49 protein-coding genes, 3 pseudogenes and 1 riboswitch (2 of these 53 running past the window's edge) are annotated in these 57,671 nt (G+C 67.8%); of the genes and pseudogenes, 21 read left to right on the top strand and 31 right to left on the bottom strand.

Annotation, left to right across the window (positions count from 1 at the left end):
* From ACV7NQ_RS35220 to ACV7NQ_RS35180, 9 genes are all read right to left on the bottom strand, one after another.
* Nucleotides 1-9,349: the 5' portion of an amino acid adenylation domain-containing protein gene (locus ACV7NQ_RS35220; protein ID WP_463363496.1), read on the bottom strand. 4,361 nt of this gene lie to the left of the window's left edge; the window shows 9,349 of its 13,710 coding nt (coding positions 1-9,349); its start codon is at nucleotides 9,347-9,349; the stop codon falls past the left edge of the window.
* A 321-nt stretch (nucleotides 9,350-9,670) separates the two neighbouring features.
* Nucleotides 9,671-11,338, bottom strand: coding sequence for an apolipoprotein N-acyltransferase (gene lnt / locus ACV7NQ_RS35215; protein ID WP_463363495.1), 1,668 nt, complete (start codon nucleotides 11,336-11,338; stop codon nucleotides 9,671-9,673).
* Nucleotides 11,328-12,926, bottom strand: coding sequence for an amidohydrolase (locus tag ACV7NQ_RS35210; RefSeq protein WP_463363494.1), 1,599 nt, complete (start codon nucleotides 12,924-12,926; stop codon nucleotides 11,328-11,330). Before ACV7NQ_RS35210 ends, lnt begins: the two co-directional genes overlap by 11 nt.
* A 28-nt stretch (nucleotides 12,927-12,954) precedes the next feature.
* Nucleotides 12,955-13,209 (bottom strand): hypothetical protein, encoded by a 255-nt coding sequence (locus ACV7NQ_RS35205; protein WP_463363493.1) that lies wholly within the window; start codon nucleotides 13,207-13,209, stop codon nucleotides 12,955-12,957.
* Between the two features lie 100 nt (nucleotides 13,210-13,309).
* Nucleotides 13,310-13,624 (bottom strand): type II toxin-antitoxin system PemK/MazF family toxin, encoded by a 315-nt coding sequence (locus ACV7NQ_RS35200; RefSeq protein ID WP_463363492.1) that lies wholly within the window; start codon nucleotides 13,622-13,624, stop codon nucleotides 13,310-13,312.
* The gene (locus ACV7NQ_RS35195) at nucleotides 13,621-13,887 is read right to left on the bottom strand and encodes a hypothetical protein (RefSeq protein WP_463363491.1); all 267 of its coding nucleotides are present in this window, start codon (nucleotides 13,885-13,887) and stop codon (nucleotides 13,621-13,623) included. Before ACV7NQ_RS35195 ends, ACV7NQ_RS35200 begins: the two co-directional genes overlap by 4 nt.
* 68 nt (nucleotides 13,888-13,955) lie before the next feature.
* Nucleotides 13,956-14,456, bottom strand: a complete 501-nt coding sequence (locus ACV7NQ_RS35190; protein WP_463363490.1) for an FxsA family protein — start codon at nucleotides 14,454-14,456, stop codon at nucleotides 13,956-13,958.
* 93 nt (nucleotides 14,457-14,549) lie between these two features.
* Nucleotides 14,550-15,209 carry a response regulator gene (locus tag ACV7NQ_RS35185; RefSeq protein WP_463363489.1) on the bottom strand — a complete coding sequence of 220 codons (660 nt, stop codon included), beginning with the start codon at nucleotides 15,207-15,209 and terminating at the stop codon, nucleotides 14,550-14,552.
* A gap of 142 nt (nucleotides 15,210-15,351) precedes the next feature.
* Nucleotides 15,352-16,527 (bottom strand): sensor histidine kinase, encoded by a 1,176-nt coding sequence (locus ACV7NQ_RS35180; RefSeq protein ID WP_463363488.1) that lies wholly within the window; start codon nucleotides 16,525-16,527, stop codon nucleotides 15,352-15,354.
* A gap of 82 nt (nucleotides 16,528-16,609) precedes the next feature.
* Here ACV7NQ_RS35180 and ACV7NQ_RS35175 point away from each other — a divergent pair, with 82 nt between their 5' ends.
* The gene (locus ACV7NQ_RS35175; protein WP_463363487.1) at nucleotides 16,610-17,377 is read left to right on the top strand and encodes a sulfite exporter TauE/SafE family protein; all 768 of its coding nucleotides are present in this window, start codon (nucleotides 16,610-16,612) and stop codon (nucleotides 17,375-17,377) included.
* A gap of 6 nt (nucleotides 17,378-17,383) precedes the next feature.
* Here ACV7NQ_RS35175 and ACV7NQ_RS35170 read toward each other — a convergent pair whose 3' ends face one another.
* The gene (locus tag ACV7NQ_RS35170; protein WP_463363486.1) at nucleotides 17,384-18,040 is read right to left on the bottom strand and encodes a TetR/AcrR family transcriptional regulator; all 657 of its coding nucleotides are present in this window, start codon (nucleotides 18,038-18,040) and stop codon (nucleotides 17,384-17,386) included.
* Between the two features lie 246 nt (nucleotides 18,041-18,286).
* Between ACV7NQ_RS35170 and ACV7NQ_RS35165 the strand changes: the two genes are divergently transcribed.
* On the top strand, nucleotides 18,287-19,816 hold the full coding sequence (locus ACV7NQ_RS35165) for a TldD/PmbA family protein (protein ID WP_463363485.1): 1,530 nt from the start codon (nucleotides 18,287-18,289) through the stop codon (nucleotides 19,814-19,816).
* Nucleotides 19,817-19,830: 14 nt separating this feature from the next.
* Complete coding sequence (locus ACV7NQ_RS35160) at nucleotides 19,831-21,207, top strand: metallopeptidase TldD-related protein (protein ID WP_463365944.1); 1,377 nt, start codon at nucleotides 19,831-19,833, stop codon at nucleotides 21,205-21,207.
* Nucleotides 21,208-21,286: 79 nt separating this feature from the next.
* Here the strand turns inward: ACV7NQ_RS35160 and ACV7NQ_RS35155 are convergent, their stop codons facing one another.
* The 3 genes from ACV7NQ_RS35155 to map are packed head-to-tail and all read right to left on the bottom strand — an operon-like array spanning nucleotide 21,287 to nucleotide 22,733.
* Entirely contained in the window at nucleotides 21,287-21,670 is a 384-nt protein-coding gene (locus ACV7NQ_RS35155; protein WP_463363484.1) for a PPOX class F420-dependent oxidoreductase, read from the bottom strand.
* A complete protein-coding gene (locus ACV7NQ_RS35150; protein WP_463363483.1) occupies nucleotides 21,667-21,894 on the bottom strand; it encodes a hypothetical protein in 228 nt (75 codons plus the stop codon). Before ACV7NQ_RS35150 ends, ACV7NQ_RS35155 begins: the two co-directional genes overlap by 4 nt.
* Before the next feature lie 29 nt (nucleotides 21,895-21,923).
* Nucleotides 21,924-22,733: a type I methionyl aminopeptidase gene (gene map, locus ACV7NQ_RS35145; RefSeq protein WP_463363482.1), complete on the bottom strand. Its 810-nt coding sequence runs from the start codon at nucleotides 22,731-22,733 to the stop codon at nucleotides 21,924-21,926.
* A gap of 110 nt (nucleotides 22,734-22,843) precedes the next feature.
* On the opposite strand from map, the gene ACV7NQ_RS35140 reads away from it, so the two are divergent.
* Complete coding sequence (locus tag ACV7NQ_RS35140) at nucleotides 22,844-23,107, top strand: helix-turn-helix transcriptional regulator (protein ID WP_463363481.1); 264 nt, start codon at nucleotides 22,844-22,846, stop codon at nucleotides 23,105-23,107.
* Nucleotides 23,108-23,110: 3 nt separating this feature from the next.
* Here ACV7NQ_RS35140 and ACV7NQ_RS35135 read toward each other — a convergent pair whose 3' ends face one another.
* On the bottom strand, nucleotides 23,111-23,512 hold the full coding sequence (locus ACV7NQ_RS35135; RefSeq protein ID WP_463363480.1) for a PPOX class F420-dependent oxidoreductase: 402 nt from the start codon (nucleotides 23,510-23,512) through the stop codon (nucleotides 23,111-23,113).
* 59 nt (nucleotides 23,513-23,571) lie between these two features.
* Between ACV7NQ_RS35135 and ACV7NQ_RS35130 the strand changes: the two are divergent.
* A pseudogene (locus ACV7NQ_RS35130) lies at nucleotides 23,572-24,377 on the top strand (MMPL family transporter); the annotation flags it as partial.
* 18 nt (nucleotides 24,378-24,395) lie between these two features.
* On the opposite strand, the gene ACV7NQ_RS35125 reads toward ACV7NQ_RS35130, so the two are convergent.
* Nucleotides 24,396-25,046 (bottom strand): lipocalin family protein, encoded by a 651-nt coding sequence (locus tag ACV7NQ_RS35125; RefSeq protein ID WP_463363479.1) that lies wholly within the window; start codon nucleotides 25,044-25,046, stop codon nucleotides 24,396-24,398.
* A 216-nt stretch (nucleotides 25,047-25,262) separates the two neighbouring features.
* Between ACV7NQ_RS35125 and ACV7NQ_RS35120 the strand changes: the two genes are divergently transcribed.
* The 9 genes and pseudogenes from ACV7NQ_RS35120 (at nucleotide 25,263) to ACV7NQ_RS35080 (ending at nucleotide 33,220) form a co-directional block, all read left to right on the top strand.
* Entirely contained in the window at nucleotides 25,263-25,757 is a 495-nt protein-coding gene (locus ACV7NQ_RS35120) for a hypothetical protein (protein WP_463366131.1), read from the top strand.
* 63 nt (nucleotides 25,758-25,820) lie between these two features.
* Nucleotides 25,821-26,483, top strand: coding sequence for a glycosyltransferase (locus ACV7NQ_RS35115; protein WP_463365943.1), 663 nt, complete (start codon nucleotides 25,821-25,823; stop codon nucleotides 26,481-26,483).
* On the top strand, nucleotides 26,372-27,415 hold the full coding sequence (locus tag ACV7NQ_RS35110) for a polyprenyl synthetase family protein (RefSeq protein WP_463365942.1): 1,044 nt from the start codon (nucleotides 26,372-26,374) through the stop codon (nucleotides 27,413-27,415). Before ACV7NQ_RS35115 ends, ACV7NQ_RS35110 begins: the two co-directional genes overlap by 112 nt.
* A 13-nt stretch (nucleotides 27,416-27,428) precedes the next feature.
* Nucleotides 27,429-28,967, top strand: a complete 1,539-nt coding sequence (gene crtI, locus ACV7NQ_RS35105) for a phytoene desaturase family protein (protein WP_463363478.1) — start codon at nucleotides 27,429-27,431, stop codon at nucleotides 28,965-28,967.
* A complete protein-coding gene (locus tag ACV7NQ_RS35100) occupies nucleotides 28,964-29,938 on the top strand; it encodes a phytoene/squalene synthase family protein (protein ID WP_463363477.1) in 975 nt (324 codons plus the stop codon). Before crtI ends, ACV7NQ_RS35100 begins: the two co-directional genes overlap by 4 nt.
* An 8-nt stretch (nucleotides 29,939-29,946) precedes the next feature.
* Nucleotides 29,947-30,295, top strand: a pseudogene (locus ACV7NQ_RS35095) (lycopene cyclase domain-containing protein).
* Nucleotides 30,296-30,297: 2 nt separating this feature from the next.
* Complete coding sequence (locus ACV7NQ_RS35090; RefSeq protein WP_463365941.1) at nucleotides 30,298-30,624, top strand: lycopene cyclase domain-containing protein; 327 nt, start codon at nucleotides 30,298-30,300, stop codon at nucleotides 30,622-30,624.
* Entirely contained in the window at nucleotides 30,621-32,219 is a 1,599-nt protein-coding gene (locus ACV7NQ_RS35085; RefSeq protein ID WP_463363476.1) for an FAD-dependent oxidoreductase, read from the top strand. The genes ACV7NQ_RS35090 and ACV7NQ_RS35085 overlap by 4 nt, the downstream gene beginning before the upstream one ends.
* Complete coding sequence (locus ACV7NQ_RS35080) at nucleotides 32,216-33,220, top strand: DUF5914 domain-containing protein (RefSeq protein WP_463363475.1); 1,005 nt, start codon at nucleotides 32,216-32,218, stop codon at nucleotides 33,218-33,220. The genes ACV7NQ_RS35085 and ACV7NQ_RS35080 overlap by 4 nt, the downstream gene beginning before the upstream one ends.
* A gap of 156 nt (nucleotides 33,221-33,376) precedes the next feature.
* Here ACV7NQ_RS35080 and ACV7NQ_RS35075 read toward each other — a convergent pair whose 3' ends face one another.
* Nucleotides 33,377-33,565 carry a hypothetical protein gene (locus tag ACV7NQ_RS35075; RefSeq protein ID WP_463363474.1) on the bottom strand — a complete coding sequence of 63 codons (189 nt, stop codon included), beginning with the start codon at nucleotides 33,563-33,565 and terminating at the stop codon, nucleotides 33,377-33,379.
* A 503-nt stretch (nucleotides 33,566-34,068) separates the two neighbouring features.
* Nucleotides 34,069-37,641 carry a cobaltochelatase subunit CobN gene (gene cobN, locus ACV7NQ_RS35070; RefSeq protein WP_463363473.1) on the bottom strand — a complete coding sequence of 1,191 codons (3,573 nt, stop codon included), beginning with the start codon at nucleotides 37,639-37,641 and terminating at the stop codon, nucleotides 34,069-34,071.
* Between the two features lie 33 nt (nucleotides 37,642-37,674).
* Nucleotides 37,675-37,774: riboswitch (cobalamin riboswitch) on the bottom strand.
* Here cobN and ACV7NQ_RS35065 point away from each other — a divergent pair.
* Nucleotides 37,770-38,411 (top strand): hypothetical protein, encoded by a 642-nt coding sequence (locus tag ACV7NQ_RS35065; RefSeq protein ID WP_463363472.1) that lies wholly within the window; start codon nucleotides 37,770-37,772, stop codon nucleotides 38,409-38,411. Its footprint overlaps the riboswitch before it by 5 nt.
* On the opposite strand, the gene ACV7NQ_RS35060 is transcribed toward ACV7NQ_RS35065, so the two are convergent.
* Nucleotides 38,356-38,796 carry a nuclear transport factor 2 family protein gene (locus ACV7NQ_RS35060; protein WP_463363471.1) on the bottom strand — a complete coding sequence of 147 codons (441 nt, stop codon included), beginning with the start codon at nucleotides 38,794-38,796 and terminating at the stop codon, nucleotides 38,356-38,358. The genes ACV7NQ_RS35065 and ACV7NQ_RS35060 overlap by 56 nt on opposite strands.
* Nucleotides 38,797-38,918: 122 nt before the next feature.
* On the opposite strand from ACV7NQ_RS35060, the gene ACV7NQ_RS35055 reads away from it, so the two are divergent.
* Nucleotides 38,919-40,133 carry a precorrin-3B synthase gene (locus tag ACV7NQ_RS35055; RefSeq protein ID WP_463363470.1) on the top strand — a complete coding sequence of 405 codons (1,215 nt, stop codon included), beginning with the start codon at nucleotides 38,919-38,921 and terminating at the stop codon, nucleotides 40,131-40,133.
* A gap of 40 nt (nucleotides 40,134-40,173) precedes the next feature.
* On the opposite strand, the gene ddaH is transcribed toward ACV7NQ_RS35055, so the two are convergent.
* On the bottom strand, nucleotides 40,174-41,049 hold the full coding sequence (gene ddaH, locus ACV7NQ_RS35050) for a dimethylargininase (protein WP_463363469.1): 876 nt from the start codon (nucleotides 41,047-41,049) through the stop codon (nucleotides 40,174-40,176).
* A gap of 139 nt (nucleotides 41,050-41,188) precedes the next feature.
* Between ddaH and ACV7NQ_RS35045 the strand changes: the two genes are divergently transcribed.
* The 3 genes from ACV7NQ_RS35045 to cobJ all read left to right on the top strand — a co-directional run bounded on the left by ACV7NQ_RS35045 (nucleotide 41,189) and on the right by cobJ (nucleotide 44,158).
* Nucleotides 41,189-41,626, top strand: coding sequence for an Lrp/AsnC family transcriptional regulator (locus ACV7NQ_RS35045; RefSeq protein ID WP_463363468.1), 438 nt, complete (start codon nucleotides 41,189-41,191; stop codon nucleotides 41,624-41,626).
* A 169-nt stretch (nucleotides 41,627-41,795) separates the two neighbouring features.
* A complete protein-coding gene (locus ACV7NQ_RS35040) occupies nucleotides 41,796-42,431 on the top strand; it encodes a precorrin-8X methylmutase (protein ID WP_463363467.1) in 636 nt (211 codons plus the stop codon).
* Nucleotides 42,428-44,158, top strand: a complete 1,731-nt coding sequence (gene cobJ, locus ACV7NQ_RS35035) for a precorrin-3B C(17)-methyltransferase (RefSeq protein WP_463363466.1) — start codon at nucleotides 42,428-42,430, stop codon at nucleotides 44,156-44,158. Before ACV7NQ_RS35040 ends, cobJ begins: the two co-directional genes overlap by 4 nt.
* A 137-nt stretch (nucleotides 44,159-44,295) precedes the next feature.
* Here cobJ and ACV7NQ_RS35030 read toward each other — a convergent pair.
* From ACV7NQ_RS35030 to ACV7NQ_RS35005, 6 genes and pseudogenes are all read right to left on the bottom strand, one after another.
* Nucleotides 44,296-44,544: pseudogene (locus tag ACV7NQ_RS35030) on the bottom strand (MFS transporter); the annotation flags it as partial.
* Nucleotides 44,544-45,185 (bottom strand): GntR family transcriptional regulator, encoded by a 642-nt coding sequence (locus ACV7NQ_RS35025; protein ID WP_463363465.1) that lies wholly within the window; start codon nucleotides 45,183-45,185, stop codon nucleotides 44,544-44,546. The gene ACV7NQ_RS35025 and the pseudogene ACV7NQ_RS35030, both read right to left, overlap by 1 nt.
* A 211-nt stretch (nucleotides 45,186-45,396) precedes the next feature.
* Nucleotides 45,397-46,149, bottom strand: coding sequence for a cobalt-precorrin-6A reductase (locus tag ACV7NQ_RS35020; protein ID WP_463365940.1), 753 nt, complete (start codon nucleotides 46,147-46,149; stop codon nucleotides 45,397-45,399).
* Nucleotides 46,146-46,745 (bottom strand): hypothetical protein, encoded by a 600-nt coding sequence (locus ACV7NQ_RS35015; protein WP_463363464.1) that lies wholly within the window; start codon nucleotides 46,743-46,745, stop codon nucleotides 46,146-46,148. Before ACV7NQ_RS35015 ends, ACV7NQ_RS35020 begins: the two co-directional genes overlap by 4 nt.
* A gap of 96 nt (nucleotides 46,746-46,841) precedes the next feature.
* Nucleotides 46,842-48,116, bottom strand: coding sequence for a precorrin-6y C5,15-methyltransferase (decarboxylating) subunit CbiE (cbiE, locus tag ACV7NQ_RS35010; protein WP_463363463.1), 1,275 nt, complete (start codon nucleotides 48,114-48,116; stop codon nucleotides 46,842-46,844).
* A gap of 278 nt (nucleotides 48,117-48,394) precedes the next feature.
* The gene (locus ACV7NQ_RS35005) at nucleotides 48,395-49,159 is read right to left on the bottom strand and encodes an SDR family NAD(P)-dependent oxidoreductase (RefSeq protein ID WP_463363462.1); all 765 of its coding nucleotides are present in this window, start codon (nucleotides 49,157-49,159) and stop codon (nucleotides 48,395-48,397) included.
* A 586-nt stretch (nucleotides 49,160-49,745) separates the two neighbouring features.
* On the opposite strand from ACV7NQ_RS35005, the gene ACV7NQ_RS35000 reads away from it, so the two are divergent.
* Nucleotides 49,746-50,162, top strand: coding sequence for a PPOX class F420-dependent oxidoreductase (locus ACV7NQ_RS35000; RefSeq protein WP_463363461.1), 417 nt, complete (start codon nucleotides 49,746-49,748; stop codon nucleotides 50,160-50,162).
* On the opposite strand, the gene ACV7NQ_RS34995 is transcribed toward ACV7NQ_RS35000, so the two are convergent.
* The gene (locus tag ACV7NQ_RS34995; RefSeq protein WP_463363460.1) at nucleotides 50,149-51,276 is read right to left on the bottom strand and encodes a M24 family metallopeptidase; all 1,128 of its coding nucleotides are present in this window, start codon (nucleotides 51,274-51,276) and stop codon (nucleotides 50,149-50,151) included. The genes ACV7NQ_RS35000 and ACV7NQ_RS34995 overlap by 14 nt on opposite strands.
* A 241-nt stretch (nucleotides 51,277-51,517) precedes the next feature.
* Here ACV7NQ_RS34995 and ACV7NQ_RS34990 point away from each other — a divergent pair, with 241 nt between their 5' ends.
* Nucleotides 51,518-52,480 carry a 5'-3' exonuclease gene (locus ACV7NQ_RS34990; protein WP_463363459.1) on the top strand — a complete coding sequence of 321 codons (963 nt, stop codon included), beginning with the start codon at nucleotides 51,518-51,520 and terminating at the stop codon, nucleotides 52,478-52,480.
* A 54-nt stretch (nucleotides 52,481-52,534) separates the two neighbouring features.
* On the opposite strand, the gene ACV7NQ_RS34985 is transcribed toward ACV7NQ_RS34990, so the two are convergent.
* The 5 genes from ACV7NQ_RS34985 to ACV7NQ_RS34965 all read right to left on the bottom strand — a co-directional run.
* The gene (locus tag ACV7NQ_RS34985) at nucleotides 52,535-53,290 is read right to left on the bottom strand and encodes a DUF4333 domain-containing protein (RefSeq protein WP_463363458.1); all 756 of its coding nucleotides are present in this window, start codon (nucleotides 53,288-53,290) and stop codon (nucleotides 52,535-52,537) included.
* A gap of 148 nt (nucleotides 53,291-53,438) precedes the next feature.
* Nucleotides 53,439-56,141: a DEAD/DEAH box helicase gene (locus ACV7NQ_RS34980; protein ID WP_463363457.1), complete on the bottom strand. Its 2,703-nt coding sequence runs from the start codon at nucleotides 56,139-56,141 to the stop codon at nucleotides 53,439-53,441.
* Between the two features lie 2 nt (nucleotides 56,142-56,143).
* Nucleotides 56,144-57,097 carry a twin-arginine translocase subunit TatC gene (tatC, locus tag ACV7NQ_RS34975; RefSeq protein WP_463363456.1) on the bottom strand — a complete coding sequence of 318 codons (954 nt, stop codon included), beginning with the start codon at nucleotides 57,095-57,097 and terminating at the stop codon, nucleotides 56,144-56,146.
* Between the two features lie 117 nt (nucleotides 57,098-57,214).
* A complete protein-coding gene (gene tatA / locus ACV7NQ_RS34970; protein WP_463363455.1) occupies nucleotides 57,215-57,481 on the bottom strand; it encodes a Sec-independent protein translocase subunit TatA in 267 nt (88 codons plus the stop codon).
* Nucleotides 57,482-57,568: 87 nt separating this feature from the next.
* Nucleotides 57,569-57,671, bottom strand: the final stretch of a protein-coding gene (locus ACV7NQ_RS34965) for a 2-dehydropantoate 2-reductase (RefSeq protein WP_463363454.1). Its footprint extends 926 nt past the window's final position; the window shows 103 of its 1,029 coding nt (coding positions 927-1,029); its start codon lies beyond the right edge, outside the window; its stop codon occupies nucleotides 57,569-57,571.

The raw sequence follows: 57,671 nt of genomic DNA, 5'->3' as shown, positions 1-57,671 counted from the left end.
CGGTTTCCGGCCTGCGGTCGGCCCTGGCCGCGACGAGCTCTGGTTCCGGCAGGGCAGCGGTGTCCAGCTTGCCGACCGGGGTCATCGGAATCCGGTCCAGCACGGTGATGCTCACCGGAACCATGTGCGTCGGAAGCTGTTCCGCGACACGGGCACGCACCGTCTCGATGTTCACACCCACCGCGTCGTCGGCGGCCTGAATGAAGGAGACGATCCGGTCGGCGCCCGCGATGTGGCGAACCTCGGTGTGCGCGAACCGCACATCCTCGTGTTCCGCGAGCGCGGCGGTGATCTCGCCGAGCTCGATGCGGATTCCCCGCACCTTCACCTGGTGGTCGCTGCGACCCAGGAAGACCATCTCACCCGCGTCGGTCCAGCGCACCACGTCACCCGAGCGATACATCCGGGATCCGGCGGGACCGTACGGGTCCGCCACGAACCGGGACGCCGTCAGCCCGAATCGGTCGAAATACCCTCGCGCCACACCGAGTCCGCCGAGGTACAGTTCGCCGGGCACACCGACCGGCACCGGACGCAGCCGCTCGTCGAGCACCAGCGCCCTGGCGCCACGCACCGGTGTGCCGACGGTGATCGGCTCGCCGACGGCCATCGGACCCGACATGGTGATGACGACCGTGGTTTCGGTGGGCCCGTACACGTTCACCAGCTGCCGTCCCGGCGCCCAGCGGGCCACCAGGTCTTGGCCGAATGCCTCACCGCCCACCATCAGCGCGCGCAGGTTCGGCAGCGACCAGCGATCGCGATCGATGGTGGCCAGCACGGCCGGAGTTATGAAGGTGTGCGTGACGCGCTCGCGCTCCATCAGCGCGGCGAGTTCATCCCCGCCGTAGATCTCCGCCGGGCAGATCACCATCGTCGCACCGGATCCGACCGCGAGGAGCAGGTCCAAGATGGCGGCGTCGAAGCTCGGCGAGGAGAGGTGCATGGTGCGCGAATCACAGTCGACCCGCATGCGTTCGCGGAGCTCGTCGGCGAAGTTCGACACGCCACTGTGCGTGACCGCCACACCCTTGGGCTTTCCGGTGGAACCGGAGGTGTAGATCAGGTAGGCGAGGTCGGCGACGTCGACCGGGCGCAACCGATCGAGGTCGTCGACCAGACTGTCGTCGAGTGCGTCCAGTTCCACCATCAGCTCCGGATCGTCCAGCCGCAGCCAGTCCGTCGCCGGGCCGTCGGCCAGTCTCTCGGTGTGCGCGGACATCGTGATGCCCACCCGGCAGCCGGAATCGGTCAGCATGTGCCGGACTCGATCGGCGGGATACTTCGGATCGACCGGCACGAACGCGGCACCCGACTTGGCGACGGCCAGCACGGTGACCACCGAATCGATGGAGCGGGTCAAACCGAGCGCGACCCGATCGCCCGTGCCGACACCGCGCCCGATCAGCGCGCGCGCCAACCGATTCGAGCGCCGGTCGATCTCCGTGTAGGTGAGCGAGGTCGTACCGGAGCGCACGGCGGTGCGGTGCGGATGCACACGCGCGGTTGCTGTGAAATAGGCGGCCAGGGTGTACTGCGGGGTGGTGGGCCCGCCGGTAGCCGGTGTGAGCGTGCGCCGTTCGCGCTCGGTGCGCGCGTCGATGTCGCGCACCAGAACTCGCGGGTCGGCGGTGACGGCGGCCAGCACCCGCAGGAATCGGTCAGCCAGGGTCCCGATCGTCGCGGCGTCGAAAAGTTCGGCGGCGAAGACGAATTCGAACGTCCGGCCCGGTCCGGCGTCGCCGCCGGCCTGCGCGACCCGCAGTTCCAGGTCGAACTTGGCCAGCGCGATGTCCAGTTCCTCGGCGTGCAGCGCGAGACCCGGCAGCTCGAGGGCGGGGGCAGGTTCTTCCTGCACGGTCAGCGCCACCTGGAACAGCGGGTGACGGCCCGCCGCGGTGCGGCCGTTGGGCATGGTCACGCGGACCTCGCGACCCAGCTCCTCGACGACGCGCTCGAACGGAATGTCCGCGTGCGCCATCGCGGCGAGCTCGGTGTCCCGGTCCGCGCGCAGCAAAGCCGCGAACGGGTTGTCCGGGTCGACGTCGGAGCGCAGCACCAGCGTGTTGACGAACATGCCGACCAGCTCGTCGAGCTTCGTGTCGGTGCGGCCCGCGACCGGGGTGCCGATCACGATGTCGCGGCCCCCGGTGACGAAGCGCAATAGCACCGCGAGCGACGAACGCAGCACCATGAACATGCTCACGCCCTGCTCGCGGGCCAGTTCCCCGAGCTCGCGCTGCATCGGCTCGGGCACGGTGAAGCGCACCGTCCCGGCTTGCTGTGTCGGTTCGGCGGGCCGCGGCCGATCGTAGGGCAGCGGCAGTGCCCCGGGCAGATCCGCCAGCGCGGTGCTCCAGTACTCCAGCTGTGCGCCGGCGACGCTGTGCGGGTCGGACTCCTCACCGAGGCAGGCACGCTGCCAGAGCCCGAAGTCGGCGTACTGCACCGGAAGTGGCATCCAGGCCGGTGCGGCGCCCTCGCAGCGCGACGCGTAGGCGAGCGCCAGGTCCCGGGTCAGCGGGCCGAGCGACCAACCGTCGGCGGCGATGTGGTGCACCACGATGCCGAGCAGGTAGCGCTCAGGTCCGGTGTGCAGCAGCGCGATGCGCAGCGGGGTCTCCCTGGTGAGGTCGAAACCACCGCGCGCGAGGGTGCGCAGGGCGAGTTCGGCGCCCGCCTCGTCGGTCACGGTCGACTCGACGGTGGGCAGCGCCCGTGCCGTCGGCAGCACGAGTTGCTGAGCGCCGGAATTGTCCTCGGGGAAGACCGTCCGCAGCACCTCGTGCCGGTCCACCAGGTCGGTGAGGGCCGCGCGCAACGCCGTGATATCCAGATCGCCTTCGATCCGAATCACGAATGCGATGTTGTAGGCACTGGATTCGGTAGAGAATCGATTGAGGAACCACAGTCGCTGCTGCGGCAGCGACAATGGAATGCGTCCCGGACGCGGGGTGTGTACGGCCAGCGCCATCCGTTGCGTCCGGGGCGCTTCCGTAATCCGCTCCGCCACAGCTGCGACGGTCGGCGCCTCGAAGATCATGCGGACTGGCAGGTCCACCCCGAACTCCGCGTTCAGCGCCGTGGCCAACCGGGTGGCCAGCAGCGAGTTGCCGCCGATATCGAAGAAGCTGTCCTCGGCGCCGGTCACCTGGCGCCCGAGGACATCGCCGAACACACGCGCGACGCGCTCCTCCATCGACGTGTTCGGGGCGCGCGAGGCGGCGATCGCGGCGAACACCGGTTCCGGCAACGCCTTTCGATCGAGCTTGCCCGCCGGACTGACCGGCATTTCCGCCAGCACGATGACCGACGCGGGCACCATGTATCCCGGGAGCCGCTGCCGCGCGGTCTCGGTCACGGCGGCGGCATCGACCGACTCGTCGGCGGTCAGGTAGGCCGCGAGCCGCGGCTGGCCCTGCTCATCGATGTGCACGACGGTGAGGGCAGAGCTCACCCCCGGATGCGCCCGCAGCGCATGGTCGATCTCGCTGAGCTCGATGCGGAAACCACGAATCTTGATCTGGTCGTCGGCCCGGCCGAGGAAGCGCAGCTGCCCAGTGGTGTCGGCCACCACCAGATCACCGGTGCGATACATCCGCTCGCCGTGCCGACCGTGCGGGTTGGCCGGAAAGCGTTGTGCAGTAAGGGCGTAACGGCCATGATAGCCACGCGCCAGACCGGGACCGGACAGGTACAACTCACCCGGCGTCCCTGGCGGGACCGGATGCAGCCGCCCGTCCAGCACGAACAGGCGCATACCGCGGATCGGACGACCGAGCGGCACCGGGCGGCCCGCCAGCATCGGACCGGTCGCGGTGGCCGCGACGGTCGCCTCCGACGGCCCGTACATATTGTGGATGCGATGCTCGGCCGACCAGATCTCGACCAGTTCCTCCCCAACCGCCTCGCCGCCGACGATGACCGCCTCGAGCTCGTCGAGACCCTCGGGCCGCATCGTCGCCAGTGCCGCCGGAGTGATGAAGGCATGGGTGACCCGCTCGTCACGCAGCAGCGCGGCGAGTTCTGCGCCGCCGTACATGCCGGCGGGCGCCACCACGATGGTCGCGCCTGCCGCGAAACCGAGCAGCATCTCCAGCACCGAGGCATCGAAGCTGGGCGACGAGAAGTACAGTGTCCGTGCCGAATCCGTGACGCCGAACAGGTGCATCTGCTCGTTCGCCAGCGACGCGAGGCCCGCGTGGGTGACGATCACGGCCTTCGGCTGCCCGGTGGACCCGGAGGTGTAAATAAAGTACGCCGGATGACTGGTGCGCATCGGGTGGTGCCGGTCGGCGTCGGTGATCGGACCCGTGGAGTAGTCGGCGTATTCGGTTTCCAGCTCCTCGGAGCCGAGCACCAGCCAGTCGACATAGGTCTTGCGATGTTTACCGCGGGCGGCAGGCCAGGCGGGCATGGCCGCAAGGCAGTCCGGGACCGTCAGCCCGAGGATGGCACCCGAATCCGCGATCATGTGCCCGATCCGCTCGGCCGGGTAGCCGGGATCGATCGGGACGTAGGCCGCGCCGGTCTTGGCCACAGCCCAGACCGCTGCGATCGAGTCGAGGCCGCGCGGCAACGCGATCGCCACCACGACCTCCGGACCCGCGCCGTGCTCGATCAGGGCTCGCGCCAGGCGATTCGACAACTCGTCGAGCTCGCGATAGGTGGTGTCGGTGCCGAGGTAGCGCACCGCGATCGCGTCGGGCAGCCGCTCGGCGGTGTCGGTGAGCAGCCGGGCCAGGCTGATCGATGGCTCACCGGGCGCCCCGGCGATCGGCACCAGGTTCGCGGTTTCGCGCCGGTCCAGGATCTCCAGATCGCCGATCGGCAGGCGCGGCGCGGCCACCACCGCGTTCAGAACGGCGACGAACCTGTGGGCGAACGATTCGATCGTGCGCTTGTCGAAAACATCGGTGGCGTAGACGAATTCGGCGGTCAGCGGCCCGTCGGCGATGCTGTCGTGTACCTCGAGCTGCAGGTCGAACTTGGCGATGTCGGCGACGATCGGCAGTATCTCCGCCCGCACGCCGGGCAGTTCGATGCTCAGTTCCGGCGCGCGGTCGTAGGACAGCATCACCTGGAACAGCGGATGCCGCGCGGTCGAGCGCTCCGGGTTGACGACCTCGACCAGGCGCTCGAACGGGACGTCGGCGTTGGCGAAGGCGTTCAGGTCGGTCTCGCGCGCCACATCGAGCATCCGGTCGAACCCAGCGGCAGGGTCGACCTCGGTGCGCAGCACGAGGGTATTGACGAACATGCCGACCAGCTCGTCGAGCGCCGGATCCGAGCGACCGGCGATCACGGTGCCGATGGCGACATCGGTGGTCGCGCACAGCCGGGCGAGCAGGGTGGCCAGTGCGGCGTGCAGCACCATGAACATGCTCACGCCCCTGGCCGACGCCAGTTCACCAGCGGCGCGGCGGGTCTCGGGCGAAATCGTGAATTCCACCCGGCTGCCGGTGGTCGACCGGCGCATCGGCCGTGGCCTATCCAGCGGCAGGTCGATGTGGTCGGGCAGGCCGGTCAGCGCCGAACGCCAGTAGGTGAGCTGGCGGGCCAGCGCGCTGGCCGGATCGGATTCGTCGCCGAGCAGTTCGCGCTGCCACAGTGCGAAATCGGCGTACTGCACCGGCAGTGGCGTCCACTGCGGCGCGGCGCCGCTCGCCCGTGCGGCGACGGCCGTCATGAGGTCTCTGGCCAGCGGAGCCGCCGACCAGCCGTCACCGCAGATGTGGTGCAGCACAAGGAGGAACACGTGCTGGTCCGGGCCGGTGTTCCACAGCGCGACGCGAATCGGCGCCTGACTGCGCAGATCGAAGCCGTAACCGGCGAACTCGGCGGCCAGCGCGGCCACGTCGGCGCCGATCGCATCGATCGGGTCGAGGGTGAGCGGGATTTCGCCTGCCGGGTGCACCACCTGGCACGGCCCCTCGGCAGCGTCCGGGAAGGTGGTGCGCAGGCTTTCGTGCCGTTCGATCACATCGACGAGACCGGCCCGCAGCGCATCGGCGTTCAGCGGTCCGTCGATCTGGACCGCGAGGGGCATGTTGTAGGCGGCGGCGTGTTCGGCGAATCGGTTGAGGATCCACAGCCGCTGCTGGGCCAGCGACAGCGGAATCCGCTCGGGGCGCCCGACGGAGACCAGCTTCGGGAAGGAGCTGTCGGGGTTGGGGGTCACGAACCGCTCGGTGAGCGCGGCGATGGTCGATGCCTCGAACAGATCGCGGATAGTGAGTCCGGTGCCGAGGGCGGCGTTGATCCTGGCGACCGCGCGAGCGGCGATCAGCGAGTTGCCGTTGAGGTCGAAAAAGCTGTCCTCGACGCCGATGTCGGTGGTGTCGAGAACTTCCGCGAAGATGCCCGCCAGCACGCGTTCCACTTCGGTGCGCGGCTCGGCGGTGACCCGCCCGGCCGGGCGATGGCCAAGGGTGGGCGCGGGCAGCGCTTTGCGGTCGATCTTGCCGTTCGGGCTGAGCGGTAGTTCGTCAAGCGCCATGAGGACCGCGGGGACCATGTATCCGGGCAGGGTGCGACGCAGCACCGCCAACAGTTCGTCGGTGTCGACGGACGCCTCGGGCGCCGCGACGACGTAAGCGACGAGCTCGTCACCGATGCGTCCGGTGTGGGCGACGCAGACCGCCCGCGCGACCCGCTCGTCGGCGAGCAGCGCCGCCTCGATCTCGCCGAGCTCGATGCGTAGGCCGCGGATCTTGACCTGGAAGTCGCTGCGCCCCAGGTACTCCACCACACCGCGCTCGGAATCATCGGCCTGCCAACGCGCCAGGTCACCGGTGCGATACATGCGGGTGCCCGGTGTGAACGGATTGGCCACGAAACGATCCGAGGTCAGCCGAGGCTGACCGACGTAACCGCGGGACAGCTGTACACCTGCCAGATACAGCTCCCCCGCCACCCCCGGTGGGACCGGTTTCAGCCGCGAATCCAGCACGTAGGTCTGGGTATTCCACACCGGCGACCCGATTGGCACGCTGGGCGGATCGGCCGGGCACGGCCAGTAGGTGACGTCCACCGCGGCCTCGGTGGGACCGTACAGATTGTGCAGTTCCGGGCCGCGTAGCGCGGCGTGGAAGTCACGGACCGTTGCCGTGGGCAGCGCCTCACCGCTGCAGAAGACCCTGCGCAATCCGGTGCCGCCGCCCAGGTCGGTATCGGTGACGAAGACCGACAACATGGACGGCACGAAATGTGCTGTGGTGATGCCCTTTTCGGTAATGATCCGAGCCAGGTAGCCGGGATCACGGTGCCCGTCCGGCGCCGCGAGGACCAGCCGGGCGCCGATCTGCAAGGGCCAGAAGAACTCCCACACCGAGACGTCGAATGTGGCCGGGGTCTTCTGCAGCACGGCATCGGTGCCGTCGAGCTGGTATTCGTGCTGCATCCAGCGCAGCCGGTTGACGATCGCGGCGTGGGTCACGCCGACGCCCTTGGGCTTTCCGGTCGAACCCGAGGTGAAGATGACGTACGCCAGATGGTCGGCGCGCAGCGGCGCGAGCCGATCGGTGTCGGTGATCGGGTGGCCGTCGAAGCCGGACAGCTCGACGCCGTCGACGGCCAGCTGTGGGGCGACGTTGGGCAGTTCGAGTTCGTCCCGCGCCGCGGTCAGCAGGCACACCGGCTCCGCCTGCCGCAGGATCTCCTCGATCCGGTCGGCCGGGTGGTCGGGGTCCAGCGGCAGGTAGGCTGCGCCTGCCTTGACGATCGCGTACATGCCTACCACGAGTTCGATGCTGCGCTGCAGGCACAGCGCGACCACCGTCTCGGGTCCAGCTCCGCGCTCGATCAGCAGCCGCGCCAAGCGGTTGGCCCGCTCGTCGAGCTCGCCGTAAGTCAATGCCTCGTCACCGAATTCGAGCGCCACCGCATCCGGGCAGATGACGGCACAATCGGCGAACAACCCCGCAAGCGTCCCCTCCTGCACACCCACCACATTCGAGTTCCATTGGTGCAGCACACGTTCGCGCTCGGCGTCGGTGATCGCCGCGAGAGACAGCGCGAGGGTGTCGGGTTCGGCGGCCAGGAATCGGGTCAGGAAGTCCAGGAAACGGCTGTGATGCACCGCCACTTCAGATTCCGCGTAGAGGCGCGGGTTGGCCTCGAAGTCGACATGGATGCGGTTGCCATCACCGTTGTAGAGGTTGATCGACAGATCCTCGACTGGACCGGTGGACAGCACGTGTAGCGTGCCGAGCAGACTGCCGAATTTCAGTTGGGTATGGAACAGCATGATGTTGACCATCGGCCCGAAGAAACCGCGCGCGTCGCGGGAGTAACCGCAGTCGCGGCGGATGTCGTCGTGCCGGTAGCGCTGATGGCGCAGCGCGCCGGTGATCTGCAGTTCGGCACTGCGCACCACATCGCGGACGGTGGTGTCGGCGCCGAACTTCAACCGGATCGGCACCACATTCGACACCACACCCGCCGAGCGGCGCAGCGAGACTGTGGTCCGTGCGGAGACCGGAAGGCTGAGCACCACATCGGGATTGCCGGTCACCGACCGCACGTACGCCGCGAGCGCGGCGACGAACAGTGTCGAGTTGTGCGTATTGCACGCCGCGGTGGCCGCGTCCATCGCCGCCTCGGCCCTGTCGTCGAGCACGGCGGCCGCTCGATGCCTGCCCGCCTCCACAGTGGTGCTGGTGGCGGTGGTGTTCGACAGGGTCATCGGGCCACCGGCGCCTGTCAACTGCTCGAGCCAGTAGTCACGGTCGGTGCCGAACCGGCTGGAATCGCGGTAGGTGGATTCGTCGGCGTAGATCGCGGCAAGCGGGGTGGCCCGGGAGGCGACCGGCTCGGTGAAGTTCTCCACCGCGGTGTAGATCTCCGCGGTGCGGGTGAGCGCGTTCATCGCGCCGTAGCCATCGATGATGATGTGATGGGCGCGGGCGTACCAGATGTAGTTCGAATCCCCGGTTCGCAGCACCACATTAATTGTGAGCGGATCGCGTTCCAGATCGATCGGCGTGCTGGCGTGCTCGTTCATCCAGCGCAGTGCGGCGGCGTGCGGGTCGAGCTCTTCGCGCAGATCGATCCTGGCCCAGCCGGGGCGCTGGAACACGTCGACCAGCTGGTGCGGCACGCCGTCGATTTCGACTAGGCGCACCTGCCCGACCTGAGTCTCGGCACCGAAGCGTTCTATCGAGTAGAGCAGTCGGCCGACATCCAGGTCACCGTGGATCTCGACGTACTGGGCGATGGTGAGCGGTACGTCGGGGCGGATCCGCTGTGCGTACCAGAGGGCCGTCTGCGCGGGCGAGAGTGCAAAGGGTTGTGCCGAGGATTCACCGGACGAACATTGGGGTACACGATCCGTGGCCAATGAACTCATCAATCACTCCGTTCTGCCGCCGTTGACGCACTCCCCAAGCACCGCCTGCGGGGCGCGCATGCGCCAGCCGTAGGACGTGATCCACGCCCTATGATTCGGAGCATCACAACGGCCGGATGGCCGACGTATTGGATTTGTTTCACATCTAACGCTGATGGCCGAACACTACTTCTATTGGCTACCTCCCCGCTAATTTAGCTGGTTGCCGCGCTGAACACAACAAACGTCCATATCGAGGCATCAGAATAGCGACGCACGCCAGCCCTGGCTACGGGATGGCGAATAGAATGAAAGACCGGCCGGGGCAGGGGTCTACCGGTCTCACCGGCCCCGGAGCACACCAAATTTCGGTTCGCGGAAGATCTGTCGCCGCAGTCGGCCGACTGGCTGATCCAGGGTGGCATCCTGGTGCCGCCGGATCGCCACCACTACGGCAGCAGCGGTCAGAATAACCGAGAGGAGTTCCGGCGCGGGTCCGAATCGGGTGGCCGGCGTGGTCGAGCTGCGCAGCGGCAGCTCGGCGACCAGCGCGGCGGGCACGAACTTCGGCGTCTGCTGCTGCACCACGCCATCCGCACCGATGATCGCGCTGACACCCGAGGTGGCCGCGACGACCAGCGCGCGGCCGTGCTCGACCGCACGCACCCGCGACATGGCCAGCTGCTGGTAGGTCATCTCGCTGTCGCCGAAGGTCGCGTTATTGGTCGGCACGGTCAGCAATTGCGCGCCCGCGTGCATCGAATCGCGGAACGCACGGTCGAAGGCGACCTCGTAACATGTGGCGACGCCGATCTCGACGCCGTCGGCGCGGACCGCGCCGCTGCCGTTGCCCGGCACGAAATATCCGGCGCGATCGGCGTATTTGGAGAACAGCCGGAAGAAACTGCGCATGGGCAGGTACTCGCCGAACGGCTGGATGATCTTCTTGTCGTGCCGCTCACCGGGACCGGCCGCGCCGTTCCACACAATCACCGAGTTGGTCGTGGTGCGATCAGCGTTCACCAGCACCGCGCCGACCAGGATCGGCGCGCCGATTTTCTCGGAGGCCGCGGTGATCTCATCGGCGGCATCGGCGTTGCGCAGCGGATCGATATCGGACGAGTTCTCCGGCCAGATCACCACATCAGGTTTGCGCGCCTGGCCCGCCGCGACCGCCCTGGCCAACTCCTCGGTGCGCCGGACATGGTTGTCCAGTACGGCGCGCCGCTGCGCATTGAAGTCCAATCCGAGCCGAGGCACGCTGCCCTGGATCGCAGCGACCGTGATCATCCGGTCGCCATCCTCCGGGCCGGGCAGCGCGGACCGGAGGATTACTCCGGCGAGAGGCAAGATAGCCAGAGTTGCTGCCGCAACAACAATTCCGAGGCGAGCGGCGGGACGAGGTCCCACCGCATCGGCTGCCGGCACCGAAACAACGTTCGCCGAGATGATCCGCGATCGGATCTGAAGCACGAGTGCCGCCGCTGCGGCTCCGGTCAGCGCGACCACGAAACCGACCAGCGGCGCGCCGCCCAGCATTGCCAGCGGCAGGTACCATCCGTCGGCCTGACCGAATGCCAAACGCCCCCACGGAAATCCGCCGAACGGAAAGCTGGACCGAATCCATTCCGTGGTCGTCCAAGCCAGCGCGACCCACAGCGGCCAGGCCCGCAGCCTGCACAACAGCCGGGCCAGCAGGCCGAAAAGTCCGATGTACACCGCGCACACGGTCGACAATGCGAGCCAAGGGACCGGGCCGACGTAGATTCCCGTCCACGGCAGCAGCGGAACGAAAAAGCCCAGACCGGCGAGGAATCCGTAACCGAAACCGGCGCGCAGCTTGCCGCTGCCGCGCACCGTCAGGGTCAGCGCCGCGATGCCCAAGGGCGCGAGAAACCACCAGGGCCGCGGCGGGAAACTGCCGAACAGCAGCAGCCCCGCGAGCACCGCGGACACCGAGCGCCACAACACCGAATAGCGGGCGGGCGTGGTCGTTACCTCATGCATCATGGATGGTGACTCCGCGGTGCACGGTGCGCAGGCAGGTCGGCAGCGCTGAATTCGGGTCCAGCGGAGGCAGTCCCGGCACGCGCGAGCGCGGGTCGGTGGACCAGCGCTGCACCGAGTCCGCGGCCGCGGCGACGACGAGTTCGTCGGCGTTCCATACCGAGTAGGAGGCGGGGGCGCCGGGGACCAACGTGCCCGCGATACCGTCGCGGACGCCGCCTGCCCGCCAGGCTCCCCTGGTCGCCGCGGCGAAGGCGGCGCGCGGAGACAGGCCGTTGCCGGGGGTGCGGTGGTTGGCGGCGGCACGGACGGCGGCCCAGGGATCCAGGGCGGTGACCGGCGCGTCCGATCCGATGGCCAGGGAGATTCCGGCGGCGGCCATGGCGCTGAAAGGATTCAAGGTGGCGGCGCGGTCGGCGCCGAGCCGGGCCGCGTACATGCCGTCGGGTCCGCCCCATGCGGCATCGAACGCGGGCTGCACGCTGGCGATGACACCCCAGGCGCCGAGTTTGCCGATTTGTTCGGCGTCGATCATCTCGGCGTGTTCGACGCGATGCCCGCGCGCCGCGACGGCCGGACCGCCGAGTGCGTCGACCACCCGCTGGAATCCGGCGGCGACGGCATCCATCGCGCCGTCGCCGATCACATGGAAGCCCGCCTGGATGCCCGCTTCGGTGCAGGCGTGGATGTGCGCGGCGATGGCGTCGGTGTCGAGGTAGCCGAGTCCGGATCCGGGGTCGTCGGCATAGGGTTCGCGCAGCCAGGCGGTGCGCGAGCCGAGCGAGCCGTCCACGAACAGGTCACCGCCGAGGGCATCCGCGCCGATTTCGTCGACCAGCGCCCGCGCCTCGTCCGCGGTGCGCACCGCTTCGCCCCAGTACGCCCGGACCTCGACGCCGTGCTTGAACTCGAGCAGTTCGCGAAGATCGGTACGGCCCGCGATTTCCGGTCCCGCGCATTCGTGCACCGCGACGATCCCGCGGGCGGCCGCGGCGTCCAGCGCGGCGCTGCGGGCCCGATCGCGTTGGGCGCGATCGAGTCCTGAGAGCACGGTCGTCCGGACCATGTGATGCGCTGCGGCGCGCAGCGGGTCGCCGCGGGTGAATCCCGTTGCGCCGGTCACCTCGGGCACGGCGTCCAACAGTGCGGAGGACGCCACCGCCGAGTGCGCGTCCACCCGGGACAGATACACCTGGCGACCGGCTCCCGCCGCGGCGTCTATCTCCTCGACATCAGGCGGGCGGCCCTGGGCCCAACGGGTCTCGTCCCAGCCGTCACCGAGGATCGCACCCTCGGGGTGCGTCGCCGCGTAGTCGCGCAGCAACTCCATGCAGTGCGCGAGCGAACGAGCCACCGACAGGTCCAGCCCGGTCAGCTGCAAACCCAGCGCCGTGACGTGCACGTGCGGATCGACGAACGCGGGCGCCACGAATGCCCCGCCCAGGTCGATGATCTCCGCGTCGGGATGCAGTGCCCGGCCCGGTTGCTCGGCCCCCAGCCACACCACGGTCCCGTCGGTCACCGCCATCGCCGTCGCGTCGGGTGAACTCGAACTGTAGAAACGACCGCCGAGCAGCAACTGGGTACTCACGGAAGACCAGTCTGCCGTATGTAGCGCGTCAGCCTTTCAGCGCCGCATGCGGTGACACGTCCGGCGGTAGCGCGAGCAACGCCATCACTTCGGCGTATTGCGGCGTCACCCCGCCGGGCCCGCGGTCCGGCGCGGCGCGACAGCCAGCCTCCACGGCGATCAGTTCCAGCCGCAGCGCCGCAGCCGTGAACCCGGAAATCGAATGTCCCGCAGCGGCCGCGGCGCGTTTGACGGCGGCGGCCAGCTCCTCGCTCACGGTGATAGTGAGCTCTTCGTTGCCCATCGGGCAACACTAAACCCTTGCACGCTCGCGCGAAATGGGCGGGCAACACTCGGTCGGGTTTGTCGGATAGTTCCGGTTCGGTGCAAGGCTCGGTCGTGGATCAGTGCGCGCCGCGCAGTACCCGGCAGCTCGCGTCGAGCACGCGGCGGGTCAGGTCGTCATCCAGCCGGTCGAACCGCTCCCCTACGTACGTGCGCGGCAGCCACAGCAGTCGGTCCGCGAGCGCCACCCCGAACGGCGTCTCCACCGCGATGCCGAAAGGTGTTGCCCGATAACGGGTTCCGGTCTCGATTTCGACCACCACCACGGTGGGTCCGGCCGCCTCGTTGTATTCGTCGCTCGAGACGACGACATACAGTTCGCGTTCGCCGGTCAGCGGCGACGGCGCCGAGATATGGACATCGCCCTGCTTCACGCTGCTCCGCTGGAGCGCCGGTCCTGCTTCCACTGGGCCAGGCCCTCGCGAATGGCGTGGGATTTCCTGGCGAGGCGCTCGGCGTCGTCGGACTCCTCGGCGGCGGCCACCATGCGAGCGTGCTCGGCGAATTCCCGGCGCAGCAATTCGGCCTCGATCGCCCGCGTGGCGAACGCGGTGACGGTGATGCCGTCGGCCTCGGCGGCCTGCTTGGCGGCCTCGAGGAGGTCTGCACGCAGCCGCATATTCACTGGCTTTGTCACATATTCACTGTACAGCCGGGCACACAAAGTGTGTGGCAGAGCTGCTTTACAGCTGTAAACGCGAACGATCAGTTGTGGCCGATGGCGGGTCGGGTAGAGATCCGGCCGTCGTCGTACCACTCGGTGACGACAACACCGTCGACGACGTCGTCGCGGTTGACGATGTCGTCACCGTCGATGATCACGCCGCGATACGGCATCGCATCGGCCAAGCGGCCGATGCGCCGGGTGGCGAAAGCGGCCACGACGGGGCGGACCAGGAAGCGAGTCGGCGGCAGCAGCAGGAGCAGGCCGACCAACGAGGTGACCAGGCCGGGGATGAACATCAGGAAACCACCCGCGGCGACCAGCGCGCCGTCGGCGACGGCGGTGCCGGGGGCGATCTCACCGCGGCCCGCGCGGCGGAACTGCTCGAACACCCGCCTACCCTGCGAACCGATCAGCATCATGCCCGCGGCCGATCCGGCGATCAGCAACAGGATGGTGGGGACGACACCGATGAAATGGGCGACGCCGACAAGCGCGGCGATCTCGACGACCACGTAGAGCACGAACAATACGGCGGGCATGGCGATCCTTTCGGACGATCTACGCATTCCAACGCATGTCATGCCCATTTTTCTCCCGATTCAGCCTGATAGCTCGCTGAGATCTGCCGCCGCTCACCCGCCCGGCCGCACCAATCCGGTCTCATATGCCAGCACCACCGCTTGAACCCGGTCTCGCAGACCGAGTTTCGTCAGCACCCGACCCACGTGTGTCTTGACGGTCGCCTCCGAGAGATACAACTCGCCGGCGATCTCCGCGTTGGAACGACCGGCCGCGATCTGCTCGAGCACCTCACGCTCCCTGGCGGTCAGCACCTCCAACACCCCAGGGTCGCGCGTCCCGCCTGTGTCGTCGGCGATGAGCCGGTCCAGCAGCCGCTTGGTCACCTTGGGTGACACCACCGCGTCACCCGCGGCCACGCTGCGAATGGCCGAGATCAGATCCTCCGGAGGTGTGTCCTTGAGCAGGAACCCGCTCGCCCCGGCCCGCAGCGCACCCAACGCGTACTCGTCCAGGTCGAAGGTCGTCATCACCAGCACCCGGCAGCCGTCGCCCGCGTCGACGATCCGGCCGGTCGCGGTGACACCGTCCACCACCGGCATCCGCACATCCATCAGCACCACGTCCGGCCGCAGTTCCTTGGCCCGCGACACCGCAAGGGCGCCGTTCTCGGCCTCGCCGATCACTTCGATATCGGGGTGCGCACCCAACACCATCTTCAGTCCCATACGCATGAGTTCTTGGTCGTCGACAACGAGAACGGTGATCGGCACCAGGTCAATCTATCGCCCCGGTCACCTGATCCGGCCGGTCCCGCTTCTGGCACACCCGATCCCGATACCGTGGCGTACCCGGATTGCCGTTCGCCTGATCACGAAAGCCGCTGTGCCGCTCGATGATAGCCGTAGTACCGGCTCAGCAGTCGCCGTCCGGGTCGAGCGGGATGGTCGCGCGGACGCGCCATGTGCCGTCGAGTGTACGTCCCGTTTCGAGGGTGCCCCCGAGCACGGCGATGCGTTCGCGCATGCCCGCCAGGCCCATGCCGCCGCCCTTGATCGGGCTGGCGGCCTGCTCCTGCACCGGGACCCCGCCGGAGTCGGTGACCTCGATCAGCACATCAGTGTCGCGGCGCAGCACCCGGACCCAGGCCTTCGGGTGCGCGCCCGCGTGGCGCAGGGTGTTGGTGAGCGATTCCTGGACGATGCGCTGCACACCGAGGCTGACCTCGGGAGCGACGGTGTCGAGTTCGCCGGTCAGCTCGAGCTCGACGGCGAGGCCGGTGCTGCGCATCATGTCGACGAGCTTGGCGATGCCCGCGGTTCCGTGCTGGGGCACCTCGTCGGGCGCGGGTTCGATGCGCAGCAACGCGACGGTGCGGCGCAGTTCGCGCAGCGCCTCGCGGCCGGTGCCGGCGATGGTGGTGAGGGCCTGTTCGGCGGCGTCGGGATCGCGGCGCAGAGCGTACTTCGCGCCATCGGCCTGCACGATGATCACGCTCACCGCGTGCGCGACCACGTCGTGCAATTCGCGGGCGATGCGGGTGCGTTCGAAGGCGACCGCGTCGTGCGCGCGACGTTCCCTGTCGAAGTCGGCGACCGCGAGGCGTGCCGCCACCTCGGTGTCGTAGGCATGCCGGGCGCCGATGAATTCTGCCAGCGTCCAGCACAGCATGAAGAACATCCCGGTGAAGATCGCATCCGCGCCGGAGGGCTTATCGATCAGAAGTAAGGACGCACCGCTGTCCAACGCCAGACCCAAGACGAACCACAGTCCCTCGCGACGGCCGACATAGGCGACCAGCGTGTAGAGCATGATGCCGAGCCCGAACAGCGCGATGTGGTCGGCCTTGTCGCCGGAGAGGTAGGCGACCATCGTGGAGGCGACCGACAGCGCGAGGATCGCGGCCGCCATCGCGCGCGGGTACAGCCGACGGAAGGCCACCGGCACCGGCAGCAGGACCCCGATTCCGAGGTAGGACAGCTTGTGATCGGAGTTGCTCACGCCGAGCACCTCGAGCAACAGCAGCGCTAAGGCCAGCGTCGAATCCGAGACTATGGGCCTGTCTCGAAGCCACAAACTGAATCGGCGCACGGATATCAGCCTATGTCCGTATCTGACGGGTCCGAGCAGCCCGCCCATGTGGGCGCCGTGTCGGTCTGGTTGTGTGGCCCGAGTGGATCTTGCAGACTGGGCGGCCCTACTGGTGGCCGCCACCGCGGCGGGCTGGGTGGATGCCGTGGTCGGCGGCGGCGGGCTGATCATCCTGCCGACCCTGTTCCTGGTGGCGCCCGGCATCACGCCGCAAACCGCGCTCGGCACCAACAAATTCGCGGCCGTCGCGGGCACCGGCGCCTCGGTGGCGACCTTCGCAAGGAAGGTGCCGATGCGCTGGCGGGTGCTGCTGCCCGCGGCGGGCATCGCGGCGGTGGCCGCCGCGACCGGCGCGGCCGCAGTGTCGCTCATCGACCGGGATCTGTTCATACCGATCGTCATGGTGGTGTTGGTCGGGGTGGCGGTGTTCATCACGCTGCGTCCGGCGATCGGCGTAACCATCGCCACCCATCCGCCGACCCGACGCAAGTTCATCCTGGTGGTAGCACTGGCTGCGGGCCTCGTCGGCTGCTACGACGGTCTGCTCGGGCCGGGCACCGGCACCTTTCTGATCATCACCTTCGCCACCCTGCTCGGCACCGAGTTCGTGCGGGCGGCAGCGATGGCGAAGGTGATCAACTGCGGGTCCAATGTCGGCGCGCTGATCTTCTTCGGCGCGACCGGCCACATCATGTTCGGGCTCGGCGCGGCCATGGCCGTGTGCAATGTGGCGGGGGCGATCGTCGGCTCGCACATGGCGTTGCGCAAGGGCGCGGAGTTCGTGCGGATCGTGCTGCTGGTGGTGGTGATCGGGATGGTGATCCGGTTGGGCTGGCAGCAGTTCGGCTGACCAAGGTCAGCCCACCGGTTCCGCCTGCTTCGTGTTGTTCGAAGCGAGCCAGGGTTGCAGCACCCGCGAGGTGGTTTCGTGGATGCGCCGATGCAGCCGGTCGCCGTCCTCGGCCCCGACCAGCGGACTCTGGAACAGCACCGTGAGCGCACCGGACACCGCACCGACGACCGCACCGACCAACGCTGCGGCGCCGACCTCGTCCAGTTCGGCGGGAAAGGCCAGGTGCAGTTGCCTGGCGATCTCGCGCTGCGCGACCAACTGCGCATGCGCCGCCCGACCGCTCACCGCGGGCACGATCCGCGAAACCTGAGCGCGCAGCGCGGCGATCCTGTCGCTCAGGTTGTCGACTAGATGCTCGCCGGGGTTGTCGCCGGCCGCACGCAGCGCACGCAGCAGCACCTCCACCGGACGTTCGCCGGGGCGGCGGCTTGCGATGGCCGCAACCGCCGCGCGCACGCGCTCATCCTGTTCCGGGAAGAGCAACTCTTCCTTGCTTGCGAAGTAATTGAAGAAGGTGCGGGTACCGACCTCCGCCGCGGCGGCGATGTCCGCCACCGTTGTTTCCTCATAACCTCTGTCCTCGAAAAGGTCGACAGCAGCCTCGAGGAGGGCTCGGCGGGTACGTTCTCGTTTGCGATCACGGAGGGCGGATGGCGGCACGCGGGCACAGTACGCCACCCAGCGACTTGGGTACGGTAAGCACGGTTTCGCGCGTGCCGTTACCCATTTGCGATGCTCGGGCCCCATCCGCCCATGGCAGCGTTCGAATGGTGACCGAATTGGTGCTGCGCCAAGCACCGCGTGGGGCTTTGCAGTTCATGCATGTTTGCAGTCGAAGCGCGCGGGCACGGCGTGTAACCCCGGTGCCGCGCGTCTTTGTCGGTCGCAGCGACTAGGTTGGTGCGGGTGAGCATCGCGACATCCAGAGACGTCGACGCCGAGTTCCTTGCGCTACCGCTGCGCGCGCTTGCCGATGCCGCCCTCTCGGCTGCGAAGGCAGCGGGTGCGCAGCACGCGGATCTGCGGGTGCACCGACTGGTCACGCAGTCGATCAGGTTGCGTGACGGTCGGGTGGAGGCGATCACCAACGCGACCGACCTCGGCTTCGCGGTGCGCGTGATCGTCGACGGCACCTGGGGTTTCGCCTCGCACGCCGCGCTCAGCACGGACGTCGCGGCCGAGGTGGCCCGCCGAGCGGTGATGGTGGCGACGACGCTGCGTGCGCTGAACCGCGAGCGCGTCGAACTCGCCGACGAGCCCCGCCACGACAACACGCAGTGGGTGTCGGCCTACGACCTCGACCCGTTCGCGGTGCCGACCACCGACAAAGTCGCGCTGCTGCAGGACTATTCGGAGCGGCTCTCGGGCGTCGACGGCGTCGACCACGTCACGGCGTCGGTGCTGCAGGTGAAGGAACAATCCTTCTACGCCGACACCGCGGGTTCGACCATCACCCAGCAGCGGGTGCGGCTGCATCCGCAATTCGAGGCGATCACGGTCGATTCCGCCGCCGGCGTCTTCGAAACCATGCGCACCCTTGCCGCTCCCGCGGGACGCGGCTGGGAGTACGTCACCGGGGCCGACGGAACCTGGGACTGGACCGGCGAACTCGCGCAGATCCCGGCCTGGCTGACCGAGAAGATTAAGGCGCCCAGCGTGCAGGCGGGCCCCACCGACCTCGTCATCGACCCGACCAACCTGTGGCTGACCATCCACGAGTCCATCGGCCACGCCACCGAATACGACCGGGCGATCGGCTATGAATCCGCCTATGCGGGCACCTCGTTCGCGACCCCGGACAAGCTCGGCACGCTGCGGTACGGCACCCCGATCATGCACGTCACCGGCGACCGCACCCAGGAGCACGGCCTCGCCACCGTCGGCTACGACGACGAGGGTGTCGCCGGGCAGCGTTGGGATCTGGTGCGCGACGGCGTGCTGGTCGGATATCAGCTCGACCGCGTGTTCGCCCCCCGCCTCGGCCTGGAGCGTTCCAACGGATGCTCCTACGCGGACTCGCCGCACCATGTTCCGATCCAGCGGATGGCGAACGTTTCGCTGCAACCCGACCTCGCGCGCGACACCACCACCGAAGAGCTCATCGGACGGGTGCAAGACGGCATCTACATCGTCGGCGACAAATCGTGGTCGATCGACATGCAGCGCTACAACTTCCAGTTCACCGGGCAGCGGTTCTTCCGCATCCGCGACGGCAAGCTCGACGGCCAGCTGCGTGACGTCGCCTACCAGGCCACCACCACCGACTTCTGGGGTTCGATGGAGTCGGTCGGCGGACCGTCCACCTGGCGGCTCGGCGGCGCCTTCAACTGCGGCAAAGCGCAGCCCGGTCAGGTCGCGGCGGTCAGTCACGGCTGCCCGTCGGTCCTGGTGCGCGGCATCAACATTCTGAACACCCGGACGGAGGCGGGACAGTGATCGGTACCGGTCTGATGCCTGCGGGCGCGGTCGTCGAACAGGCGCTGGCGCTCTCGCGCGCGGACGAGGCGATAGTCATCGTCACCGACGCGCACGAGGCGTCGCTGCGCTGGGCGGGCAACTCGATGACCACCAATGGTTCCTCGATTTCCCGCGACTGGTCGGTGATCTCGATCTTTCGCGATGGTCCCGACGCTGCGCGAGTCGGCACCATCAGCTCGACCAGCGTGGACTCCGACGACATCGAAACGCTGGTGCGCACCAGCGAGGAAGCCGCGCGCGGCGCAGCGCCCGCCAAGGACGCGATGCCGCTGCTGACGCCGGACAGCGGAGCCGTCGACGACTGGGCCGCGGCGCCGGGCAGCACTGGCATCGAGGTGTTCGCCGGTCTGGTCCGCGACTTGTCCGCGGGTTTCGACGGCGCCGACCGCCTCTACGGTTTCGCCCACCATAAGATCCAGACCACCTGGCTCGGGACCTCGACCGGCATCCGACGCCGCTTCGTCCAGCCCACCGGTTCGGTGGAAATCAACGGAAAGCGCGGGGAGGGCACCGATCTCGCCAGCGCCTGGGTCGGTGTCGGCACCGCCGACTTCACCGATGTCGATATCCCTGGCCTGCTCACCGAGCTCTCGCGCCGCCTCGACTGGTCCGAGCGTCGCGTCGATCTGCCCGCCGGCCGCTACGAAACCCTGCTGCCGCCCTCGGCCGTCGCCGACCTGATGATCTACATGGCGTGGACCATGGAGGGCCGCGGCGCGCAGGAGGGCCACAACGCCTTCGCCCGCGCCGGCGGCACCCGAATCGGCGAGCGGCTCACCGACATTCCGTTGATGCTCTACTCCGATCCGCACGCCAGTGGCCTGGAATACCGCCCGTTCGTCGCGACTCCCTCCTCCTCCGAGGCACTTTCGGTCTTCGACAACGGACTACCCGCGCAACGCGTCGACTGGTTGCGCGAGGGCGTCATCGAATCCCTCGTCTACCCGCGCGCCACTGCGGCCGAATTCGACGCCCCCACCACGCTTCCCGCCGAAAACCTCCTGCTGACAGGCGGTTCCGGCGGCACAATCGACGAGATGATCGACCGCACCGAACGCGGCCTGCTGCTCACCACGCTCTGGTACATCCGCGAGGTCGACCCGGCGACGCTACTGCTCACCGGCCTCACCCGCGACGGCGTCTACCTCGTCGAGAACGGTGAAGTCACCGCAGCGGTCAACAACTTCCGTTTCAACGAGAGCCCGATCGATCTACTGCGCCGCGCCACCGAGGCGGGCGCCACCGAGACGACACTCCCCCGCGAATGGAAAGACTGGTTCACCCGAACCGCCATGCCGCCGTTGCGGATTCCCGACTTCCACATGTCGTCGGTGAGCCAGGCGACGTAGCAACCGGATCGGGATGCCGAGCCGCGAGCCGCCGGGTCTCAGCGCGTTGCCAACCCGGGTCGGCGGCTTGGGTAAATTATCAAGCGGCGGGCGTGATTTCCAGGCCGATGGTGCCTGCCTTGCCGCGGCGCAGGTTGCTCCCGATGATGACGAGCGGACCCATCAGCCAGTATTTCTTCTCGAGCAGCTTGCGGACTCGGTCGGTGCCCTCGGCGTCGAGGACGCGGCCGGTGCCCTCGATCACCTCGCCGCGCGGCTTGCCCGCGCGGTTGCACGGCTGCAGCGTGACGGCCGGATTGCGGCGCAGCCGCTTCACCTTCCAGCTGTCGGTCACCGTCCACACGTATAGCTTGCCCGCCTCTTCCACCGCCCACACCGCGGTGCCGACGGGTGTGCCGTCTTTCCGGAACGTGGTCAGCAACACGTAATCCGCCTTGCCGACGGCCCCGAGCGTGTTCGTCATGAGGGCAGCGTATTCGGTTGCTCGGGCGAATGTTGGTCGGGCATTCGGTATTCGCCCGCTTCGAGGCGTTCCAGCAGGCCGTCGAGCAGACCCGCCCCTACGTCTACGGAGTGGTCGAGGCGAATGGCTGCGCCCTGCATTTCGGGTCCGAACCCAAGGGGAGCGAACTCCCCGCGGAGCAGGTCGGGTGCCTGATCATGCTCGACGACGTGGCAACCCGCCACCGCGCCTTCACCGAGGCGCTGCGCGCCCGCTACGGCAAGGTCCCCGCCAAGGGTTGTCCGCGAATCACCCGATTCCGGCCCGTCAGCACCTGCGGCCCATCCTCGGTAATGGCAACGGTGTGTTCGGAATGCGCCGTGCGCGAACCATCGGCCGAACGGATGGTCCAACCGTCCGGATCGGTGAAGATCTCATCGGTGCTGCGGGCGAACCACGGTTCGATGGCAATGGTCAAACCCGGCTGGAGCCGATAGCCGCGCCCGGCGCGGCCCGCGTTGGGTATGTGCGGATCCTCGTGCATGGTGCGACCCAGACCGTGTCCACCGAACTCGTTGTTCACCGGATACCCGTACGCCCCTGCCACTTCCGCGATGACGGCGGAGATGTCCCCGATCCGATTGCCCGGCACCGCCACGGCGATGGCCGCCTCCAGGGCCTCCTCGGTGGCGCGCACCAGCCGCACGTCTTCTTCCGCGGCGGTACCGACGATCACGCTGACGGCCGAGTCGGCTACCCAGCCGTCGACGCCGATCGCCAGGTCCATGCTCAAAACGTCGCCGTCACGTAGCACGTAGTCGAACGGAAGTCCGTGCAGCACAGCGTCGTTGACCGACAGGCACACCGTATTACGGAACGGACCGCGCCCGAACGACGGCGCGTAATCCCAATAGCACGACACGGCGCCGGGCCGCTGGTGAATCCGTTCCCGCACAACCGCTTCCAGCTCGAGCAGGTTCACGCCGACGGCGGCGAGCTGTCGCAACTCGGCCAGAATCCCCCCGACGAACTCTCCCGCCACTCGCATCCGCGCGATCTCGTCCGGGGTCTTCAGTTCCACCATGCCTGCTCCATTCGGTATTTTAATACCACACTAGCTCACTTGGTATTTTAATACCAACGGGTGCGAGGCACGCGCTTGCGGTATTTAAATACCATCCATAGTCTGGTGCCATGGTCCGTCTTCCGTTGACCCCCGCTCAGGTCGAGGCCGGCCGCCGCCTCGGCTGCCGGTTGCGTGCCGCCCGCGCCGATCGTGACCTCACCGCGACCGCCGTCGCCGCGGGCATCTCACCGGAGACGCTCCGCAAGATCGAAACCGGCCGCCTGCCCACCCCTGCCTTCGGCACCATCGTGTCCCTCGGCGCGGTGCTGGAGGTCCCGCTCGAGGACCTGGCGAGCACGTGGCTCTCGGCCGGGCTCGCCGAATCCGCCTGACGACTACTGTTCGGCCGACCCGGCGACCGCTTTCGGCGTGATGGCGATGCCGACGGATGCGCCCGCGCCCTTGATCAGCTTGTGACCGCGGATGGCGAGCTGGCCGATGATTCCGTACCTGTGGGCGACGAGATCGCGGACGTGTTCGGTGCCATCGGCATCGAGGACCTCGGCGGTGCCCGCGATGACCTCGCCACCGTTGGTGCGGCCCCGGTTGTCGCACACCTGCAGCGTGACGTCCGGATTGCGGCGGATGCGCTTGACCTTCCAGGTTCCTGGATTCGTCCACACGACGATCCGGTCGCCGTCGGGCGCCACCCACACCGGAGTACCGACGGCGGTGCCGTCCTTCTTGAAGGTGGTCAGCCGCGCGTATTTGCTCTCGCTGATGTTGTTCCATGTCATAGCGAAAACGGTAGGCCGTCTGCGGCGCGGTCACATCCGTCCGAGGTCACATCTCGGGTCTACGCGCCGAGTCGGTCACCGGATTCGACACGCTCGCAGCGCATTTCCCGTCCGGTGCGGCCGACCCCACGGTGGTGGTGGCGCGCGCCTCAGCCGGGGCCGAGGTGACCGACGCGCTCTCCGAAACCGCGGGAGTGGTTCGTGTCCCGGTCGGGACGTCGGCAACCGGGCTCGCGCACTGGTCAGTAATCCTCGATGCGGCGCCGGGATCGGATCGCGCTTCCGCCACGATCGAATCCCTGCGTAACCGCTTGGCCGCGGTGCCCTGAGCGGACGCGCTGGTGGGGGTGATCATCCCGCTCGTCCTCGGGGTCGTTTGCGCGGTGCTGCTGGGCTTGCTGCGTGCGGTCCCGGCGGCACTGGCGCTGGTCGCGGTCACGGTGCTGAGCGCAGTGGCGGCGCTCGGCGTCGGCAGTTGGGCCAGCGTGCATATTTTCGGGTTTCCGGCGATGGATACCACCGTTCCGTTGTTCCTGTTCCTGGTTGCGCTGGGTGCGGACTACACGATCTCCTCGTTACCCGGGCGCGGGAAGAGACCCCCGCGCACGGCACCGAGCAGGGCATGGTGCGTGCGGTGGAGTCGACCGGCGCAATCCTCACCAGCGCGGGTATCGTCCTCACGGCGGTGTTCTGCGTGCTGGGCGTCTTGCCGCTGATCACACTCACCCAGCTCGGGATCGTCATCGGCGTGGGGATTCTGCTCGACACATTCGTCGTGCGCACACTCATCATTCCCGCGCTGTTCAGTGTGATGGGCCCCCGGATCTGGTGGCCGAGTCGACTGGCGGTGAGCCTGCCGGAGTAGGATGCGGGCTCGGTCCGCCTACACGGTGCAGAGGGGGCGGACGTCGGCTGCGCCGCCCGGGGTGGGCGAGGTCAGCAGTAGGCACGGGTTGTAACCGCGGGCGGCCACCACTGTCTGGATCTCATTCCATCGTGCTGCATCGATGGCCGGTGATCGTGAGAGCACGAATCCGGACAAACGCAGCGGATCCCCGACGAGTGCCCAGGAGTAGTCCTCGGCTACGTAGGTGACGATGTAGTTGGTGGGACCGTCGGGGGAGTTTTGAAAGGGCACCTGGGGGAAACTGACGTGCAGCTGGGCCTGGCTGGCAGGGTCGGTGATCCGGGCATTGCCGATGATGCGGTTCGTGGCGCCGGTCCGGGTGGTGCAGCTGTTTTCGACTCGAATGTTGCTCGGGTCGATCGGTTGGTAGTTCGCGACGGTGTTGCGGGCGCAGTCGAGATTGAACGGTTGCGCAACGGCAGCGACCTGGTTCCAATCTCCGAGGTAGCGCTGCACGTCCAGGGACGCGATCGGGGACAACGGCTGCCAGCCCGTGTCACCGGGCGCGGCGGATGCGGTCGCCGTGGTGGACGCCAGAGCTCCGGCGAGCACCGCGACCGCGGCAATGGCGCGGACGGTTTTGCGGAACCCTTGTGCGGAACCGGTTCTGGAGGAATCTGCTCTCATCTGATAGCTCCTCGGAGTTTTTTCGGCTCGTGGTCGGAGGGATCGAGTTCCGCACAGTCGAAGGAACAGGCCCATCCTACCTACAATCGAGGCAAAAACGATGCATGTCGGATCGGGATGGTGGATCCTTCAGGTATCGAATGAGACCGCACGGCGAACCCACGCTGGCCCCGACACGCTGTGGGCGGTCATCGAATCGATCGGCGGCGAGAACGGATGGTATTCGTTTCCGCTGGCATGGTCGCTGCGCGGCTGGATGAGTTCAGTGGTGCGATACCGCTGCTCCTGTCCGGCGGTCCCCGGCCGCCGGTGCTGGTCTGCGGAGTCGGACCGCTCACGCTGTCCAGTGCCGACTGCCCGCCGTTTGGAGTGGGCTGGCAGCCGCGGCCCGGGCGCGACTACACGGCGATGAACCATTTTGTGCAACGGGTGCTCTTCCGGACATCACGGACGAGGTTGAATGCCATTCTGGGAGACCTCGGTATCCGGCCCGCCCCGGTTTTTCTGCTCGATTGGCCGATCCTCGCGGACCGGATACTGCAGTTCACCGTTCCAGGTTTCGAATATCTCCGGCGCGACCTCCCGTCCTCGGTGGTCTTCACCGCCGGACCGGTTCCGGTGTCGGTATCGACCCGGTTCGAGGCGCCGCCCTGGTTGGATGCCGTCCTGCGCAGCGGGCGTCGGATCGTGAACGTGACCCAGGGCACCTGAGACAACGGCAATGCCGACCAGTTGTTCCGACCCGCGTTGAGGGCGTTGGCGCAGCGCCCCGAGGTGGTCGTGGCGGTCAGCACCGGCGGTGTGAGCGTGCGCCTGGGGCCGCTACCCCCACAAATCCACATATGCGATTTCGTCCCCTACTCACACTTGCTTCCGCATTTCGACCTGATGATCACCAACGGCGGTTACTGTGACGTACAGCAGGCGTTGAGTCACGGCGTCCCGGTGATTGCGGCAGGAGATACTGCGGACAAGCCGGAGGTCGCCGCCCGCGTGGCCTTTACCGGCGTGGGTATCGATCTCGGTGGTGCCGCACCTGAACCGGCCGATATAGCGGCCGCGGTCGACCGTGTATTCGGCGATGCCGCTTTTCGGGTTGCCGCGGGCCGGCTGGGTACGGAGATGGCGCGGTACACACCCTTCGAGATCATCGCGTCCGTACTTGCGAAGGTGAGACCCGGTACCCACGGTGTCGGCGAACTAATCCTTGGTGACCACGCGGCAGGAAGAAGAGATATGAGCACGACGTCGGAATCGGACACAGTGTTCGGCTCTGGTACCGCGGTTTTCGATCCGCTGCCACACGGAACCGCCGATGCCGCCGAATCAAGCGATGGCGTACGGCTACCCGCCGACAGGTGTTGTACGAGCTCGACCTCTTTCTGGAGGGCGCACATGTCGAGGCGCTGTGGGACGCGGGGGCCGGCGATGTGCTGAGCCAGTATGTCCTCGGCGGGAAATGCCTGCGTTCGACGTTCATGTATTTGGGATGGCTGTGTGGTGCCGAGCCGGATCCGGCGGCGCTGCGTGCGGCCGCCGCTCTGGAGTTACTGCACGCGTTCGCGTTATTGCAGGACGACGTGATGGACGAGGGCGGGCTTCGGCGCGGCGCGGTCGCCGCGCATCTGCGGCTCGGCGCGAGGCACCGCGAGCGTGGCCTGCCGGGTTCGGCGTCTCGCTTCGGTATGTCGGCGGCCACGCTGCTCGGCGACATGTGCCTGGTGTGGGCCGAACAGATGTTGCGGCGCAGCGGTGTCTGCGCCGATGCGCTGGCACGGATGTGGGATCGCTACGACGCGATGCGGATCGAACTGGCCGTGGGCCAATTTGCCGATCTGTCCAACGATGTCCGCACCGCGCCGACCGAGGAGTCGGTGCTGGCCATCGCCCGTGCGAAGTCCGGGAATTACACCGTGCGGCGTCCGCTGGAACTCGGTGCCGCGCTGGCCGGGTGCCCGGATACGACGTTGCGGGTTTTGGGCGCTTACGGAACTCGAATCGGTGAGGCGTTCCAGTTGCGCGACGACTTGCTCGGGATCTTCGGGTCGGCAGCGACCACCGGAAAGCCCGAGGACAGCGATCTCCGGCAGCGCAAGGCCACCAGCGTGGTGGTCGTCGCGCTGGCGCTCGCGGACACTGCTGCCCGGCGCGAACTGAGCGGACTACTGCGCCGGCCGGCTCTCGACGCTGCCGCCGTCTCCCGCTGCCGCTGTTTGATAGCCGAGTCGGGCGCACCGCAACACGTCGAGGCGATGATCGACGACCGGGTCGACGCGGCGGCCCGTGTCCTGGCGACCGCGCCGCTGGCCCGGGACCGGATCGCAGCGCTGGAACAGATGGCACTGCTGTGCACCGCACAAAAGTCCTGACGAGGAGAAACCGATGCGTACCGTGACTGGATCGACGGACCACGTGGTGGTCGTAGGCGCTGGGCTCGCGGGCTTGTCAGCGGCCATCCATCTGGCAGGCCGGGGACGCGAAGTGACCGTCATCGAGCGTGAATCCGGTCCGGGCGGCCGGATGGGGCGGTTGGATGTGAACGGCTACCGCATCGACACCGGTCCCACCGTTCTGACCATGCCGGAAGTGCTCGACGATGTGTTCGCCGCCGTCGGGGAACGCACCGAAGATCGCCTCGAACTGCGTGCGGTCACACCCGCCTATCACGCGATCTACGCCGATGGCCGCACCCTGGCCGTGCACAGCGACGAGGAGCTGATGGCGCAGATGGTCAGTGAATTCGCCGGAGGCGGGCAAGTTGCCGGCTATCGACGCTTGCGGGACTGGCTGACCCGGTTGTACCGGGCCGAGTTCGATCGGTTCATCGCGGCCAACTTCGACTCCCCGCTGTCGATGCTCACTCCGGCACTGGCCCGCTTGACCGCCCTGGGTGGGTTTCGCCGATGGGACAGCAAGGTCGCCGAATTCATCTCCGATCCGGATCTGCGGCGCGTGTTCACCTTTCAATCTCTCTACGCCGGCGTCTCACCTGTTCGGGCTCTCGCGGCCTATGCGGTGATCGCTTACATGGACACCATGTCGGGTGTCTATTTCCCGCTCGGGGGAATGCACTCGGTTGCTGATGCCCTCGCGGATGCGGCCACCGCGGCCGGGGTGCGTATCCGCTATCAGAGCACGGTCACCGAGCGGACGCGTTCCGGCGGCCGGGTTACGGCGGTGCACACCGATCGTGGGGAGCGGATCGACTGTGACACAGTGGTTTTGACCACCGAACGACATCGCACCTACGAACTGCTCGGCCACCGCTCGCGTCGGCCGCTCACGGTGCGGGCCGCGCCATCCGCGGTCGTGCTGCACCTCGGCTGTCGTTCCGGTGGAGCGCCGATCGCGCAGCACCGTCTGTTGTTCGGCAGAGCATGGCACGACGCGTTCCGAGAGATCATCACCGAAGGCCGGGTCATGTCCGATCCCTCGCTGTTGCTGACCTGTCCCATAGCAGCAGATCCGAGCCTGGCCCCGCCGGGCCGCGATCTGTTCTACCTGCTGGTGCCGGCGCCGAACCTCGAAGCCGGGCACATCGATTGGCCCCGCTTCCAGGAGGAATACACCGCACGGATACTGGACGTCGCCCAGCACCGCTTGGGCCGTGACTGGCGCGAGGTCGAGGTGCTGCGGGTCGTGACACCGGCGGACTGGGCCGGCCAGGACATGCTGGCGGGCAGTCCCTTCGCACTGGCGCACACCTTCGCCCAGACCGGGCCGTTTCGGCCGGCCAACATGATTCGCGGGATCGACAACGTGGTCCTCGCGGGCGGTTCCACGGTGCCCGGGGTCGGTATACCGCCCGTGCTGGTCTCCGGGCGGCTCGCCGCCGACCGTGTTACCGGACTCCCCCGCGTCCGGCGCGCAACCGGTGCGCCGGCATCGATGCGCGCCTCGTCCGGAGTGGGTCCGAAATGACCGCCACGGAACTCGACGCCGCCGACATCACCGATCCGCGACTGCGCGAATCGTATCGGTGCTGTCGCATTCTCAATGCTCGCCACGGCAAGACCTTCTTCCTGGCCACAAGATTGCTCGCGCCTGATCAGCGTCCCGCGGTGCACGCGCTGTACGGATTCGCCCGCCGCGCCGACGACATCCTCGACGAATTCGATCCCGCCCTGACCGCCGCCGACCGCGCGGCCCGCCTGGCGGTGCTGGCACGCCAATTCAGGGCCGGCAACAGCGATGGTGATCCGGTGCTGGCCGCGGTGCTGCACACGGCCGACCGTTACGACATTCCCGGGGAACTGTTCGATGCATTCCTGGCGTCGATGCGCATGGACCTGACCGTCACCGACTACCCGGACCGCAACGCGCTCAACCGCTACATCTACGGCTCGGCGGAAGTAATCGGGCTGCAACTGCTGCCGATACTGGGCACTGTCGAGAACGAAGGGCAGGCTGCCCCCTACGCCGCAGCGCTGGGGAAGGCGTTTCAGCTCACCAACTTCCTGCGTGACATTGATGAGGATTTGGCTCGCGGTCGGGTCTACCTGCCCGTCGACGAGCTGGCCGCGCACTGTGTCGACCGGGATCTGCTGATGTGGTGTCGGCGAGGACAACGCATCGATTCGCGGGTGCGCGGCGCGCTTGCTGCTCAACATGCCCTCACCAGGGAAATCTACGATTACGCTCGCGACGGGATCGAACTCTTGACACCCCGCTCGCGCCCGTGCGTGGCGACCGCGCTCAGGCTGTATTCGGAGATTTTGGATCGTATCGAGGACGGTGCTTTCGAGGTGTTCAGGCAGCGCGCCAGGGTCGGCAGGCTCCGACGGGCATACGTCGGTGCTACGGGTCTGGCGCACGCGCAATGGGCCCGCCGCCGGTGGCCGCGCCGTCCGACGGATGAGGCTCACGCACGCGGTATCAGCGAGCCACGCTAGGAGTCGACATGGCACAGTGGCATTACCTGTTTGTCCTTCTCGCCTGTCTGGTGATCACCGCGCCACTGGAGTTTTTCGGCCGTGGTGTCTATCGCCGGCCGCGGTTGCTGGTGGCCGCCGTGGTGCCGCCCGCGCTGGTGTTCGTGACGTGGGATCTGCTCGCGATCGGCCGGCGGCGTATGGAATTTCAACAGCCGGTATCTGGTCGGCGTAATCCTGCCGGGAGCACTACCGCTGGAAGAGGTGCTGTTCTTTCTGGTTGTCCCGATCTGCGGACTGCTCACCTTCGCCGCGGTCGATGCCCTGCTCGGCAGCGACCGCCGACGCCGGTTCCCTGTTGCGGGAAGCCGACGATGAGCATCGGTCGCCTCGCGTACATCGTTCCCGCCATCGCGGTGGTGGCCGTGGTCTGCGTCGCCGAAAAGGCGGTGTTGCGCACCGGATTGCTGCAGCGACCCAGCTATTGGGTGTCGATGGTCATCGTGCTCGGATTCCAGATTCCGGTCGACGGGTGGTTGACCAGGTCGGACGCACCGATCGTCCGCTACAACCCGGATCACATTCTCGGAGCACGGTTTCCGTGGGACATCCCGGTCGAGGACTTCCTTTTCGGATTCGCGCTGGTGACAGCGGTATTGCTGTGCTGGGAGCGGGCACGGCAGCGGCGGGAGGAAGCGCGATCATGACGACCAGGACGGTGAGCGGCGATGTGGGGCGAGATCGCCGGCGGGTGCGATATCCGGCTGCGCCGGGACGAATGGATGTCGGTCAGGACGGGCAGCGGCGGCCGTGTGCGGTGGTGGTCGGCGCGGGCATCGCCGGCCTGGCCGCGGCTACCGGCCTGGCCGAACGCGGGTTTCGGGTCGAGATGATCGAGCGCGAACGCTATCTCGGCGGACGAGTCGGCGGATGGACCGAGACGCTGTCCGACGGCACCGCGGTCGGCATGAACCGAGGTTTCCACGCCTTCTTCGCGCAGTACTACAACTTGCGAAAACTATTGTTGCGCAGCGATTCCGGGCTGATCCGACTGCAGCGAATCGATGACTATCCGCTGATCGACGCCGACGGCCACCGAGACGGTTTCCGTCACCTGCCGCGCACACCGCCGTGGAACGCGGTCGCCTTCGCGCTGCGTAGCCAGACCTTTCGGTTGCGCGACCTGATCCGGATGGACGCCCGGGCCGCGGCACCCCTGGCCGCGGTGTCAGTGCCGCAGATTTACCGGCAGCTCGATCACCTCGACGCCGAAACCTTCCTGCGGCGCATCAACTTTCCTGCTGCCGCGCGTCATTTGGCCTTCGATGTGTTCTCCCGCAGCTTCTTCGTCGCTCCCGGACAGATGTCGGCAGCGGAACTGGCGGCGATGTTCCACATCTACTTCCTGGGCTCCAGCGAAGGTTTGGTTTTCGACGTGGCTCGGGACAATTTCGATGTCGCCCTGTGGAATCCGTTGGCCGAGTATCTCACCGCGCCGGCCGTCCCCGGTCGTCCCGGCAGTGTCGTTTTCCACACCGGCGTGAGTGTCACCGGGATCGAAAGCGACGGCGCGGGTTTCCGGCTCCATGTCGACACCGGGTCCTGTCTGGCCGCCGATGCCGTCGTTCTCGCCGTCGATGTGGCCGGTTTGCGTGAGATCGTCGCCGCATCGCCGGGGCTGGGGACAGCCGAATGGCGCTCACGGGTAGCGGAATTGGCGACTGCCCCGGCCTTCGTCGTCCACCGCCTCTGGTTGGACCGGCCGTTGCATCGCGACCGGCCCAGCTTCCTCGCGACCGGCAACCTGGATCCGGTCGACAACATCAGCGTCCTCGATCGCTACGAACGCACCGCCGCCGAGTGGGCCCAGCAACGGGGTGGCAGCGTCGTCGAACTGCACGCGTACGCGGCCGCAGAGCAACTACCCGGTGCGCCGGTACGCCAGGAATTGCGCGACCGCCTGTGCGCGCGGCTGCACGAGATCTACCCCGAATCCGCGCAAGCCCGCATCGTGGGGGAGCGCACACTGTGGCGTCAGGACTGCCCCCGCTTCGCACCCGGTGATTTCGCCCGGCGGCCCGAGGTCGCCACCCCGCACCCTCGGCTGATGCTGGCCGGTGACGGCATCCGGGTCGATCTGCCGGTGGCCCTCATGGAGCGCGCGGCGACTACCGGCTGGATCGCGGCCACCGAACTGGCACGGCAATGGCGGGCAGCCGGTCATTCGCTGCAGACGGTGCCCAACCGCGGCCGCTCGGCCCTGCTGCGCACCCTCGCGATCCGCGAAAGGAGCTCGTCGTGAGCCGTCGGTTGGAGTCCGCCGAATGGCCGAAAAATTCCCCGCTGCGGCGCTTCCCGGCCGAGAAATGGTCGCGACAACGGCCGACCTACCCCGACGCCGATCCTGCGCTGATCGAAGCCGCGCTGCGCTGGTCTCAGCAATTGCCCGGTGGGAACTGGTACGCCTTCGCGGCCAGCCGAGCCATCCGCACCGGCCTGCCGTTCGGGACGACCGTGAACGGTGTCGAGATCGTCGCGTGGCGAGACAGCGACGGCGTGCTGCGGGTCGGTCCCGGTGCCTGTCCACACCTCGGCGCGCCGCTGGACACAGCACGCGTGGAGAACGGCACGCTGATCTGCCGATGGCACGGCCTGCGGATCAGCGCCGACGGCGCCGCGCGCTGGTGCCCGTTCCCCAGCCATGACGACGGAGTGCTGGCATGGGTACGCCTGGACGCGGCGGGCGGGCAGACACCGACCGAGGCGCCGATCATCGGCGCCCGGCCCGACGACACAACGGTGCACGCGGTGACCCGATTGACGGGCATCTGCGAACCCCGAGACATCCTCGCCAACCGGCTCGATCCATGGCACGGCGCGTGGTTCCACCCGTATTCCTTTGCCCGCCTCGACGTTACGCGAACCCCACCGCGCGAGGGCATCACCGAAGACAACCACCGTTTCCTGCTCACCGTCACTTTCCGAGTGGCCCGCAGCCTCGGCGTTCCGGTCGAAGCAGAGTTCACCTGCCCCGACCCGCGAACGATCGTCATGCGCATCGTCGCGGGAGAGGGCATGGGCAGCGTCGTGGAAACACATGCCACCCCGCTGGGACCGGGACCGGACGGCCAGGCCCGTACCGCGGTGGTCGAAACGGTGATCGCGAATTCAGACCGCCCCGTCTTCCGTTTCGCGCATCGCGCGGTTCCGCTGCTGCGCCCACTGATGAACCATGCCGCCGCTCGGCTATGGCGCGACGATCTGGCCTATGCCGAGCGCCGCTATCAGCTGCGCACCCGCTAGCAATAGGTCTGCGGTCGCGAACGTTGACCGCCCGGCGTCTTGTTCGGTGCAGGGCGACAGTACGCGCCGCCGATAGGTTTCCCGCGGCGCGTCATCGCCACTGCCATGAGTCGCCAATCCCTCCGTCGTTGCCTAACCACCTCTTCGTGGGCGTCGTTAATCGATGTGCCATATCCGGGCCAACCCGGCACCGGTGCGCATCCCGCACACCGTCGGCCCCACCGGTTGCGCGAACAACCCCGCCATCATCATCATGAACGTCTCGAACGTCGGCGCGGTGAAACACACCCGGAAGGTGACCAGCACACGCGTGAGCGCGCCCGGTAGGGTAGGGATTTGGAGCATCGGCGGAATACTCTTTCGGTAACGACGGAGCTGTTGTACGAACCGTCGATGCTCCACCTACCGGGCCCAAAAGTCGTGTACGACAAGCGATCACGCAGTGGGTATCCTCTCGACAGCCCCCGCCGTCACCGCCCCGGCGGACTCACACCAAAAGTGCGAAAGTCGAGTTGACACGACAGATGTCGAGAGAATCAGGACGCCCAATTGCCTTGCAAGATCATGTAATTCGACTACCGAGCAATTGGGGGTTGATTTCCACGGCCATTTCAATTCCACTTCGACGAACGTTCCGAGCCGGGGCGGACGGTCCATCAGCAGCCTCGCAGCAACGCATCTTCCCTACCGACGCGCCGTCGGAGGCGGCGAAAGCGCTGCTCGCGGCACCGAAAAGATAACTCCCGGTTGGCCATTCACTCCTCGGTGGGCTCGGCGCAGCCGCGCGGGTTCGACTCGCTTGGGTCGATTCGTACCCGAACCGAGACGAATTCCATTCGGCGCGAGTCCTACTCGAGTTCGCCCTCGGTCTCCAGGTACACCTGCCGCAGCCGGTCCAGGGTCGCCTGCTCGGGCCGCTCCCACAGGTCGCGTTGGGCGGCCTCCAGCAGGCGCTCGGCGATTCCGTGCAGCGCCCACGGGTTCGACTGCTCCATGAACTTGCGGTTCACGTCGTCGAAAACGTAGCTTTCCGCGAGCTTTTCGTACATCCAGTCGGCGACCACATTGGTGGTGGCATCGTAGCCGAAGAGGTAGTCGACGGTGGCGGCCATTTCGAAGGCGCCCTTATAGCCGTGCCGACGCATCGCCTCCAGCCAGCGCGGATTCACCACGCGGGCGCGGAACACGCGGGAGGTCTCCTCCGAGAGGGTGCGGGTGCGGACTGCGTCGGGGCGGGTGCTGTCGCCGATATATGCCTCGGGGTTCTTGCCGGTCAGCGCGCGCACGGTGGCCACCATGCCGCCGTGGTACTGGAAGTAGTCGTCGGAGTCGGCGATGTCGTGTTCGCGGGTGTCAGTGTTCTTGGCGGCCACCGTGATTCGCCGGTAGGCGGTGCGCATGTCGTCGGCGGCGGGGGCGCCGTCGAGGTCGCGGCCGTAGGCGAAACCGCCCCACGCGGTGTACACCTGCGCAAGGTCGTCGTCGGTGCGCCAGCTCTTCGAATCGATCAGCTGCAGGATGCCCGCGCCGTAGGTGCCGGGCTTGGAGCCGAAGATGCGGGTGGTAGCGCGGCGCTCGTCACCGTGTTCGGCGAGGTCCGCCTGGGCGTGGGCGCGAACGTAATTCGCCTCCAGCGGCTCGTCGAGTTCGGCGACCAGCCGCACCGCGTCGTCCAGCAGCGCGAGCACGTGCGGGAACGCGTCGCGGAAGAATCCGCTGATGCGCACGGTGACGTCGATGCGCGGCCGGCCGAGCTCCGCAGGCGAGATGACCTCCAGCCTGGTGACGCGGCGGCTGGCCTCGTCCCACACCGGCCGCACGCCGAGCAACGCGAAGACTTCGGCGATGTCGTCGCCGGAGGTGCGCATCGCCGAGGTGCCCCACACCGAAAGGCCCACCGAGCGCGGGTATTCGCCGTGATCGGCCCGATACCGATCCAGCAGCGAATCCGCCATGGCCTGCCCGGTTTCCCAGGCCAGCCGGGACGGCACCGCCTTGGGGTCGACGGAGTAGAAGTTCCGGCCGGTCGGCAGCACATTGATCAATCCACGCAGCGGGGAACCGCTCGGGCCCGCCGGAATGAAGCCGCCGTTGAGCGCGTGCAACACCCGATCGATCTCGGCGCCGGTCTGGCGCAGCCGCGGCACCACCTCGGTCGCGGCGAACCGCAGCACCTGCCGCACGGCGGGATTGTCGGTGATGGCGTCCACCGCATCGGCGGACCACTCGGTCGCCTGCAGCGCCGAGACCAGTTCGCGTGCTTGGGCTTCCACGTGGTCCACGCGCTCGCGCGCCTCGGTGCCCGACTCGTCGAGACCCAGCGCCTCGCGCAGGCCGGGCACATTGCGCTCCCCGCCCCACAGCTGGCGCGCACGCAGCATGGCGAGCACCAAGTCCAGCTCGCTCTCCCCGACGGGCGCCTGGCCGAGAATGTGCAGGCCGTCGCGGATCTGCACGTCCTTGATCTCGCACAGCCAGCCGTCGACGTGCAGCAGCATGTCGTCGAAGACGTCTTCCTCGGGGCGTCCGGCCAGCCCGAGATCGTGGTCCATCTTCGCCGCCCGCATCAGCGTCCAGATCTGCTGGCGGATCGCGGGCAGTTTGGCCGGGTCGAGGCTGGAGATATTGGCGTGCTCGTCGAGCAGCTGCTCCAAACGTGAGATATCGCCATAGCTTTCGGCCCGCGCCATCGGCGGGATCAGGTGATCGACGAGGGTGGCGTGGGCGCGACGCTTGGCCTGGGTGCCCTCGCCGGGGTCGTTGACCAGGAACGGGTAGATCAGCGGCAGCTCGCCGAGGGCGGCGTCGGTGCCGCAGGAGGCGGACATGCCGAGGGTCTTGCCGGGTAGCCATTCCAGATTGCCGTGCTTGCCGAGGTGCACCATGGCATCGGCGGCGAAACCGTCCGGCGCGGCGATCCAGCGGTAAGCCGCGAGGTAGTGGTGGCTCGGCGGCAGATCGGGGTCGTGATAGATGGCGACCGGGTTTTCACCGAAACCGCGCGGCGGCTGCACCATCAGCACGACGTTGCCGAAACGCAGTGCGGCAATGACGATTTCGCCGTCGGGATCCGCGGAGCGATCGACATACAGTTCGCCAGGCGGCAGGCCCCATGCATCGATCACGGCCTCGCGCAAGTCATCCGGAAGAGTGTCGAACCACGCGCGATACTGCTTCGCGCCGATGCGGATAGGATTGCCTTCGAGCTGTTCGGCGGTGAGCCAGTCTGGATCCTGACCGCCCGCGGCGATGAGCGCGTGGATCAGGGCATCGCCGTCGCGCTCCGCGAGCCCCGGCACTTCGCCGTCGGCACCCAGATCGTAACCGGCGGAACGCATCTCGGTCAGCAGCCGGATCGCACTCGCCGGAGTGTCCAGGCCGACCGCATTGCCGATCCGGGCGTGCTTGGTCGGGTAGGCCGACATCATCAGGGCAACGCGGCGCTGTCCCGTCGGGATGTGCCGCAGCCGCGCGTGCCGCACCGCGATCCCCGCCACCCGCGCCGCGCGCTCGGGATCCGGCGTGTACGTGGACAGACCGTCAGCGTCGAACTCCTTGAAGGAGAACGGGACCGTGATGATGCGGCCGTCGAATTCGGGCACCGCGACCTGCGTCGCCACATCCAGCGGCGAGAGCCCGTCGTCATTGGGCGCCCACTGCGCGCGCCCAGTGGTCAGGCAAAGCCCCTGCAGGATCGGCACATCCAGCTCGGCCAGTGCCGCGACATCCCATGCCTCGTCGTCGCCGCCGGCCGACGCGGTCGCCGGCTTGGACCCGCCCGCCGCGAGCACGGTCACCACCAGGGCATCGGCCTGACGAAGCGTTTCCAGTAGTTCCGGTTCGGCGGTGCGCAGCGACGCACAATAGAGCGGCAACGGACGCGCCCCGGCGTTCTCGATGGCGGTGCACAGCGCGTCGATGTAGCCGGTGTTCCCCGCGAGATGCTGTGCGCGGTAATAGATGACGGCGACAGTCGGCCCAACGACCGCTGCCGCGTCGCGCCCCAGTTCACCCCAACTCGGCAACTGCACCGGCGGCTCGAAGCCGTGCCCGGTGAGCAGCACCGTGTCCGACAGGAAGTTGTGCAGCTGTCGCAGATTCTCCGCGCCACCCGCAGCGAGGTAGTTGTGCGCGTCGGCGGCCACGCCACCCGGCACCGTCGAGCACTCCATCAACTCGGCATCCGGCGCCAGCTCACCACCGAGCGCCACCATCGGAACGCCGCTGGCGCGCACGGCTGCCAGGCCCTCTTCCCAGGCTCGCTTGCCGCCGAGGATCCGCACGATCACCAGATCGGCGCCGTCGAGCAGCGCGGGCAGGTCCTCGACCAACAGGCGAGCGGGATTGCCCCACCGATAGTCCGCGCCACTCGCGCGCGCGCTCAACAGATCGGTGTCGGACGTGGACAGCAGCAAAATCACAGGTGACAGCCTTCCTCGGGTAACGCGCCCATCGGGGTTCGTTGCTCGCCGGAGAGGGTCTGGCTTATGACAGTGGCGCGACCGCACCGGAGTTTCACCGGTTTCCTCGTCGCCCGCCGAGCATCCAGATGCTACCCGTCACCACGAGGCCCCTCACCCACGTGCCCATCCGGGCCGGGCTCGATCTGGACAGCACCTACCTGGATCTGCTGTGGCCGCTGCTGGTCATGAGCGCAGGGCTCGGATTGTGCACCGCCCCCGCGCCCGCGGCGATCATCGCGGGTACCCCGGTCGAAAAGCATGGTGTCGCGGCCGCGGTCAACGACGCCGCCCGGGGGGTCGGGGCCGCGATCGGCATCGGCATCGCGGGCAGCATCCTCGTCGCCGGTTACAGCAATCGAATCGAGCCCGCCTTGCCTCGATTCCCGGTGTACGCCCGCGGCCCGTCTCCGACTCGCTGGCCGCGGCCCTACACCGAGCGCATCGACCCGCAAGCGAAGCCGCTGGCCGATTTCGCCAAAGCCGCCTTCATCCACGGCGCCCAACAAGCCTCGCTCGCACTGGGATTCATGACGGTGATCGCCGCCGTGCTCGTCGCCGCGTGGACGCCGGGCCGCCCCGCACACGAGCACACGGGAATCTTTCGCGAGCCGCACCGAACAAGCAACCGACGAGCCCCTGACGGCGTCGAGCACGTAAGGAGGCCACAACCCGCTACGTCAGGTCGGGGTTTCCTTCGACGATCTTCAGGTTGTAGTGAAATCGGTTGACACGCCAGCCCGCGGCGGTGCGTTCGACGGCGATCGTGTAGCTGCCGATGAAGGTGCGGATGGTGCCGTTGGTCGCGTCGGTCCTCAGGTGGACGGCGATCGCGTCGGCATGCAGCGAGGCGTGGTCGTCTTGGAGATCAATGAGGTAATTCCCGGCCTGGTGGTGCACGGCGTCCAAGTCGCTGAGGCCGGTGCGCCAGTCGCCGACGATATCGGCGGCGGGTCGGATGCCGACCGAGCCGCCGAAACCGCCGTCGAAATCGACCTTCGGGGTAAACACGTCGGTGAGCAGATCGTCCCAACGCTTCTGGTCGGTGTAGACGAACATCCGGGTGACGACTTCGATGATCGCGAGCCGGTCGGCGACGGTAGAGATTTCGGTCATTCGCCCACCGTAAATGAGCCGTGCACGGCGAGCCCATCGAATATTCGACAACAGACCGCGGCGCGGGGCGCAGCGGGTGATCATGTTTCCGGTGACACGGCGGGTCGTACGCTGGATGGGTCATGACGCGTACAACTCCCGACTCCTGCCCCGGCGTGCTGCGGCTGCATCAAGCCGCCGACGGGCCGCTGGCTCGTATCCGGATGCCCGGTGGGCGGCTCGAACCACAGCAACTACAGGCACTCGCCGAATCGGCCCGCGACCTCGGCGACGGGAACATCGAACTCACCTCGCGCGGCAATGTGCAGCTGCGTCAGGTGCGCGATGCGGCCGATCTGACGACCCGGTTGGAGGCAGCCGGACTGCTGCCGAGCCACACCCACGAGCGGGTGCGCAATATCGTCGCCTCGCCGCTGGCCGGTCGCGTCGGCGGATGGGCCGACATGCACGGACTGGTCCCGGCGCTCGACGAAGGTTTACGCGCGGCACCGCGGCTGGCACAGCTGCCGGGCCGGGTGCTGTTCACCCTCGACGACGGCCGCGGCGACGTAAGCGGTCTCGGTGGCGATATCGGCGTGCACGCCGTCGACGCGGACGAATTCGCGGTGCTACTTGCCGGGCGCGACAGCGGGATTCGGGTGGCCGCGACCGATGCGGTGGATGTCATGCTCGCCGCCGCGCACGGCTTCCTCGACCTGAGTTCCGGTCAGTGGCGGCTGCACGAGATAGAGGACGGCGCCGCCCGCGTGACTGAGCTGCTCGGCCTGACGCCTGGCGCGGACCGGCTGGAACTCGGTGCCACCCATGACATTCCGATCGGCTGGCTGACCCAGGACAACGGACTGATCAGCCTCGGCGCCGGGGTCCGGCTCGGCGCGCTGCCCGCGCGCACCGCCGAATTCATCGCCGCCGTCGAACGCCCGGTCTTCGTGACGCCGTGGCGCAGCCTGGTGCTCGCGGACTTGGAGGAGTGGCCCGCCGAACAGGTGGTCCGGGTGCTCGCCCCGATGGGCCTGATCTTCGACGCGAACTCCCCCTGGCTGCTGGTCAGCGCCTGCGCGGGCCAACCCGGCTGCGCGAAATCGATCACCGACGTCCGCGCCGACATCGCGGCAGCGGTCGAATCCGGTCGGGTGGCTGCGGCCGAGCCGGAACCATCCGAACCTTCAGTGCCGCAACTCGATTCGTCGGCAGCGCGGGCTAATCCGGTCTTTGCGGCCGAGGACGTGACGGTAGCCGGACGCCAACACTGGTCCGGTTGCGACCGCCGCTGCGGCAGGCCCCGCAGCGCGGTCACCGATGTGGTCGCCACCGCGGACGGCTACCGCGTCGACTGATCGGCATCCCACGGGTGCCGTTCTGACAGGAAGATTTCCTCTAGGCAGCCGCGCTGGGTTCCCTCCTCGGGTCCTCATGGATTTCCAGGGTGCAGCACTTGACGCCGCCGCCCGCCTTGAGCAGCTCCGACAGATCGAGGCCGACCGGGTTGTAGCCGTGCGCGCGCAGTGTCTCCATCAGATCGACTGCCTTGTCGCTGATGAAGACGTTGAGTCCATCGCAGACGCCGTTCAATCCGAGCACCACCGCGTCCGCATCGGTGGCCACGATTGCGTCCGGGTAGAACTCGGCCAGCAGCGCCTGGCTCGCCGCGCTGAAAGCGGGCGGGAAGTACGCGATATTCGCCTCGTCGAGCGTCATCATCGCGGTGTCGAGATGATAGAAGCGCGGATCGACCAGTTCGAGGGACACCACCGGGAGATCGAAGTAGCGCGCGACTTCCCGGTGTGCCGCAAGCGAACTGCGGAACCCGGTCGCCGCGAGGATGCGGTCACCGACGAGCAGGAAGTCGCCCTCGCCCTCGTTGATCTCCTGCGCCCCGGCCAATTCGGACAGCCCCCGCTGCGCGAACCAGTGGTGATACGCGGGGCCCTCGGCCGCACGTTCGGGGTGGGTGAACCGCGCCGACAGTGCCCGATCCCCGACGACCAGGCCACTGTTCGCGGCGAACACCATGTCGGGCAGGCCCGGTTCGCCGGGAACCATCTCGATGCGGTGGCCGTACTCCTCGAAGGTCGCGCGCAGCGTCTCCCACTGCACGAGGGCGAGCGCGCGATCGACCGGTTCGGCCGGATCCATCCACGGGTTGATCGAGTAGAAGACGTCGAAATGGTCCGGACGGCACATGACGAACTGTCGTGGCGAAGGTTGCCGGGTGGCGGCGGGCTCGTCATAGAGGATGGCTACGGAGGTCAACGTGTCTCCCTAGGGGTAGGCGCGGATCATTCAGCTGATACGACGGTAATTCGCCTACTATTGCGTCAGAAACAACGATTCATTGCACAGATATATGGCCGAGCGACGAATCATTGCGTGACACAAGAACGGATGTGGCGTGGACGACATCGACCGGCGGATTCTGGCCCAGTTGCTCAGGCAGGCGCGCGCTTCGTTTCAGGAGATCGGCGCCAAGGTCGGTCTGTCGGCGCCCGCCGTCAAACGCCGTGTCGACAAGATGGTCGCCAGCAGACAGATCACGGGCTTCACCGCGCTGGTCAATCCCGCCGCGCTCGGCTGGACCACCGAGGCGTACGTCGAGGTCTACTACCGCGACAACATCACACCGGCCGAGCTGCGCCGCAGCCTGGAGCCGATTCCCCAGGTGGTGGGTGTCTGGACGATCGCGGGCGAAGCCGACGCGCTCGTCCACGTGATGGCCACCGATATGGCCGAGATCGAGTCGACCGTCGAGCGCATCAGGGAGAACACCCGGGTGGGCCGCACCCGTAGCTCCATCGTCATGTCACGCATCCTCGAACGGCCGCGTACCTGACCCAGCCGCGGGGGCACAGACGCCACCGCGCCCCGTAGCAGCGGTACGACCTAGGAGGCGTGCAGTCACTCCGCGACGGCGGCTGCCCCGCTTGCCGATCATGTCGGAGCACTCGATCGCGTGGCACCCCACCGACTGCATGGCTGAGGCACCTCATATGGTGGTCCGCATGTCCGACGTGCATGCCAGCTACCTCACCGACGGGGCCGAGATCTATCGGCGCTCGTTCGCGACGATCCGCGCCGAGGCGGATCTGGGCGCGTTCCCGCCGGATGTGGCGCAGGTGGTGGTGCGGATGATCCACGGGTGCGGGCAGGTGGATCTCGCACAGGACGTGGCCTTTTCGGCCGGCGTGGTGGCGTCGGCGCGGGCCGCGCTGCGGGCGGGTGCGCCGATTCTGTGTGATGCGAACATGGTCGCCTCGGGCGTCACGCGCAAGCGGTTGCCCGCCGACAACGAGGTGATCTGCACCCTTGCCGATCCACGGGTGCCGGAACTTGCTGCGACACTGGGTAATACGCGCTCGGCGGCGGCGCTGGAGCTGTGGCGTGACCGGCTCGACGGCGCGGTGGTCGCGATCGGAAACGCGCCGACCGCACTCTTTCATCTGCTGAACATGCTCGATGCGGGTGCGCCGCGCCCGGCCGCGATCCTCGGCATTCCCGTCGGATTCATCGGCGCCACCGAATCCAAGGACGCGCTCATCGATGCCGGTGGGGTCGAATACCTGACCGTGCGCGGCAGGCGTGGCGGCAGCGCCATCACCGCATCGGCGCTGAATGCGATTGCGAGCGAACAGGAATGACCGGGGCAGTGCGCGGCAAGTTATGGGGTATCGGGCTCGGCCCCGGCGATCCGGAACTGGTGACCGTGAAAGCGGCTCGGATCATTGCCTCGGCCGACGTGATCGCCTTCCACAGCGCCCGGCACGGACGTAGCATCTCCCGCGCCATCGCCGCGCCGTACATGCGCGAAGGCCAACTGGAAGAACACCTCGTCTACCCGGTGACCACCGAGACCACCGACCATCCCGGCGGATACCGGGGCGCCATCGACGAGTTCTATGAACAGGCCGCCGAGCGGCTGGCCACGCACCTCGCGGCGGGCCGGTCGGTGGCGCTGCTTGCCGCGGGCGACCCCCTCTTCTACAGCTCCTACATGCACATGCACCGTCGGCTCGCCGACCGCTTCGAGGCCGAGATCATTCCCGGCATCACGTCGGTGAGCGCCGCATCGGCGGCGCTGGGCACGCCGCTGGTCGAGGGCGAACAGGTGCTCACCATCCTGCCCGGCACCATGCCCACCGACGAACTCACCCGCCGCCTTCGCGAGACCGACGCCGCCGCCATCATGAAACTCGGCCGCACCTATCCCGGTGTGCGCCAAGCACTCTCGGACTCCGGCCGCCTCGCCGACGCCTACTACATCGAGCGCGCCAGCTCGGAACGACAACGCGTACTGCGCGCCGCCGACGTAAACGACACCGACGTCCCCTACTTCTCCATCACCCTGGTACCGGGCCCATACCCGACAACCCCACTGTGCCTGGCGAATAGCGCACGGCCACAGCAGCAGATCACTACCGATGCCGCTCACCCCAGGTACACCGATCCGATTCGAGACACTACCGCCGCCGAATCCGGCGACACCGCACCGTCGGCACCTCTAGTGGGGGCCGATTCCGACAGCGCACATCCGATCGGTGCCGCCCAGCAGCTCGAAACAGACCTGCCCGGCGCGGGCCCGATCGGAGCGGCCGAACCCACGGGCACGTCCTCCTCCGGTTCAACGGGCGAAGTAGTGGTGGTCGGGCTCGGTCCGGGTTCGGCGGAGTGGACCACGCCCGAGGTGCGGCAGGCGCTGGCCGAGGCCACCGACCTCGTCGGCTACACCACCTACATCAACCGGGTGCCGTCGAGCCCCGGGCAGCGCAGGCATGCCAGCGACAATCGCGTCGAATCCGAGCGCGCCGCAATGGCATTGGATCTGGCCAAGCAGGGCGCGAAGGTCGCGGTGGTTTCCTCGGGTGATCCCGGCGTGTTCGCGATGGCCGCAGCGGTGCTCGAGGAGTCCGCCGATCCGCAGTGGCAGGGCGTGCCCGTGCGTGTGCTCCCCGGCATGACCGCCGCCAACGCCGTCGCCAGCCGGGTCGGTGCGCCACTCGGCCACGACTACGCGATGATCTCGCTATCTGACCGGCTCAAGCCGTGGGATGTTGTCGCGCAACGCCTTTCGGCGGTCGCCGCCGCAGATATGGCGATCGCCATCTACAACCCCGCCTCCTCCCAGCGCAGCTGGCAGGTCGGGGCGATGCGAGACCTGCTGCTCGAGCACCGCAAGCCCGACACCCCGGTGGTGATCGGCCGCGATGTCGGCAGCCCCACCGAGTCCGTCCGCGTCGTCACGCTCGCCGACCTCGACCCCGCCGAGGTCGACATGCGCACGCTGCTCATCGTCGGCGCCTCCACCACAGCCTCGATAGAGACCGACCTCGGCCCCCGCGTCTACACATCCCGGCGCTACCAACGCTGATCCGCGGGCTCGACTGCCTTGTCCCTCGGACTGACCGCCCTCGGTCGCCTGTGCGGCCGAAATCGAGTAATGGCTATGGGGATCGGGCTCGCGGACCGGGGCCATCAACAACTTTCGGCCACTTTCGAACACGGCATGCGGCGGCCGTAGCGGTCCGACAGCGGACCGCCGATCAGTAGCGCGGGCACAATGCCGAGCACATACTCGAACAGCAGCACGTCCACCGTGGTGACCGGCAGCCCGTTGTTCTTGTACATCACCAACAGCGGCGTGAATTCGTTTCCGCCCCAGGCGATCGCGAACATCGCCGCGGCAACGCCCCACCACCGCTTCGAAGCGGCGCCGAGTTCCGGCGACCGGGTATCGATGGTGGTGAGCGTTGCCATCACAGACCTCTCAGTTCGAGCTGGTGTACGCCCGAAAGGTGCTCGACAAGGGCGGTGGCGAAGCCCGCCGCATCGCCTGCTTCGATCAGCTCGGCGAGCCGCGCGTGCTGCTCGATGATCCTGGCGATGTCGGTCGAACCCCGATGCAGCGCAACGCTGTTCATTCGGCGCTGCCGTTCGCGCAGCGAGTCGTAGAACCCGGTCAGCAAGGGGTTGCCCGCGGCGACCACATAGGTGCGGTGAAAGTCGGTGTCCTCCACGGCGAACCGGTCGAAGTCCGCGGCCTCGGCCAGATCCCGCTGCCGGTCTAGTGATGACCGCAGTGCGGCCGACAGCACCGACCGATCGGCGATAATCCCCGCGCGCACGGCTCCGGTCTCCACGATGTACCTGGCGTGCGCCAGGTGTTCGGCCTCGGCGGGCGGGATCGGGACCACCAGCGCGCCACGCTTGGGGTAGAGCTTCATCCACCCCTCGGCCTCGAGCCGCAGGAACGCCTCACGCACGGGCGTCCTGGACATACCGAGGTCGGCCGCGATCTCGCCCTCGCTGATCAACTCGCCACCCGGCAGCGCTCCCGTGAGGATGCGCTCCTTCACCTCATGGAAGGCCCGCTCAGCCGATGAATACGTCTTAGACACAAGTTGTATCTTATCAACATGGAGTCCGGAATCGGGTATGAGCGGACGGTACTCGAGTGGTTCGATCGGCTGCCGGAACTGCTGCGCCGCTGATCAGTCCACGAACCCGATCGGCTCGATCGCCGCTTCGGGCACTCGGCCGCCGGTCAACCCGAGGTTCTCCAGTCGCTCGATTGACGCATTCGAACGGCAGCGGATCGCATCGACGACGTCAGCGCAAAGTTCGGGCCGCGTTCTGCCGCAACCACTCCCACGCCACCGGCACGCTGTCCGCGACGACCGCACCAGCCGGGAGAGCGGGCCGGTCGATCATGACGACCGGAAGTCCTGCGGCGCGGGCCGCGACGAGTTTGGCGTCGGTTTGGTCGCCGCCGCTGTCTTTCGTGACCAGCACCTCGATGCGGTGCCACGTCAACAGGTTCGATTCGTCCTCGACGGCGAAAGGGCCACGCGCAAGCAGCAATTCGTGGTGCGGGGGCAGCGCGCCTTCGGGCGGGTCGATGGCGCGGATCAGGAACCATGGCTGCGACAGTTCCGCGAAAGCCCCGACGCCCTGACGTCCGATCGTCAGGAACACCCGATCCCCCAGTCCCGCAACAGTTGCCGCCGCGGCGGCGAGATCGGGCACGCGGATCCACCGGTCCCCCGGCCGCTCCGGCCAACCGGGTCGACGCACATGCAGCAGGGGCAAATCCACATACTTGGCGGCGGTGGCGGCGTTCGCGCTGATGATGCCCGCGAACGGGTGCGTCGCATCGACCACGGCCTCGATTGCGTTGGCCACCAGCCACTCCCGCAATCCGTCGGCCCCACCGAAACCGCCGACCCGCACCGCACCCTCCGGCAGCAGCGGGTCACGAACGCGACCCGCGAGCGAGGAGACGATATCGAATCCTCGCTCGCCGGAAGCGATATGGGCGAGTTCCCTGGCTTCCCGGGTGCCGCCCAGAATCAGGGTCTTCAGGGCTGGCCACTGAAGTAGGCGATGCCCGCGTTGATCAGGCTGGGTCCACCTGCGATGAGCAGGCCGATGAGCGCGCCCACCGGCAGGCCGATGCCGAAGAAGAAGAACCCGATGATGCCGCCGATGACGGCACCGAGCGACGCCCGCTGCAGTTCGGAGAAGAACCAGTCCTGCGATGCACTGATCTCGGCGGCCGACGGCGCGGACGCGGTCGGCTTGACGTCGGGGGTGAGCGTCAGCCGCTGCGCAGACGGGTCGATGGTGGCCGCGATCGGGATGATGTCCCCATCGGCGACCTTCGCCTTCAGCGGAATCGAGGTGACGACGGCGCCCGCCTCGTTCTTCACCGTGACCGACTTCTGGTCCGCATCGAGGCTGAACGCGCCACCGGTCAGGGTGGTGACGATCGACTTGCCCGCGTCGGTCATCTGCACCGCGTAATTCACGCCCTGGTCGGTGCCCGTGACGGTCGGCGAGCTGGCTTGATCCTGCACCGCCGGTGTGGGCGCGGACGGCCCCGCATAGGACGTACCCGACGCGATTCCGGTGGCGCTGATGGCCAGAATTGCAGTAGCGGCAAACTTCTTGTACTTCATCTATTTCCCATCAGTTCGGATTTCCGACCACGATCGGATCGGGGACCGACCCTACCCGTTCACCTGAGTCTGTACCATGTGCTCTGATCGAGGATTTCACAGCGAACCTTTGACGACCGACCACTGCGTGACCGGCAGCTGCGGACGCCAGGTCGTAAACTTTCCCAGCGGCTCGGCATGGTAAATCTGAAACTTCTGCAGTTCACCGCCGTGTGCGGCGGCCCAGGTCAGCAGCAGCGCTTCCGATTCCGCAGTCACCGCGTTCGCCACCAGCCTGCCCCCTTGGCGCAGTTGCGACCAGCATGTCTCGAGCAGGCCGTCCTGGGTGAGTCCGCCACCGACGAAAACGGCGTCTGGAGAGGCTGCTTCGACGGATTCGTCCACCTCGGTGCGCACTTCCCCGCGCACGACGACATGCGGGACACCCAGGGTGGCGGCATTGTCTGCGATCTGCCGCCGCCGGTGCTCGAGCCGCTCGAAGGTGACCGCCCAGCAGGCGGGATGGGTGCGACACCATTCGATCGCGATACTGCCCGAGCCCCCGCCGACATCCCACAGCAGTTCGCCCGGCGCGGGGGCCAGCGCCGCGAGAGTCAGCGCTCGCACTTCGGACTTGGTGAGCTGGCCATCACCACCGTACAGGCCATCCGGCAGACCCGGAATCCTGGTCGCCCGCAGTCGTTTCGGGTCGGCGACGCATTCGATCGCCACGATGTTCAATGGATCGCCTGCGGGCAGATCCCAGCTCTGCGCCTCGGCGACTCGAATTTCTTCGGCCGGGCCACCCAACTGCGCGAGCACGGTCACCGTCGATGCACCGAAACCGTTGCGGCGCAGCAACTCCGCAACTCGGCCGGGCGTATTCTCGTCGGCGCTGAGCACGAGCACCCGCCGCCGGTCCGCCAATTCGGGCAGCACCGTCTCCACCGGCCGCCCGACCGCACTGACAATCGGCACCTCGGCCAGCGCCCACCCCAACCGCGCACATGCCAGCGACGCCGACGACGGCTGCGGCAGCACCCGCAATGCCCTCGCCCCCAACAATCGCGCCAGCGTCACCCCGATGCCGTAAAACATCGGATCCCCACTGGCGAGCACACAGATTCGAGCGCCCGCATACCGCTCGAACAAGCCGGGCAGCGCGGGCACCAGCGGCGACGGCCACGCCACCCGTTCCGAAACCACATCCTCCGGCACCAGCCCCAACTGCCGCCCGGACCCGAACAGCACCGCGCTCCCGGCGATCGCCTCCCGCGCCAACCGCCCGAGACCATCCCACCCATCAGCCCCGATCCCGACCACCGCGACCGGCGGGTCCGCCCACGATTCGCCAGTCGTCGCGGAACCCGCGTCGGCGGCGACATCCGACATGGCAACACCGGTTACCGCTGTGATCACTCCACCCGGTGGCGACGCTGCGGTGCCCAGTCCAGCCGGCGACGGCCCTGTCGTGCCCACTCCAGCCGGCGACGACCCTGTGGTGGCCGCTCTCGGCAGCGGTGCAGCCGCGCGCACCCCGGCCGGATTCGCTTCGGAGGCAGTCACATTCAGAGTCTCTTCGCTCCGCGCATCGAGAGCACCGACCCGCGCGCCGTGCGCGGCGATCCCTGAATGCGGATCAGCCGCTCCCCCGACGCGTTCCGACTCGGTCACCAGGGCAGCCGCCGCCAGATGGCTTGCGGGAGCAGGCGCATCACGAAGAACACCGGCAGCAGTGCCCGCGGCACCCACACCCGACCTGCACGACGGCGAAGACCGTCGACGACCGCGGCGGCGACCTGATCGGGGGTGGTCGACAGCGGAGCCGGGTCCATGCCCTCGGTCATCCGGCCGATGACGAAGCCCGGGCGGACCAGCAGCAGGTGAACGCCAGTCCCGTGCAGGGCATCCGCGAGTCCGCCGGCGAAGCCGTCGAGCCCCGCCTTGGCCGAGCCGTACACGTAGTTGACCCGCCGGACCCGGGCGCCTGCTACCGAACTGAACACCACGATTTGGCCGTCACCCTGCGCGCGCAGCAGGTTCGCCAGCGTGGTGAGTACGCTGATCTGTGCGACGAAGTCGGTGTGTACCACAGCGAGCGCGTGGGCCGGATCCTGTTCCGCGCGTGCCTGATCGCCGAGCAGCCCGAACGCGAGCACCGCCACCCCGAGTCCGCCGTACTCGGCGGCGACCTTCTCCAGCAGCGCGGGATGACTCGCGGTGTCGTCGGCGTCGAACTCGACCGCATGCACCGCCGTCGCCCCTGCCTCCAGCACCTCCGCACTCTCCTCGGCCAGTTCCCCGCTGCGCCGCGCCGCCAGAATCACCGTGCGCCCCGGCGCCAGCCGCCGCGCCACCTCGAGCCCGATCTCACTGCGCCCACCGAGCACCAGCACCGGCCCGTCAGCAATCCCGCGCGCACCTCGCATTCCCATATGCCCAGTCTGTCATTCCACCCGGCTCGACCCGCGGCACCCCGGCTGGCCTGTCCACACCCAGCTCACCCCGCGCACACCCAGCTCGACCCGCCCAGACCCAGCTCGCCCCTCTCACTCCCGCGCTGCCCGTCCACACCCGGCTCGCCCGTCCACACCCGGCTCGCCCGTCCACACCCCGCTCGCCCTCTCACTCCCGGGCCGCCCGTCCACACCCGACTGGCCCCGCCCGTACCCGGCTGGCCTGCCCGCATCCAGCTCGCCCGCCCGCCAATCTTGAAGCACCCTCGCCGAGCAACCAGATCCAGCAACGGGTGACTCCATCGCGCGACCTCACAATCCGACACCTCGGGCACAACTGGGACGCGACTTCCCAGTGTCAGGAACGACGCCACCACAACCCGATTGGGCTCATGTCCGCTTTATCGACCTCTGCGCGGGTATGCGACATGCCTGGGCAATCCAGTGCCGCAAAAGGACACCACCAGCGGATACACGCACACGCGGCCGTCGATGGCCGCGCAATCGGCCCAACCGCTGGGCAGGCGCCGCCCGAGCGGACAGCGATCACCGCTACCGTCGAGGTATGCCGACAAGCACTGCTTCACTTTCCCCTGCCGCGCTCGAGTTCGTCACCGAGCGGCATCTCGCGACATTGACCACGTTGCGCGCCGACGGCACACCGCATGTCGTGGCGGTGGGGTTCACCTGGGATCCCGACGCCGGGATCGCGCGGATCATCACCAACGATGGATCGGTGAAGGTGCGCAATGTGCGCCGGTCCGGGTACGCGGCCGTGAGCCAGGTGGACGGGATTCGCTGGCTCACCCTGGAAGGCCCCGCCAAGGTCCTCGACGATCCCGACAGCGTCGCCGAGGCGGTCGACCGCTACGCGGGCCGCTACCGGGTGCCACGGGAGAACCCGACTCGTGTGGTGATCGCGATCGAGGTGCGGAAGGTGCTGTCGAGTGGCACTGTGACGGCAGCCCCTACAGCACCGTAAGGTCGTGCGGCCGTTGATTCATCGACTCACAACCGTCCTCGGTCACCACGACGATGTCTTCGATCCGGGCGCCCCAGTCGCCGCGGAAGTAGATGCCGGGTTCGATGCTGAATACCATGCCTGCCTGCAGGATCAGGTCGTTGCCACGCACGATGTAGGGCTCCTCGTGCACGGAAAGGCCGATGCCGTGGCCGGTGCGGTGCACGAAGGCGGGGCCTAAACCGGCCGCGGTCAACGGGTTTCGCGCGGCGGCGTCGACCGATTCAGCCGACACCCCGGGGCGGACGGCGGCGACGGCGACGGCGTGCGCGCGTTCCAATTCCGCGAATTGCGCGGCCACTTCCGGAGTGGGTTCGCCGAGCACATAGGTACGGGTCGAGTCGGAGTAGTAGCCGGGCTCGACCGGGCCGCCGATGTCGATGACGACCACGTCGCCGGGTTCGATCCGGCGCTCGGACACCTCATGGTGCGGGTCCGCGCCGTGCGGGCCACTACCGACGATGACGAACGCGGCTGCGGTGTGCCCCTCTTCGATGATGGCGGCCGTGATATCCGCGGCGACCTCGGCCTCGGTCCGCCCGGCCCGCAACCACTCGCCCATCCGGGCGTGCACCCGGTCGATCGCGGCGCCCGCGCGGCGCAGCGCGTCGACCTCCGCGGTGTCCTTGATCATGCGCAGTTCGCGCAGTACCGGAGTGGCCGAAACCGGTAGGCCGCCGAAGGATTCGGCCAACGGCAACAGGTGCAGCGCGGGCATGGCATCGGCCACCGCGACCCGCGAGCCGACGTGTAGCGCCGAGCGCACAATCTGATACGGATCGGTGCCGTCGACCCAGTCCAGCACCTGCAGCCCGAGATCGCCCGCGGCGGAGTCCTCCAGCGACGCCAGTTCCAGTTTCGGGATCACCACCGACGCGGTCGCGCCGTCGGCCGGGATCACCAGGCACGTGAGCCGTTCGAAGGATTCGGCCGCCGACCCGATCAGGTAGCGCAGATCCGGGCCCGGCGTGATCAGCAAGGCATCGAGATGGGCGGTACGTATCAGCTCCACCACCCGCTCGAGCCGGTCACCGTAGACATCCGCCGCGAATCGTGACTCCCTGTGCGAGCTCATACCCCTTGACGTTACCCGCCGACGCCGGCCCGTACAGACCGCCCACCCTGGCTCACTCGTGGCGGCCGTAGGTGCCGGAGCAGCAGCAGTCCATTCCCTTGGCAGATCCAGGCGGCAGCCGGTGTACCGGTCGATCGGGGCGGGTGGCTGTGCGCCCGAGCGGCACGAAGTGGTGCAACCGAGTCCGAATCCGGGGCGTAATCTTCGGGGCTTGTCGGGTGGGGCAGGTAGCCTCACCGAAGTGACCTCAGCTGCGACTTCCGGTGCACCCCTGCTGCTGCTCGATGGAGCAAGCCTGTGGTTCCGTGCGTTCCACGCGATCCCCGAGAAGATCACCGCACCGGACGGCCGGTCGGTGAACGCGGTGCGCGGGTTCACCGACATGGTCGGGTCACTGATCGCCAAGCACGCGCCGAGCAGGCTGGTGGTCTGCCTGGATCTGAATTGGCGCCCGGCATTCCGGGTGGAGTTGGTGCCGTCCTACAAGGCCCATCGCCTCGACACCTCGATCGATGCGGCACCCGGCGCCGAAGAGGTGCCCGACCGGCTCACTCCGCAGGTCGACATGATTCTCGAGGTGCTCGCGGCCGCGGGCATCGCCACCGGCGGCGCCGACGGACTGGAAGCCGACGACGTGCTCGGCACTCTCGCGACCAGGGAACGCACCGATCCGGTGGTGGTCGTCAGTGGTGACCGTGACCTGCTGCAGCTGGTGCGCGACGACCCGACGCCACCGGTGCGGGTGCTGTACGCGGGGCGCGGGCTTGCCAAGGCCGAACTGTTCGGCCCGGCCGAGGTGGCCGCGAAATACGGTGTGCCCGTGGCGAATGCGGGTCCGGCCTACGCGGATATGGCCACGTTGCGCGGCGATGCCTCGGATGGTCTGCCCGGCGTCGCGGGCATCGGCGACAAGTCCGCGTCGGTGTTGATCTCCCGATTTGGTTCACTCGAGGCGCTACAGGCCGCCCTGGACGATCCGGCCGCGGATCTCGCACAGGGTGTACGCGCCAAACTGCGCGCGGCGCAGGCATACCTGAAGGCAGCGGCCCCGGTGGTCCGCGTGGTCCAGGACGCGGACGTCGAACTTTCCCGCCCCGATATCCTCCCCACCACCCCGGCGGACCCGGATCGCTTGCGCGAATTGGCCGCCGAATACAACGCCGAGAGCCCCATCGCACGACTGATCAAGGCGATGGCGCGCTAGTGAGACAGACTCGCCGGACGCCCGCGCTCTGACGCGGGCCGCCCGGTACGCGGGTCAGTTCGGGCGACCGACCTCGTAGGTGCCGTCGTCCTTGGTGATCTTGACGGTGACCTTCTTCTGCTCACCACTGACCTTCAGGCTGCAGGTGAAGGTCGCGTCGACCTGGACCTTCTGGCCGGACGGGCAGGACACATCGGCGACGTCCTGAATGCCGTAGGAATCCGAGAGCACCTTTTTGACGCCGTCTTGCACGGCCGAATTGTCGAGCTCGTCCTTGCTGGTCACCACGACGATCAGGGCGACGACGGCGGCAATCACGGCGACAGCGAGCACGCCGAGGCCGATGAATAGGCCCTTCTTGCTCTTACCGCCGCTCGACGGCGGGGTCTGCTGAGCCGCCCCCCACTGCGGCTGCTGACCCCACTGCCCCTGCGGCTGCTGACCGGGCTGGCCCCAATCCTGCTGCGGCTGACCGGGCTGCTGACCCCACTGCGGCTGACCCGGCGTCTGGCCCCACTGCGGCTGGCTGGGCTGGTTGGGCGGCTGCTGGCCCCACTGCGGCTGGCTGGGTTGGCTCGGCTGCTGGCCCCACGGCTGCTGGCTGGGTTGGCTCGGCTGCTGGCCCCACGGCTGCTGCGGCTGGCCTGGCGTCTGATCCCAATGCTGGGTCGGCTGGGCGAGCGGGGGCTGCTGGCCCCACTGCTGGGTGGGCCCGGCGGGGCCCGGTACCTGCCCGCCCCACTGCTGGGTGGGGTCGTTGCGTCCCTCCCCGGGACCAGGGGCGTCGTTCGGTCCGTACGGGCCGCTCATCTGCTTGCCTCCACTCGCATCGTTGTACATACGGTAGCCCCCCGCGTGAGACTCGTCGCATAACAGGACCAATCCCGTTTCCGAACTGATCTGTCCGACTCCTTCGCCACGGTCGGTACGCGAAGAAATCAAATCACAATCGAATCCGCTACGCCGCGTCCACCGCAACGACACCCCGTCGGATCGCACGCACCGCCTTCGCCGCGGTTCCGGCGATCTCCGGATCGTCGGCGGTGCCGTGAATCTGATCGAGCAGATCGATCACCTGCCTGCACCAGCGCACGAAATCGCCCGCCGACAGCGGTGCGCTCTGATCGCCACTGGCCAGCAACGATTCGGCCAACCCGTCGCCGCGCGCCCATTTGTAGACGCCTGTGACGAAGCCGAGATCGGGTTCGCGGGTCGGCGGCAGCTTGTGCCTCGATTCGTCGGAACGCAGTTGCGTCCACCCGCCGATGGTGGCGCCGACCGCCCGCCGGATCGGCTCGGTCGGTCCGCTCACGCTGAGATAACCGCCCTCTTGACGCGACTCGTACACCAGACTCGACACCACGGCGGCCAGTTCGGCCGGGCCGAGTCCGCGCCACAGTCCCTGCCGCAGGCATTCCACGACGAGCAGGTCGGTTTCCGCGTAGATGCGGGCCAGCCTGCGGCCGTCGGCGGTCACCTCGCCCTCGTGCACGAACCCGCGTTCCTCCAGCAGGCCGAGGATTCGGTCGAAGGTGCGGGCCAGCGAGTTCGTCGTCGCGGCAACCTTCTGGCGCATCGTCTCGGTCTCGCGCGCCAACCGGTTGTAGCGCTCGCCGACCCGGCTCATCTGCTCTCGGTCCGAGCGCGTGTGCGCCGAATGCGCGCGCAGGCTGCGCCGCAGCGTGTCCAGTTCCCTATCGTCGGCCGCCTCGGACCGTTGGCCGCGCCGTTGTCGACCCGGCACCGCGATCCCGGTGCTGCGCAACGCAGACGCCAGATCACGCCGCGTGCTCGCGGTCCGATGGTCCACCCGGCGCGGCAGCCGCATATGACCGAGCGCCTTCGCAGGTACCGGGAAATCGGCCACCGACACCCGGCCCGCCCACTTATCCTCGGTGAGCACCAGCGGTCGCGGGTCGCCGGGCGTGGCGTCCGGCTCCAGGATCACCGCGAGCCCCGCGCGGCGTCCGGCGGGAATCGCCACCACATCGCCGCGACGCAACGACGTCAGCGAACTGACCGAGGCACCGCGGCGGTCCGAGCGACTCTGCTGTTCGAGCTGACGTTCCCGCTGCTTGATCCGTTCCCGCAGCGAAATATATTCCAGGAAGCCACCATCCGCGCCACCGAGCTGGTCGCGCAATTTCCGCAGCTGGGCCTCGTTGCGTTCGATGCCGCGCACCAAACCCACCACCGAGCGGTCGGCCTGGAACTGCGCGAAGGACCGCTCGAGCAGGGCGCGCGAATCGTCGGCGCCCATCCGGTCGATCAGGTTGATCGACATGTTGTAGCCCGGCCGGAACGAACTGCGCAGCGGATAGGTGCGAGTGGAGGCGAGGCCGGCGACCGCGCTGGCATCGACCTCCGGCTGCCACAGCACCACCGCGTGGCCCTCGACATCGATGCCGCGACGGCCGGCGCGGCCGGTAAGCTGCGTGTATTCGCCGGGGGTGAGCTCGGCGTGCGACTCGCCGTTGTACTTGACGAGCCGTTCCAGCACCACCGTGCGCGCGGGCATATTGATGCCCAATGCCAGTGTTTCCGTGGCGAATACGGCCCGCACCAGCCCGCGCACGAACAGTTCCTCGACGGTATGCCGGAAGGCGGGCAGCATACCCGCGTGATGCGCCGCCAGACCGCGGTGCAGCGCCTCGCGCCACTCCCAGTAGCCGAGTACCTCGAGATCGTCCTTCGGCAGATCACCGGTGTGCTTCTCGATGATGGCGTCGATCTCTTCGGTGTCGACCTCTCGGCTCAGATCCAGCCGCGACCGCACGCATTGTGCGAGCGCCCCATCGCAGCCTGCCCTGCTGAAGATGAAGGTGATCGCGGGCAGCAGCCCTTCCTCGTCCAGCTTGGCCAGCACCTCCGGGCGCGGCAGCGGGCGGAAGTCCCGGCGCGGGCCGCCGCGGCCGTTGCGCGGGCCGCCCCAGCCGTTCGCCCGGTCGGCGGTCTCCCGATGCCGGATGTAGCGCACCAGGTCCTCGTCGACGAGGACCTTCTGGTCGCTGGAATTGGTGTCGAACAGGTCGAACATCCGCCGCCCGACCATGACGTGCTGCCACAGCGGCACCGGGCGCGTCTCGTCCACCACCACGGCGGTATCGCCGCGCACGGTTTCCATCCACGCCCCGAATTCCTCGGCGTTGCTGACCGTCGCGGACAGGCTGACCAGGCGCACGTCCGGCGGCAGATGCAGGATGACTTCTTCCCATACCGCGCCGCGGAAACGGTCGGCGAGGTAGTGCACCTCGTCCATCACCACAAAGGCCAGACCGCGCAAGGCATCCGAGGACGCGTAGAGCATGTTGCGCAGCACCTCGGTGGTCATCACGACCACGGGCGCGTCCGGATTGATCGACTGGTCACCGGTGAGCAAACCCACCTGGTCGCGACCGTACCGCTCGGTGAGATCGGCGAACTTCTGGTTGGACAGCGCCTTGATCGGCGTGGTGTAGAAGCACTTTCCGCCCGCGGCCAAGGCCAGATGCACGGCGAACTCGCCGACAACAGTCTTACCGGCACCGGTCGGCGCACACACCAGCACGCCGTGCCCACCCTCGAGGGCCGCACAAGCATTGCGCTGGAATGGATCCAGGGTGAAACTCAGCTCGGCAGAAAACTTTGCCAGCTCGCCCGTCTGCGACCGGTGATTGGACACCGTCAGAGGGTATCGGAGTAGTCCGACATCGGTCGCGCAGATTTCTCCGGCGGTTCCACGATCGATTCGGCGGGCCGGATCGGTTCGGGACCGCTCAGCGAGGACGCTTCCTCATCCGACAGTGCCGCCAAGGCTTCGCTGTCCCTGCGGGCGCGGCGCCGGTCGTTGATCCGGGAGAACTGGACGGCCACCTCGAACAAGACCGTCAGCGCCAGCGCCAGCGCCAGCATCGAGAACGGGTCCTGCGGGGTGACGATGGCGGCAAACACGAACAGCCCGAAGATGAGTCCGCGTCGCCACGCCTTGAGCCGGTCGTAGGTCAGCAACCCGACCATGTTCAATCCGACGATCAGCAACGGTGTTTCGAAGCTGATACCGAAGATGATCAGCAGTTGGATGATGAACCCGAAGTACTGCGAACCACTCAGCGCGGTGATCTGGGCGTTGTTGCCGATGCTCAGCAGGAAGCTCAACGCATGTGCGACAACGACATACGCCAGCACGGCGCCCGTCGCGAACAGCGCGGTGCCGCAGCTGACGAACCCGACCGCGTACCTGCGTTCCTTCGCGTAGAGGCCTGGGGTGATGAACGCCCACAACTGGTACAGCCAGATCGGCGCGGCGAGCACGACGCCCGCCGTCATGCCGACCTTCAACCGCAGCATGAACTGCTCGAACGGCGCGGTCGCCAGTAATCGACAGGCGCCGTCGGTGGTGAGCGAGGCCCGCGCCGAGGAGGGCAGCGAACAGTAGGGGCCGAGTAGGACATCGCCGAGGCTCTCGATGCCGAGGATCGAATGCGCGTACCAGAAGAAGCCGAACATCGTGGTGATGAAGACCGCGGCAATCGAAATCAGCAGGCGGCTACGCAGCTCTTGCAGATGCTCGACCAACGACATGGTGCCGTCGGGATTCGTCCTGCGCTGGCTGTGCCGAGGATCGAACGGGATTCGCATGGTGGTGTGTTGGCCCCTGGGTTGGATGTGCCCGCGTCGCCGACAGTGCCGGCGCTCCGGCGGGCAACAGCGCTATGCCCGGAGTGAGATCGACTCACCCCGGCGCTGAAGCTCGACTCAGACCGACTTCGGCTCGGTGTGGGGCTCCGCGATGGTCACCTGCGGCTGCGCGACGGTCGCCTGTGGCAGCTCCTGGACCGGTTGCTGAGCCGGCGCCGGGTTTGCCGGTGCGGTGCTGTCGCTCTGCATCTGGCTGACCTCGCTCTTGAAGATGCGCAACGACCGGCCCAGGCTGCGGGCGGCGTCGGGCATCCGCTTCGCGCCGAAGAACATCACGAAGAGCCCAGCAATGATCAGCCAGTGCCAGATGCTCAGACTGCCCATGGTTAACCTCCCAAGAATGTGGTAGCTCCGATGCTACCGGACTATGACGTGGGCGAACTCCCGCGTCAGTGCTCGTTTGCCGCGCGTTCAACCCCGGCCTTCGGCCGCCGCCGCCCGCAGCTGTTCCAGCAGTTCCTGGCCGGCCCAGGTGCGCTGGTCACCCTGCTCGGCGGCCACGATCAATTCGATC

Source organism: Nocardia sp. Tas62D01, from assembly GCF_055232035.1.
This window is presented reverse-complemented; position numbering and strand designations above follow the sequence as displayed.

Bases quoted from the DNA above. Each gene is read 5' to 3' on its own strand.
- lnt (WP_463363495.1), bottom strand. From the start codon at position 11,338: ATGATGCATGAGGTAACGACCACGCCCGCCCGCTATTCGGTGTTGTGG.
- ACV7NQ_RS35205 (WP_463363493.1), bottom strand. From the start codon at position 13,209: ATGGGCAACGAAGAGCTCACTATCACCGTGAGCGAGGAGCTGGCCGCC.
- ACV7NQ_RS35190 (WP_463363490.1), bottom strand. From the start codon at position 14,456: ATGCCCGCCGTATTGTTCGTGCTCTACGTGGTCGTCGAGATCGCCGCG.
- ACV7NQ_RS35160 (WP_463365944.1), top strand. From the start codon at position 19,831: ATGCCTGCGGGCGCGGTCGTCGAACAGGCGCTGGCGCTCTCGCGCGCG.
- ACV7NQ_RS35155 (WP_463363484.1), bottom strand. From the start codon at position 21,670: ATGACGAACACGCTCGGGGCCGTCGGCAAGGCGGATTACGTGTTGCTG.
- map (WP_463363482.1), bottom strand. From the start codon at position 22,733: ATGGTGGAACTGAAGACCCCGGACGAGATCGCGCGGATGCGAGTGGCG.
- ACV7NQ_RS35140 (WP_463363481.1), top strand. From the start codon at position 22,844: ATGGTCCGTCTTCCGTTGACCCCCGCTCAGGTCGAGGCCGGCCGCCGC.
- ACV7NQ_RS35135 (WP_463363480.1), bottom strand. From the start codon at position 23,512: ATGACATGGAACAACATCAGCGAGAGCAAATACGCGCGGCTGACCACC.
- ACV7NQ_RS35125 (WP_463363479.1), bottom strand. From the start codon at position 25,046: ATGAGAGCAGATTCCTCCAGAACCGGTTCCGCACAAGGGTTCCGCAAA.
- ACV7NQ_RS35120 (WP_463366131.1), top strand. From the start codon at position 25,263: ATGGTATTCGTTTCCGCTGGCATGGTCGCTGCGCGGCTGGATGAGTTC.
- crtI (WP_463363478.1), top strand. From the start codon at position 27,429: ATGCGTACCGTGACTGGATCGACGGACCACGTGGTGGTCGTAGGCGCT.
- ACV7NQ_RS35100 (WP_463363477.1), top strand. From the start codon at position 28,964: ATGACCGCCACGGAACTCGACGCCGCCGACATCACCGATCCGCGACTG.
- ACV7NQ_RS35085 (WP_463363476.1), top strand. From the start codon at position 30,621: ATGACGACCAGGACGGTGAGCGGCGATGTGGGGCGAGATCGCCGGCGG.
- ACV7NQ_RS35075 (WP_463363474.1), bottom strand. From the start codon at position 33,565: ATGCTCCAAATCCCTACCCTACCGGGCGCGCTCACGCGTGTGCTGGTC.
- ACV7NQ_RS35065 (WP_463363472.1), top strand. From the start codon at position 37,770: ATGCTACCCGTCACCACGAGGCCCCTCACCCACGTGCCCATCCGGGCC.
- ACV7NQ_RS35060 (WP_463363471.1), bottom strand. From the start codon at position 38,796: ATGACCGAAATCTCTACCGTCGCCGACCGGCTCGCGATCATCGAAGTC.
- ACV7NQ_RS35055 (WP_463363470.1), top strand. From the start codon at position 38,919: ATGACGCGTACAACTCCCGACTCCTGCCCCGGCGTGCTGCGGCTGCAT.
- ACV7NQ_RS35040 (WP_463363467.1), top strand. From the start codon at position 41,796: ATGTCCGACGTGCATGCCAGCTACCTCACCGACGGGGCCGAGATCTAT.
- cobJ (WP_463363466.1), top strand. From the start codon at position 42,428: ATGACCGGGGCAGTGCGCGGCAAGTTATGGGGTATCGGGCTCGGCCCC.
- ACV7NQ_RS35015 (WP_463363464.1), bottom strand. From the start codon at position 46,745: ATGAAGTACAAGAAGTTTGCCGCTACTGCAATTCTGGCCATCAGCGCC.
- cbiE (WP_463363463.1), bottom strand. From the start codon at position 48,116: ATGTCGGATGTCGCCGCCGACGCGGGTTCCGCGACGACTGGCGAATCG.
- ACV7NQ_RS35005 (WP_463363462.1), bottom strand. From the start codon at position 49,159: ATGGGAATGCGAGGTGCGCGCGGGATTGCTGACGGGCCGGTGCTGGTG.
- ACV7NQ_RS35000 (WP_463363461.1), top strand. From the start codon at position 49,746: ATGCCGACAAGCACTGCTTCACTTTCCCCTGCCGCGCTCGAGTTCGTC.
- ACV7NQ_RS34995 (WP_463363460.1), bottom strand. From the start codon at position 51,276: ATGAGCTCGCACAGGGAGTCACGATTCGCGGCGGATGTCTACGGTGAC.
- ACV7NQ_RS34985 (WP_463363458.1), bottom strand. From the start codon at position 53,290: ATGAGCGGCCCGTACGGACCGAACGACGCCCCTGGTCCCGGGGAGGGA.
- tatC (WP_463363456.1), bottom strand. From the start codon at position 57,097: ATGCGAATCCCGTTCGATCCTCGGCACAGCCAGCGCAGGACGAATCCC.
- tatA (WP_463363455.1), bottom strand. From the start codon at position 57,481: ATGGGCAGTCTGAGCATCTGGCACTGGCTGATCATTGCTGGGCTCTTC.